This is a genomic window from Kribbella sp. CA-294648 (genome assembly GCF_050943845.1).
In the GTDB taxonomy this organism is placed as follows: Bacteria; Actinomycetota; Actinomycetes; order Propionibacteriales; family Kribbellaceae; genus Kribbella.
In genome coordinates this window covers 6,341,352-6,397,338 of record NZ_CP191981.1, presented here as the reverse complement: position 1 = coordinate 6,397,338, position 55,987 = coordinate 6,341,352, and the positions used below count along the sequence as shown (strand labels likewise).

Here is a 55,987-nt window from a genome sequence, read left to right as displayed (position 1 = left end):
GTGGTGATCACCGTCACGGGTCACGGCCTCAAGGACATCGACACCGCACTGTCGTTCGCGACCGTCGAGGAGTCGCCGGTGACGCCGGCCGACACCGACGCGGTGGCACGCCTCGTCGGGCTGGTCTGAGTTGGCGCCGGCCGCCGGTGGACCGGTCCGCGTCCGGGTTCCGGCCACCAGTGCCAACCTGGGGCCGGGCTTCGACGCCTTCGGCCTGGCCCTGACCCGGTACGACGAACTCACGGTGATCCCCGGCGGATCCGGGGTGACCGTCGAGGTGACCGGCCCCGGCGAGGGCGAGGTACCGCTGGACGAGTCGCATCTGGTGGTGCGCTCGATCCGCGCCGGACTCGAATCGCTCGGTGCGTCCGTGCCCGGTTTCACCCTGCGTTGCGACAACCGGATTCCGCACGGACGCGGGCTCGGTTCGTCGTCGGCCGCGATCGTCGGCGGCATCGCAGCGGCGTACGGGCTGACCGGTACGCCGCTGGATCGGGATGCCGTGCTGGCGTTGGCGAACCAGATCGAGGGGCATCCCGACAACGTGGCCGCGAGCGCGCTGGGTGGGTTCACGATCGCGTGGACCGAGGGCGAGACCGGCCGGGCGATCCGGTTGGAGCCGCTGGCGGGACTGTCGGTGGTCGCCTACGTACCGGCGACGCGGGTGCTGACCAAAGAGGCTCGTGGGTTGTTGCCGGACGGCGTACCGCATGGTGATGCGGCGGCGAACGCGGGACGGGCCGCGTTGCTCGTCGCGGCACTGACGGCACGGCCGGAGTTACTGATGGTGGCGACCGAGGACCGGTTGCACCAGGAGTACCGAGAGCCCGCCATGCCCGAGAGCCTTGCCCTCGTGCACAAGCTCCGGGGGAGTGGACTACCGGCTGTGGTGAGTGGTGCGGGACCAACGGTGCTGGTGCTGGGCGGCCCACCTGACGAGCTGGACGGCATTGACGGGGAAGACCTGTCGGAAATACCCGTGACCTCGCCGAATTCGGAGCCTGGCCGGTTGCCCGAAGCTCCCGACGGTTGGCACCGGTACGAGCTCGGTATCGATCCACTGGGCGTACAGGTCTGGCCGGCCGATGCCGGGCAACTGCTGGCCGAGGGTGGGAATGAACGATCCCGGACACGCGTTGAACCCCTCGAGGCAGCAGACTGACCCTGAGTGGTGCTAGTCTCGACTCACCCGATCCCCTCCAGGTGATCGGCGAACTCTCGCCGCATCGGGCTTTGCTCCCGGCACCCAGGTGTACGTGGCGATCTCCCAGTGAATGACTTGCGCCGCCTGCGCCGGAGATTTCCGGGGGACCCAGATTCAGCGAGAGCCGCCTCTCCATACCCGCGTCGCCGTTTCGTCGGTCGCGGGCGATGATTCCGGGCGATTTGTCTTCTCAAGACATCGTCCATCCGTGTGGGAAGGACCTCACGTGACAGAAACTGTTGAAGCCTCCAGCGGAGCCGGCACCTCGCCGGCCCCCGGCACCGACGCGACGGCTACCGCCGGCACGCGGCGCCGCAAGGCCGGAGGCGGCCTCGAAGGCATGCTGCTCCCCGAGCTCAAGCAGCTCGCCGGGACGCTCGGCATCAAGGGCACCGGCGCACTGCGCAAGGGCCAGCTGATCGAGGCGATCAAGGCTGCCCAGTCGGGTGGCGGCTCGTCGGGCGGTTCCCGCTCGCGCTCGAGTCAGCCGACCCTGGACGAGGCGGCCGCGGAGCCGGTGGCCGTCAAGGCCAAGGCTCCCGCTCAGGACGCCCCGCAGCGGGCCGGCAGCCGGCGTACCCGCGCCGCCGCCGGTCAGAGCAGCGCGGAGACGGCCGAGCAGAACAGCCCCGTGACCAAGGTGGCCGAGCCGGCCCCGGTCGCCGTGCAGAACGGTACTGCGGCGGTCGAGGCCGTGCAGGCGCCGGAGAAGACCGAGAGCGCTCCGGCCGAGCAGTCCGACCGCGGTGAGAGCCGTGGCGACCGTGACGGCAGCCGCGACCGCGGCCGCGGCCGCGACAACCAGCGCGAGACCCAGGTCGCCCGCGACGGGCAGCAGGGTCGTGACTCGCAGCAAAGCCGCGACGGTCAGCAGAACCGCGATGGTCAGCAGAGCCGCGGCGAGAGCCAGCGCGACGGCAACCGCGACGGTCAGCCGAACCGTGACAGCCAGAACCGTGACAGCCAAAGCCGCGATGGCCAGAGCCGCGATGGTCAGGGCCGTGACGGGCAGAACCGTGATGGTCAGGGCCGCGATGGTCAGCGGACCGATCGCGATGGCAACCGTGACGGTGGGCGCGACCGTGACAACCGCGACCGCCAGACCCAGACGGACCGGGGCGAGGAGGGCGAAGGCCGTCGTCGCCGCCGCCGGGGCCGCGACCGCGATCGGGCCGGCAGCGGCAGCGACCGGGGTGGCCGGGACGCGGGTGCGCGCGACAACCAGCGCAACCGCGGCCGCAACGACCGCTTCGAGCCGGAGCCGACGATCAGCGAGGACGACGTACTGGTCCCCGCCGCCGGCATCCTCGACGTGCTCGACAACTACGCGTTCGTCCGGACCAGCGGCTACCTGCCGGGCCCGAACGACGTGTACGTCGCGCTGTCGATGGTGAAGCGCTACGGCCTGCGCAAGGGTGACGCGATCACCGGTGCGGTGAAGCAGCCGTCGGACGGCGAGCGCAAGGAGAAGTTCAACCCGCTGGTCCGGATCGACACGGTCAACGGCTCGGACCCCGAGGTCGCCAAGCAGCGTCAGGACTTCAACAAGCTGACCCCGCTGTACGCGACCGAGCGGCTCCGGCTGGAGACCGAGCCGGGCATCCTCACCACCCGGATCGCCGACATCGTCAGCCCGATCGGCAAGGGCCAGCGCGGCCTGATCGTCTCGCCGCCGAAGGCCGGTAAGACGATGGTGCTGCAGGCACTGGCGAACGCGATCACCACGAACAACCCCGAAGTACACCTGATGGTCGTGCTGGTGGACGAGCGGCCCGAAGAGGTCACCGACATGCAGCGCACGGTGAAGGGTGAGGTCATCGCCTCGACCTTCGACCGGCCGGCCGACGACCACACCACGGTCGCGGAGCTGGCGATCGAGCGGGCCAAGCGGCTGGTCGAGCTGGGTCACGACGTGGTCGTGCTGCTCGACTCGATCACCCGGCTGGGCCGGGCGTACAACATCGCGGCACCGGCCAGCGGCCGGATCCTGTCCGGTGGTGTCGACTCGTCGGCGCTGTACCCGCCGAAGCGGTTCTTCGGCGCGGCGCGGAACATCGAGGACGGCGGTTCGCTGACCATCCTGGCGACGGCGCTGATCGAGACCGGATCCAAGATGGACGAGGTCATCTTCGAGGAGTTCAAGGGCACCGGCAACATGGAGCTGCGGCTGCGCCGCGAGTTCGCCGACCGCCGGATCTTCCCGGCCATCGACGTGGTCGCCTCCAGCACCCGCCGCGAGGAATTGCTGATGAGCAAGGACGAGACAGCAGTCGTCTGGAAGCTCCGCCGAGTCCTGTCCGCCCTGGACGGCCAAGCCGCCCTGGAACTCTTGATCGGCAAGCTCAAAGAGAGCAAGTCGAACATCGAGTTCCTCCTCCAGGTCAACAAGACCACCCCCTCCACCGGCAACGGCCGAACCACCGACGACGGCAACTGACACAGCAACCCCGGGCAAGCCACCTGCAACAGGAACCCCCACGGCGATCCCGGGTTAGCTAAGACCAGCTGTCAACACGTTGCCCGAACGCTGACTGTTACTACTTCTTGCCCGACAAGCCGACCCGCAGGTACCAACCCGCGGATCCAGGGCAAGAAGTAGTAACCGGCAGCAACGTAGAGCCACCGAGCCGACGATCAGCCGCGCCGCGAGGCCTGCCCTAGTCGCGCCGGAGCAATAGGGCTGACCCAACGCCCACCAAAGCAATCCGGCTGACCCCACGGTCACCCCGATCACTACCCCGGCAAATTGGTACGTATCCGCGCCTCGTGGCACAATTACCTGTTGGTTCCGGTTCACGTTCGCACCTGGCGGGCGACCCGGGGCGTTTGACTCGAGGAGATTCATGAAGAGCGACATCCACCCGAACTACGTGGCGACCAAGGTGACCTGTGCCTGTGGCGCGTCGTTCGACACGTTCAGCACCGCCGAGAACGGCGTCATCCACTCCGACGTCTGCTCGCAGTGCCACCCGTTCTACACCGGCAAGCAGAAGATTCTCGACACCGGTGGCCGCGTAGCCCGCTTCGAGAAGCGGTACGCGAAGAAGTAGTTGCCTTCCGGCGCCGGTCCACGGATTCCCCAGGGGATCCGGGACCGGCGCCGTTGCGTTGTCCAGACTGGCCACAGGAGAGGAGTGCGGGCATGTTCGAAGCGGTACAGACGCTGAAGGCGGAGTACGCCGAGCTGGAGCGGCGGATGTCGGATCCCGAGCTGCACTCCGACCAGGCCGTCGCCCGTCAGGTCGGCAAGCGGTACGCCGCGCTGGCGCCCGTGGTCCGCACCTACGACGAGTGGCTGCAGACCGCCGACGACATCGAGGCGGCCCGCGAACTGGCGCACGAGGACGCGTCCTTCGCCGAGGAGGCGACCAAGCTCGAGCACCGGCGTGACGAGCTGGCCGAGAAGCTGCAGGTGCTGCTCGTCCCGCGCGACCCGAGTGACGACAAGGACGCGATCCTCGAGATCAAGGCGGGGGAGGGCGGCGACGAGTCGGCGCTGTTCGCCGGCGACCTGCTGAAGATGTACCTCAAGTACGCCGAGTCGCAGAACTGGAAGACCGAGGTGCTCGACTCCGCCGAGTCCGACTTGGGTGGCTACAAGTCGATCACCGTCGCGGTGAAGGCGAAGGGCACGCCCGAGCCCGGCGAAGCGCCGTACGCGAAGCTGAAGTTCGAGGGTGGCGTGCACCGGGTCCAGCGCGTGCCGGTGACCGAGTCGCAGGGCCGGATCCACACCAGCGCGGCCGGTGTCCTGGTGCTGCCCGAGGCGGAGGACGTGGACGTCGAGATCGACCAGAACGATCTGCGCATCGACGTGTTCCGGTCGTCCGGTCCGGGTGGGCAGAGCGTCAACACGACCGACTCGGCGGTGCGGATCACCCACCTGCCGACCGGCATCGTCGTCTCGATGCAGAACGAGAAGTCCCAGCTGCAGAACCGCGAACAGGCGATGCGCGTACTGCGGTCCCGGCTGCTCGCCGCGGCCCAGGAGGCGGCTGACCAGGAGGCCTCCGACGCCCGCCGGTCGCAGATCCGCACTGTTGATCGCTCTGAGCGCGTCCGCACCTACAACTACCCGGAGAACCGCTTCTCCGACCACCGGGTCGGCTACAAGGCGCACAACCTCGACCAGGTACTCAACGGCGAGCTAGCCCCGGTGATCCAGGCACTGACCGAGGCGGACCTCACCGCGCGTCTAGAGGCCGTCGAGTCCCAGTGAGCGTCCGTACTCTCCTTGCCGAGGCCACTGCCCAGCTGGCCGAGGCCGGCGTCGCCTCACCCGACTACGACGCCGCTGAGCTCCTTGCGCACGTCACGGGCGTCCGCCGGATGCAGCTCGGCCTGGTGAAGCCCACACCCGACCAGGAAGCGCAGTACGCGGCTCTGCTCGCCCGCCGCGCGCAGCGCGAACCACTGCAACACCTGACCGGTACTGCGGCCTTCCGCTACCGCGACCTGGCTGTAGGGCCTGGTGTGTTCGTGCCTAGGCCCGAGACCGAAGTACTGGTCGGCTGGATCCTCGACAAGCTCGCTGACGTGGAGAACCCGCTGGTGGTCGACCTGTGCAGCGGCTCGGGAGCCATAGCCGGGGCAGTCGCCACTGAGCGACCCGACAGCACTGTGCATGCCGTGGAGTTGTCCGCCGAGGCCTGTGTCTGGGCCCGCCAGAACCTGGCGGGTACTGGAGCCACACTGCACGAGGGCGACATCGACGGCTGCCTGCCCGAGCTGGACGGTCAGGTCGACGCGGTGATCTCCAACCCGCCGTACATCCCTTTGACTGCTTGGGAATCCGTCACGGCCGAGGTGCGCGACCACGACCCGGCACTGGCGCTCTGGTCAGGCGACGACGGCCTGGACGAGATCAAGGTCGTCGCCGCCACAGCAGGTCGCCTACTGAAGCCGGGCGGCTGGTTCGGCTGCGAACACGCCGACGTCCAAGGCGAGTCGGCCCCCGCGGTATTCGCAGCCACCGGCCTCTTCACCGAGGTCCGCGACCAGCTAGACCTCGCCGGCCGCCACCGCTTCGCCACCGGCCGCCGCATCTAGCTCACCTCCACGCACTCCGGCCCCCACACTCCGGCCCCATGCACCCGGCTCCCACGCCCCCGGCCCCGCCGCCTGAACCGGTCCCACCGCCTCCTGGCGAACCTCGCCCCGGCTCGCGCATCTCGGGGGTCAACCCCCGAAAAGGTGGGTTGCCACCCCAGAATCAGAGGGGGCAACCCACCATCTCAGGGGTCAACCCCCGAGATGGAAAGGGCGAGGGGCGGTGGCGGGGGAGGGGCGCCAGGGGTTGGGTGGCGGCGGAGGGCGAGTGGTGAGGGCGGGGTGGTGGTTACGCGTTGGCGGCGTAGTCGTCGATCTCGGTCAGTAGGGCCGTCTTGGTGGTGTCGTCGGCGAAGGAGACCTCGACGGCGGTGCGGGCCAGGTCTGCGGCGCCCTGGTTGTCGAGTTGGAGCAGGTCGGTGGCGACGACGTACTCGCTGACCAGGTCGGTGCCGAACATCGGCGGGTCGTCGGAGTTGATGGTGACGACCAGGCCGGCCTCGACCATGCCGCGCAGCGGGTGCTCCTCGTACGACGCGACCACACGGGTGGCGAGGTTCGAGGTCGGGCTGACCTCGAGCGGGATCCGGTGCTCGCCGAGGTAGTCGACCAGAGCCGGGTCCTGCAGCGCGGACGTGCCGTGGCCGATGCGCTCGGCCTTCAGCACCCGCAGGGCGTCCCAGATGGTCTCCGGGCCGGTGGTCTCGCCCGCGTGCGGCACGCTGTGCAGCCCGGCGGCGCGGGCGGCATCGAAGTACGGGGCGAACTGCGGCCGCGGTACGCCGATCTCGGGGCCGCCGAGGCCGAAGCCGACCAGGCCGTCGGGGCGGATCTCGGTGGCGACCCGCAGCGTCTCCGCCGCGGCCTCCAGACCGGCCTCGCCGGGGATGTCGAAGATCCACCGCAGGGTGATGCCGAACTCCTTCTCGGCCGCCAGCCGGGCGTCCTCGATCGCCTCGCAGAACGCCTCCGCGGCGATCCCGCGGATCATCGACGTGTACGGCGTGACGGTGAGCTCGGAGTACCGGATGTTCTGGCCGGCCATCTCGCGGGCCACCTCGTAGGTGAGCAGCCGGACGTCGTCCGGGGTGGTGATCAGGTCGACCACGGACAGGTAGATCTCGACGAACTTGGCGAAGTCGGTGAACTGGAAGTACTCCGCGAGGGCCGCGGCGTCGGCCGGGACCGGCGAGCCGGGGTGCCGGGCGGCGAGCTCGGCGACGATCCGCGGCGAGGCGGATCCGACGTGGTGGACATGCAGCTCGGCCTTCGGCAAGCCTGCAATGAAGTCGCGTGTCACGGTCATGGGGCCTCCCGGCCTGGACTGAGGAGTGGAGGGAGCGAAGCGACCGCAGCGACGAGGGAAGGCCGGGAGTTCCAGCCCCATGACCCCGCCGGGCCGGAGGCTCGGCCGTTCAATGCAGTCATGGCGGGGATCTTATGCAGGCTTGGTGGTAGCCGGCCGGGAAGCTGACAATCGTTTGTCAAGGGCGCGCTCGGCGAACCCGGCTGGAGGTGGCGACCCCGTGGGTGGCACGATGCACTCCGTGAGCGAGCGCTTTGACTTCACCGGTGATGAGCTGGCACCGGCGTACCGCGCGGCCGTCGACGCCATCGAGGCGGGCGACCTGGTGGTACTGCCGACCGACACGGTCTACGGCATCGCCGCGGACGCCTTCAAGGCCGACGCCGTGCAACGGCTGCTGGACGCGAAGGGCCGTGGGCGGGACATGCCGCCGCCGGTGCTGATCTCGGTGGTCGAGTCGCTGGAGGCGTTGGCGACCGACGTACCGGAGGCCGGCCGCAAGCTGTGCGAGGCGTTCTGGCCGGGGCCGTTGACGGTGATCTGCCATGCGCAGGGTTCGCTGATGTGGGACTTGGGGGACACCCAGGGGACGGTCGCGCTGCGCGTGCCGGACCACGAGAACACCCGCGAGCTGCTGTCCCGCACCGGACCGCTCGCCGTCAGCTCCGCGAACCTGAGCGGCCAGCCGGCGGCACTCGACGTGTACGACGCCGAGGCGCAGCTGCTCGACACGGTCGCCGTCTACCTCGACGGCGGCCCGGTCACCGGTGGGCAGCCCTCCACCATCGTCGACCTCACCGGCGACGTCCCGCACGTGGTCCGCATCGGCGCCCTCAGCATCCAGCAGATCCGCGAGATCGTCCCCGAAACCACCACCGACCTCGAACCGGACGAAAAGCCCGCCGACGAGCAGCCCGCAGACGAGAAGCCGGCGGACGAGAAGCCGGCGGACGACAAGCTGGAAGAGCAGCAGCAGGACGGGCAGCCGACCGACGAGAAGGTCCAGGACGAGCCAACCAAAGCAGCACCTGTGGCGTCCAACGAACAGACGGCGGACGACAAGCCCGCCGAGGAAAGGCCGGCGGACGACAAGCCCACCGACGTAGCCAAGCTCGACGACAAGGCACCTGATGTGAGGCCTGCGGACTAGTGCGCGAGTATCTGCTGGTCCTGTTCGTGGCGATGGCCACGACGTTTCTGCTGACCGGTGTGGCCCGGCAGGTCGCTCTGCGGTACGGCGCGGTCGCCCGGGTGCGGACCCGGGACGTGCACAAGGTCCCGATCCCGTACTTCGGCGGCATCTCGATCCTGGCCGGTCTGATCGCCGGCTTCGCGGTCGCCTCCAGCCTGCCCTTCCTCGGCGACAGCCTGCAGGTCGCCCATGACGCCCGGGCCATCCTGATCGGCGGCGTGGTGATCTGCGCGGTCGGCGTCATCGACGACCTGTACGAACTGGACGCGATCACCAAGCTGGCCGGCCAGGTCCTCGCCGTCGGCGTGATGGTTGTCCAAGGCATCCAGTTGTACTGGCTCCCGTTGCCCGGCGGCATCTTTTCGCCGCCGCCCGCGCAGCTGGCCGTGCTGACCGCCGGCATCCTGCTCGTCTCCACCAACGCGGTGAACTTCGTCGACGGCCTGGACGGTCTGGCCGCCGGCGTCACCGCGATCGGGGCCGGCGCGTTCTTCACCTACTCGTACCTGCTGAACGTCGAGCAGAACCTCGACCGCGCCACCACCTCGACCCTCATCACGGTCGCGCTGGCCGGAGCTTGTATGGGCTTCCTGCCGCACAACTTCTTTCCAGCAAGAGTGTTCATGGGCGACTCGGGCGCCCTGCTGATCGGATTGATGCTGGCCGCGTCGACGATCAGCCTGACCGGCCAGGTCGACCCCAACGCGGTCCCGTACGAGGTCGGCGGCTCCAGCCTGTTGCCCGCACTGCTCCCGCTCATCCTGCCGATCGCGGTCCTGGCGATCCCGGCGCTCGACCTGACGATGGCCTACGTACGCCGTACCAAGGCCGGCCGGTCGCCGTTCGCTGCCGACAAACTCCATCTGCATCACCGCCTCATGCAGCGCGGTCACTCGCATCGCCGGGCAGTCCTTCTGATGTACCTGTGGACCTTCCTGATCGCCTTCGGTGTCGTGGTCCTCGGCCTGCAACTCAAGTGGTGGACGGCCCTGCTGGTGCTGGCGGTCGCGGTGACCGCCATCCTGCTCACCACCGGCCTGCCCCGGCGTCGCAACGGGACCCTCTCGAAGGTCTGACCAGGACCAGACCAGTGGGGTTCGTGGCCTACCGATAGGGTGTTCGTGTACAGCGGCAGGGACGTTGCTTTTGCTGACGATTTTGCTAACGCGGAAGACTTTGTGCTAGTTTTCACAAGCACCAGCAATCCATAGCTTCACCCCTGACCCCGCCCACCCGACGACCGAGGGCAACAATCCCGGTCGCCAGCAGGACGGAACCACCAGATGCCCCCTCTGGACGACACCGCCCAGAACAGCCAGAAAGCCGGCCAGGCCACCAGGCACCCGGCGTTGGCGATGCTGCGTGGCGCTCTTGTCGCCGCGGTCGTCGTCGGCGTGAACGCCGCCGCCGTGGCCACCGTCGCCGCCGGGCTCGAGGGTCTGTGGGGCGCACTGCTCGGGCTGCTGATGGTGATCATCTTCTCCGGCGTCGGCCTGATCGCGCTGCACCTGTCCCGCCGGACGTCGCCGACCGTGCAGCTCGCGGTCGCGATGGCCTCCTACACCGGCCGGATCGCGATCTTCGGCGGCCTGCTCGCGGTCGCACTGAACTCCGACAGCCTGGCCGCCAACGTCAACCTCACCGCACTGGGAATCAGCGCGATGGTGGTCGTGATGGGCTGGATGGCCGGCGAGATCTGGGCCTGGTCGCGGCTGCGCGTGCCGATCTACGACCTCGACAACGAGGTGATGGCGTGAGCACCGTCCGTCACGCGCCGGATAGCCGTTTCCCGGCCCTTGCCGAGGGTGTGGCGAAGGGCACTGAGACCCCCGCTCGGGCCGATGTGACCCGGCGTGTCGCGGGCTGGTACCTTTCGGGTGCCCATGAGCCAGCAAAGCGATCCGAAGCCGACGCCGAACACATCCGGCGACGGCTGGCGGGTCTTGTCCTACCTGATCGGCGGAATCCTCATCTACGGAGGAATCGGCTTCGGGCTGGATCGCTGGCTGGGCACCCAGTTTCTGCTTCCGGTGGGCATCGTCATCGGTGCCGGCCTCACGATCTTGATGCTGCACTACCGGTACGGGCGTTCCTGAGCCCTGCCGGGTCTGACGTTGTTGACCGCCTTGCCCTGAGCCGCCCTGCCCTTAGCCATATGGCGAACGACTTGAGCACGACGCGAGAGGAGACCCGGTGATTGCCGGCGTTTCGACCGAGTTCAACCCGCCCGGTCCTGAGGACTTCAACCTTCCGCCCATCTTCTCGGGCGTCGAATGGTTCACCAAGCCCGTCCTGGTGGCCGCGCTGTCGGTGATCCTGATCGTCTGGTTCTTCTGGGGTGCCTCCCGCAAGGCCGAGATCGTGCCGAGCAAACTCCAGTTCGCCGGTGAGCTGGGCTACAACTTCGTCCGGAACTCGATCGCCCGCGACGCCATCGGCAGCCACGAGCACATGAAGTACGTGCCGTTCCTGCTCGGCCTGTTCTTCTTCATCCTGCTGAACAACGTGGCCGCGTCGATCCCGTTCATCCAGTTCCCGACCTTCAGCCACATCGGCTGGGCGTACGCGGCGGCCGCGCTGAGCTGGATCATCTACAACGCGGTCGGGATCAAGAAGAAGGGCCTGCTGGGCTACCTCAAGCACCAGACGATGCCGGCCGGCGTGCCGATGTGGCTGATGCCGCTGATGATCCCGATCGAGTTCATCTCCAACATCCTGGTCCGGCCGGTCTCGCTGAGCCTGCGGTTGTTCGCGAACATGTTCGCCGGCCACATCCTGCTGCTGGTGTTCGTGCTGGGCGGTGAGTACATGTTGCTGCACTCCGGCAGCATCGCGCTCGGCGGCGTCGGCATCATCACCTTGCTGATGGGCCTGGCGATCGCCGGGCTGGAGCTGTTCGTGCAGTGCATCCAGGCCTACATCTTCGTCGTGCTGACCGCGCAGTACATCGGCAGCGCCATCGCCGACGAACACTGATCCGCACCACCCCTACAGACCCGTAGCAACGGAAACCCAGGTAGCTCGCTACCTGTACCGAAAGGAACACACTGCAATGACCGCTCTCGAGATCACCGGCGACATCGCCGTCCTGGGCTACGGCCTTGCCGCGATCGGCCCGGGCGTCGGCGTCGGCCTGATCTTCGCCGCTGTCATCAACGGCACCGCTCGGCAGCCCGAGGCGCAGAGCAAGCTGCAGTCGATCGCGTGGATCGGCTTCGGCGTGACCGAGGTTCTGGCGATCATCGGTATCGCCCTCGCCTTCGTCTTCCGCGGCGCCTGATCCCCTTCCCCTTGACTGACAGGATTCAGACATGCTGACGAAAGTGCTTCCGCTGAGCGAGGCCGGCGAAAGCCCCAGCCCGCTGATGCCGCACACGGCTGAGATCATCTTCGGCGTCGTCTTTCTGATCCTGCTGGCCATCGCCTTCGCCAAGGTCGTCGTTCCGAAGTTCGAAAAGGCTTACGCCGATCGGACCGCGGCGATCGAAGGCGGGATGAACGAGGCCAAGCAGGCCCAGGCCGAGGCGAAGGCGGCCCTCGACAAGTACAACGCGCAGCTGAGCGAAGCCCGGCAGGAAGCTGCGAAGATCCGCGAGGACGCGCGCGAGCAGGGTGCGCTCATCATCGCGGAGATGCGGGAACAGGCCAACACCGAGGCCGAGCGGATCGTGACCCACGCCCGGACCCAGATCGAGGCCGAGCGCAGCCAGGCGGTGGCTTCGCTGCGCAGCGAGGTCGGCACCATGGCGACCACGCTGGCCGGCCGGATCGTCGGTGAGTCGCTCGAGGACGAGGCGCGTCAGCGCCGGACCGTCGAGCGCTTCCTGGCCGACCTCGAAGCCTCGGAGTCGGCGCGCCAGGCAGTTGGAACGGACGGCTGATGCGCGGCACATCGAGGGAGTCACTCGCCAAGGCCCAGGAGGCCCTGGCGAGTGTCACCGTCACCGAGGGCCTCGGCGCCGAGCTGTTCTCGGTCGCCAAGCTGCTCGACTCCAACGGTTCGCTGCGGCGCGCCCTGACCGACCCGGCCCGCCCTGCGGCGACCCGGACCGGTCTGGCCGAGCAGCTGCTCGGCGGCAAGATCTCCGCCGAGGCGATGGAGGTCCTGACCGCCGCGGTGTCCGGCCGCTGGGTCAGCGGGCGTGACCTCGGCGACTCGCTCGACGAGCTGAGCGTGCAGGCCGACGTGGCCTACGCCGACGGACAGCGCCAGCTGGACGACGTCGAGGACGAGCTGTTCCGGCTCGACCGGATCGTCACCGCGGAGCGGGCGCTGAACGACAAGCTGAGCGACCGCAACATCCCGGTGGCAGTACGCCAGGAGTTGATCCACGGACTGCTGCAGGGCAAGGCGACGGCCGTCACCGTACGGCTGGCCGAGCGTGCGGTGGACAGCCGTGGCCGCAACTTCGCGGGCTCGATGCGGTCCTACCAGGTCGCTGCCGCCGCCCGGCGCAGCGCCAGCATCGCGACCGTTCGCGTCGCCGCCGACCTGTCCGAGGCCGAGCGCACCAGGCTCGCCACGGCACTCGGCCGGCAGTACGGCCGGGACATCCAGCTGAACGTGATCGTCGACCCCAAGGTCGTCGGCGGCGTCCGGGTGGACATCGGTGACGAAGTGATCGACGGAACCATCGCGGCCAGGCTCGACGAGGCGCAACGGCGCATCGCGGGCTGACCCCTAACGACAGCACGGCGCTAGTGGTCAGCAAGCCTCTAGAGCCAATCACCAGGCCAGCAAGGTCAAAGGAAGCAGGGACGGAAGATAATGGCTGAGCTCACGATCAGGCCGGAGGAGATCCGGGACGCCCTGGATCGCTTCGTCTCCAGCTACGAGCCGGACGAGGCGGCCCGCGAAGAGGTGGGCACCGTCATCGACGCCGGTGACGGTATCGCGCACGTCGAGGGTCTGCCTTCGGCGATGACGAACGAGCTGCTCGAGTTCGAGGACGGCACCAAGGGCATCGCGCTGAACCTCGATGTCCGCAACATCGGTGTCGTCATCCTCGGTGAGTTCCGCGGCATCGAGGAGGGCCAGAAGGTCCGCCGGACCGGCGAGGTCCTCTCGGTCCCGGTCGGCGAGGGCTACCTGGGTCGCGTCGTCGACCCGCTGGGCACCCCGATCGACGGCCTCGGTGAGATCACCGGTCTCGAGGGCACCCGCGCGCTGGAGCTGCAGGCGGCCGGCGTGATGGACCGCCAGGAGGTCCGCGAGCCGCTGCAGACCGGGATCAAGGCGATCGACGGCATGATCCCGATCGGCCGGGGCCAGCGTCAGCTGATCATCGGCGACCGCAAGACCGGTAAGACGGCGATCGCGGTCGACACGATCATCAACCAGAAGGCCAACTGGGAGTCCGGCGACCCGAAGAAGCAGGTTCGCTGCATCTACGTCGCGATCGGCCAGAAGGGCTCGACGATCGCCTCCGTGCGCGGTGCGCTCGAAGAGGCCGGCGCGATGGAGTACACCACCATCGTGGCCTCCCCGGCCTCCGACGCGGCCGGCTTCAAGTACGTCGCGCCGTACACCGGTTCGGCCATCGGCCAGCACTGGATGTACCAGGGCAAGCACGTCCTGATCGTCTTCGACGACCTGACCAAGCAGGCCGAGGCCTACCGGTCGATGTCGCTGCTGCTGCGCCGCCCGCCGGGCCGTGAGGCCTACCCGGGTGACGTCTTCTACCTGCACAGCCGGCTGCTCGAGCGTTGCGCGAAGCTGAGCGACGAGCTCGGCGGCGGTTCGATGACCGGTCTGCCGATGATCGAGACCAAGGCCAACGACGTCTCGGCCTTCATCCCGACCAACGTCATCTCGATCACCGACGGTCAGATCTTCCTCCAGTCGGACCTGTTCAACGCCAACATCCGCCCCGCCATCGACGTCGGTATCTCGGTGTCCCGGGTCGGCGGCGCCGCCCAGGTGAAGGCGATGAAGAAGGTCTCCGGCTCGCTGAAGCTGGACCTGGCGCAGTTCCGCGCGATGGAGGCGTTCGCGATGTTCGCCTCCGACCTCGACGCGACCTCGCGCCGTCAGCTGGACCGCGGTCAGCGACTGGTCGAGCTGCTCCGTCAGCCGCAGTACTCGCCGTACGCGGTCGAGGACCAGGTCGTCTCGATCTGGGCCGGCACCACCGGCAAGTTCGACGACGTACCGGTCGAGGACGTGCTGCGGTTCGAGCGTGAGTTCCTGGACTACCTGCGGCGCGAGACCAACGTGCTGGCCGGCATCCGGGAGAGCAACCTGTTCGAGGACGACGCCCAGGCGGCCGTGACGGACGCGCTGGACAAGTTCAAGCCCACCTTCCAGACCTCCGGCGGCGAACTGCTGGTCGGTCGCGAGGAGACCGAGGCGATGGACGAGGGCGACATCGAGCAGGAGCAGATCACCCGGCAGAAGCGGGGCTGATCGTCCATGCCGGCAACCCAACGCGAGCTGAAAGATCGGCGGAACTCCGTTTCCACGATCAAGAAGCTCACTCGCGCGATGGAGCTGATCGCGGCGTCCCGGATCGTGAAGGCGCAGCAACGCGCCCAAGCGGCCGGTCCGTACGCGCGTGAGCTCACCCGTGCCGTGTCGGCGGTGGCGACGTTCTCGAACGTCGACCACCCGCTGACCACGGAGAAGCCGAACCCCAAGCGTGCCGCGGTGCTGTTGATCACCTCGGACCGCGGCCAGGCCGGCGCCTACTCCTCCTCGGTCATCCGCGAGGGTGAGCGGCTGAACCAGCTGCTGCGCGAGGACGAGAAAGAGATCGTGCCGTTCCTCAGCGGCCGGAAGGGGATCGCGTACTACACCTTCCGGCAGCGTGAGGTCGCCCAGACGTGGAGCGGTGACTCCGACGCGCCCTCGTTCGCCCGCGCCCGGGAGATCGCCGACGCGCTGATCGAGGCCTTCCTCACGCCGACCGAGGAAGGCGGCGTGGACGAGATCCACATCGTCTTCACCCGGTTCGTGTCGATGCTGACGCAGCGCCCGGACGTCATCCGGTTGCTGCCGCTGGAGGTCGTCGAGGGCACCGAGGCTCCCGCCCCGGACGACGTTCTCCCGCTCTACGAGTTCGAGCCGTCCGCCGAGGACGTGCTCGACGGGCTGCTGCCGAAGTACGTCGCGAGCCGGATCCACTTCTGCATGCTGCAGGCGGCGGCGTCGGAGCTGGCCAGCCGGCAGCGCGCGATGAAGTCCGCGACGGACAACGCGCAGGATCTGATCGAACGACTGACCCGCGAGTACAACCAGGTGCGGCAGTCGGCCATTACCCAGGAAATCAGCGAGATCGTCGGTGGCGCCAACGCGCTGGCCGATGCCAACGCCGGGAGCGAGTGAGAGAGATGACAGCGACGGTTACCGAGAAAGACAACAGCGGCGCGGCAGGTGCCGTTGGCCGCGTCGCCCGGGTGATCGGCCCGGTCGTCGACATCGAGTTCCCCGCGGACGCGATGCCCGACATCTACAACGCGCTCGAGGTGGACATCACCTTGGCCGACGTCACCACGACGATCACCCTCGAGGTTGCGCTGCACGTCGGCGACAACATCGTCCGGGCGATCTCGATGAAGCCCACCGACGGCCTGGTCCGCGGTACCGAGGTGCGCGACACCGGATCGGCGATCTCCGTGCCGGTCGGCGACGTCACCAAGGGCCGGGTCTGGTCCGTGACCGGCAAGTGCCTGAACCAGGACGAGTCCGAGTTCGAGATCACCGAGCGCTGGCCGATCCACCGCAAGGCGCCGGCCTTCGACCAGCTCGAGTCCAAGACCGAGATGCTGGAGACCGGCATCAAGGTGCTGGACCTGCTCACCCCGTACGTCCAGGGCGGCAAGATCGGCCTGTTCGGCGGTGCGGGTGTCGGCAAGACCGTGATGATCCAGGAGATGATCTACCGGATCGCGCACAACTTCGGTGGCACCTCGGTGTTCGCCGGGGTCGGTGAGCGCACCCGTGAGGGCAACGACCTGATCGGTGAAATGGAGGACGCGGGCGTCTTCAAGGACACCGCGCTGGTCTTCGGCCAGATGGACGAGCCGCCGGGCACCCGTCTTCGCGTCGCACTGTCCGCGCTGACGATGGCGGAGTACTTCCGCGACGTGAAGGAGCAGGACGTTCTGCTCTTCATCGACAACATCTTCCGGTTCACCCAGGCCGGTTCCGAGGTCTCCACGCTGCTCGGCCGGATGCCGTCCGCGGTGGGTTACCAGCCGAACCTGGCCGACGAGATGGGCGTGCTGCAGGAGCGGATCACCTCGACCCGGGGTCACTCGATCACCTCGATGCAGGCGATCTACGTGCCGGCCGACGACTACACCGACCCGGCGCCGGCCACCACCTTCGCCCACCTGGACGCGACCACCGAGCTGTCGCGTGACATCGCGTCGCGTGGTCTGTACCCGGCCGTCGACCCGCTGACCTCCACGTCGCGGATCCTCGACCCGCAGTACATCGGCCAGGAGCACTACGACGTGGCCGTGCGGGTGAAGCAGATCCTGCAGAAGAACAAGGAACTGCAGGACATCATCGCCATCCTCGGTGTCGACGAGCTGTCCGAAGAGGACAAGATCACCGTCGCGCGGGCGCGCCGGATCGAGCAGTTCCTCTCGCAGAACACCTACATGGCGGAGAAGTTCACCAACACGCCGGGTTCGACGGTTCCGCTGAAGGACACCATCGAGTCGTTCAAGAAGATCACCGAGGGCGAGTGCGACCACATCGCCGAGCAGGCGTTCTTCAACGTCGGTTCGCTCGACGACGTCGAGCGGCGTTGGGCTGAGCTCCAGAAGGAACTCTGATGGCGGAAGACACCGGCAAGCACCTCGACGTCGCGCTGGTCGCGGCGGAGCGGGTGGTGTGGGAGGGACAGGCGAAGATCGTCATCGCCCGCACCACCGACGGTGACGTCGGCATCCTGCCGGGTCACGCGCCGTTGCTGGGTCTCCTGCAGGGTGGCACCGTCCAGGTGCGGACCGTCGACGACGAGTACTTCGTCGCGGCCGCGCCGGACGGCTTCATCTCGGTGGCGAACGACCGGGTCTCGATCCTGGCCGAGAACGCCGAGATGGGGCACGACATCGATCTGGAGGAGGCCAAGCGGGCGCTCGAACAGGCCCAGGCCACCGGAAGCAACACCGAGGACGAGCAGGAGCACGTGCGGCTCGCCGAGGCCAGGGTGAGGGCCGCCGAACAGGCGTCCTGAACCCACCTGCCATAATTGAAAAAGGTCGCAGTCGGTACGGTTCGGGGATGGCGCCACCTCAGCGAGGGCGCCAGAGATGAGGTTGGCAACTTATGAGCACAGTCCTCGAGCTGGTCGGGGTCTGTTGCCTTGCTGCCGTACTACTGATCGTCGCTTTCGCGTGCCGTCGTCGCTGGATCTCCAGGGACGGCGGCACGTTCGATTGCAGCCTGCAACTCGCCGAGCGCGACCACGGCCGCGGCTGGGCCCTCGGCCTGGCCCGCTACGTCGGTGACGACCTGCAGTGGTTCCGCGTCTTCAGCCTGGCCTGGTGGCCGAAGCTGGTGGTGAATCGCCGCCAGCTCGAAGGCGTCACCACCCGCCGCCCGATGGGCAACGAGCCCCTGGTCACCTACGCCGGCCACGTCATCGTCGACGCCGAGCTCCGCGACCGCACCGTCCACTTCGCGATGACCGAAGAAGCCCTCACCGGCGTCCTCGCCTGGATGGAATCAGCACCCCCCAGCACCCAGACGTACCTGTAAGGCGGGTTGACCGGCCTGTCTAGGGTCGGGGTATGACGGGTATTTTGCTGGAGCTGGATCTGACGCGTGGAGTCCTGGAGACTCCGCCTTCGTCGCCGTTGGCCGCATTCAGGGCTCGGCACCTGCCGACCATGCGTGAGTTGGTGCGGGCGCTGCGCAAGGGCGCGGAGGACGACCAGGTCGTCGGGCTGGTGGCGCATCTGGGTGGTCCGCCGCTGTCGCTGGCTCAGGTGCAGGACCTGCGGGAGGCGGTTGCCGACTTCCGGGCGTCCGGGAAGGGTGCTGTCGCCTGGACCGAGTCGTTCGGCGAGGTCGGTGGCGGGACCGTGCCGTACTACCTGGCGACCGCGTTCGACGAGATCTGGGTCCAGCCGTCGGGGGACCTCGGCATCACTGGGGTATCCGTGCAGGCGACCTTCGTCCGGGGTGCGCTGGACAAGGCCGGGGTCATCCCGCAGTTCGGCAAGCGGCGAGAGTACAAGACCGCCGTCGACACCTTCACGGAGAAGGAGATGACCGGGCCGGCCCGCGAGATGGCGTCGCGGCTGGCCGAATCGGCGTACGAGCAGATCGTTGAAGGCATCGCCGTACGCCGTCGGCTGGAGCTCTCGAAGGTGCGCGAGCTCATCGACAGCGCTCCGCTGGCCGCTCAGGCAGGTGTGGACGCCGGCCTGGTCGATCGGCTCGGCTACCGCTCGGATGTGTACGACGAGCTGGAGAAGCGGATGGGGGAGACCACGCCCTTGCTGGCCGAGCGCTACGTTCGCCGCGGCCCCCGCAACCTCAAGGACCTCAGGGAGAGCCTCCCCTGGCCGCAGAAGCCGGTAGTAGCGGTCATCCGCATCAGTGGAGGCATCAATGTCGGCCGCAACTCGGGCGGTGGCCCGCTGGGCGGCCCCAGCTCCGGCTCGGACACCATTGGTGCCGCCCTGCGCGCCGTGGCCGACGACGACAAGGTCAAAGCCGTCGTACTGCGCATCGACAGTCCCGGCGGCTCCTATGTCGCCTCTGACGCCATCCGCCACGAGGTACTGCGTCTGCGGGCCACCGGCCGACCAGTGATCGCGTCGATGGGCAGTGTCGCCGCCTCTGGCGGGTACTTCGTGGCAATGCCGGCCGACGTCATCGTGGCTCAGCCGGGCACGATCACCGGCTCGATCGGCGTGCTGTCCGGCAAGGGCGTAGTACGGGATGCTCTTGGGCGGATCGGGATCTCGCAGGAGGCCGTGTCGCAGGGGCAGAACGCCCGGATGTACTCGGCGCAGGAAGAGTTCTCCCCGGAGCAGTGGGAGCGCTTGGAGGAGACGCTCGACCGGATCTACGAGGACTTCGTCGCCAAGGCAGCGCAGGATCGCGGCCTGCCGGTGGCTGACCTCGAAGCCCTTGCTCGCGGCCGGGTCTGGACCGGAGCCGACGCTCAGGAACGCAAGCTGGTCGACGAGCTGGGCGGCTTCGAACACGCCCTCCGGGTGGCCTGCAACCGCGCCGGACTCGACCGCGACCACATCGCCGTGACCGCAGCACCCCAGCGCAACTTCCTGGACCGGCTGAGGCCCCCGGAATCCACCGAGGACCTCGCCGCCCAAGCCAAGACGGTCTCACTCACCGACGGCCTGACGTCGGCCGTCTACACCGCCCTGGGCCTCCCTCCAACCGGCGTACTGACGATGCCGATGACGTGGCGCCTCACCTGACGGCGCCGTAGATGTTCTGGTCGAGGCCGCCGGCGTTCGGGCAGGTGTCAGCCCCGAAGGTGCCGTCGGGGTTGGCGGCCCGGCACTGCAGTACGTCGAAGCCGTCCACCCCGTCGACCGGGTAGCGCGGATCGGTGCCCGGGACAACATCCCGGTGATCCGTCCAGGTCATGAACACCGTCGTTCCCGAGGCCGCGATGTAGTTGTAGTCGCCGAAGAACGGCACGTCGCGGTCACCGAACTGCTCGTACTGCGGCATCGTGCGAGCCGTCGTCACCTCGCTGGTCGTCCAGCTCGCGCCATCGTCCGCCGATGCGGCATAGAAGGCGGCAAGTCCGGGACCAGCGGATACCGAACCCGGCGGATTCGCCGGTACGGCGCGGTTGCCCACCGGAACGCTGCGGAAGTCGCGTCCGCCCGGACCCACCGCGGCGTCGAACCGGCTGTCCTGCCAGACCGCGTGCAACCGCCCGGCCTCCGCCACGATGTCGGGGAAGTACTGGTGGCCGCGCGCCTGCGAGTCGATCCGCGCCGGTGTGGACCACGTCGCGCCTCCCGTAGTTGTGCGCAGGAAGTAGATCGACGCCTGGCTGCCGACGCCGGGAGTGATCGTGCCGTACGTCGTCCCGGTGGACGTCTGCGTACCGGGGACGGTCCCGTCGTAGACCACGAACACTTCGTCCGGATCACCGGAGGTGGTCGGATCGGCGGTGATCCGCACCTGCGAGTTTGCCCGGTGGAACACGTAACCGGACTGGCAGGCCAGCGGCCCGTCCCCGCAGTCACGCGCGAACGCCCGCGGCTCCGGACTTGCGCAGGCACCTGGTGTGCCGTCGCCGACGAGGCACGTGTCGTACTTTGCCTGGCCGTAGGCAGGAGCCGAGACGGTCTGGTCGCCCGGGTCCCAGCCGATGAAACCAGTCGCCACGGCCGGCTTGGTGAAGGACTTGCCGCCGTTTTCCGACTTCACCCACGCCACGGCGTTGCCCTGCAGTTGCCCCTGGTTCGCGCGGAACTCGAACTGCCGCCACGCGACGTAGACGTCACCGTCCCGGGTGACCGCGATGTCGCAGAACTGGCTGCCGTGCACCGACTCCGACACCTTCTGGCTGCGGAAGGTCCGGCCGCCGTCGCTCGAGCGGGCCAGGAACACGCCGTTGTTCGGGCCGCTCGCGGTGAAGCGTGCCCAGCAGACGTAGACGTTGCCCGCGTACGGGCTGTCCGCGCCGCGGTCCACCTCGAGCTGGATTTTGTCGTGGAACAGGCCTTGGAAGATCGGGCTCGGCGTTCCCCGCTCGACCAGGGTGGTGAACTGGTACGACGGGGCGGCGCCACCTGGCCAGCTGTACCTGGCGACCCAGATCGAGCCGAGTGCCGGCCTTTCGCGGTTGAAGCCGATGCCGGCGTAGTAGAGGTGTCCGTCGTTGTCCCAGGCCTGCACCGGGTCCCCGGCGTTGCTGACGCCGATCCGTTGCAGCGGGGACGCAGTACCGGCTGGTGAGGTGTCCCCGGGATAGCCGGGTAGCAGGCTGTTGGTCCACGACGTGCCGCCGCTACCCGAGTAGTAGAAACCTGCCCAGGTGCCGCCGGTAGTCGGGACCGTGCAGTAGTCGTTGGAACCCGAGCTCATCAGCGCCGGATTGTGCGGTGCCACGCTCGCGGCTGGTTCGTTCTGCTGCCTGTTGTTGATCGAGCAGGCGGCCAGCACCGGGTCGGTGCCGCCGTCGTACCGCACGTAGGTGCGGTCACTTACCGCTACGTCTCCTGGCGCCGCGCCAGCGGGTACGGACAGCAGCGGCGCCATCAGGCCGGCGCAGAGTACACCGGCCACCACAAAACGCTTCACGACTTCCCCTTGAGCCAAACCCCCGAGCAGTTCGACACAGTGCGACCGCCCGATGCACTGGACGGCAGCGACAGCTACGCGCAGCTCTTCTCACAGGAGACGTCCGACACTCTCAACTGTCAACAACCCGGCCAGGTGGCCGGGCTGGCGCTACTTGTCGCGGTCGCCGCCTGGGACCCACAGGACGTCGCCGCCGGAGGACAGGTTCGCCACTCGGCCAAGGATGAAGAGCAGGTCGGACAGGCGGTTCAGGTACGTGATGGCGAGCAGGTTGACCGTCGGACCGTGCGCCTCGACTGCCGTCCAGGCGGTGCGTTCTGCGCGGCGGGTCACCGTGCGGGCGACGTTCAGGTACGCCGCGCCCGGCGTACCACCGGGGAGGATGAACGAGCGCAGCTTGGTCAGCCGGTTGTTGTACTCGTCGCACCAGCCCTCGAGGCGGTCGATGTAGTCCTGGGTGATCCGCAGCGGCGGGTACTCCGGGTCCGGGGTGATCGGGTTGCACAGGTCAGCGCCGACGTCGAACAGGTCGTTCTGGATCCTGGTCAGCAGCAGCACCAGCGAGCTGTTCAGGTGCCCGGCCGCGATCGCGACGCCGATCGCGGAGTTCGCTTCGTCGACGTCCCCGTACGCCGCCACCCGCGCATCCGTCTTGGAAGCCTTGCTCATGTCGCCCAGGCGGGTCTCGCCGGCGTCGCCCGTCCGGGTATAGATCCGCGTCAAGTTCACAGCCATGTCACGGCACTCTACGCAAGGCTGGAATCCCGAGCCGATACAGTCAGCAGGTGGAACGGTTTCGAATCGCAGGTGAGGCACGGCTCGAGGGCACTGTCGAGGTGGCAGGCGCGAAGAACAGCGTGCTGAAGCTGATGGCGGCGGCACTGCTGGCGGAGGGTACGACGACGCTGCGGCAGGTGCCCAGCATTCTCGACGTCACCTTCATGGCCCAGTTGCTGGACACCCTGGGCTGCTCGGTGAAGGTCGACGCGGACACCGCGAGCGCGACGATCGCGGTCCCGGCGGAGATCGGTCACCAGTGTGACTACGAGCTGGTCCGCAAGCTGCGGGCGTCGATCTCGGTGCTCGGGCCGCTGCTCGGCCGCTGCGGCCGCGCCGAGGTGGCGCTGCCGGGTGGCGACAACATCGGCTCGCGCGGTCTCAACATGCACGTCGCCGGCCTGGAGGCGATGGGCGCGAAGGTCCACATCGAGCACGGCTTCGTGATCGCCGAGGCGCCGCAGGGGCTGCACGGGGCCGAGGTCTGGCTGGACTTCCCGAGTGTCGGCGCGACCGAGACGATCATGATGGCCGCGGTGCTGGCCAAGGGCACCACGGTGATCGAGAACGCCGCCCGCGAGCCGGAGATCCAGGACATCGCCGCGATGCTGGTCGAGATGGGCGCGCAGATCGACGGCGCCGGGACGCCGCGGATCGAGGTGACCGGCGTGGCCGGGCTGCTGAAGCCGGTCGAGCACGTCACCGTGCCGGACCGGATCGTGTCCGGCAGCTGGGCGTTCGCCGCCGCCATCACCAAGGGTGACGTGACGATCTCCAACGGTCACGCCGAGCATCTGGAACTCCCGCTGGACAAACTGCACAAGGCCGGCGCCGAGATCACCCTGCTGAACCCGGGCTTCCGGGTCCGGATGGACGACCGCCCGAAGCCGGTCGACGTGGTCACGCTGCCCTACCCGGGGTTCGCGACCGACCTGCAGGCGTTCGTGATCGCGATGAACGCGGTCAGCGACGGCGCGGCGATGGTCACCGAGAACCTCTTCGAGGGCCGGTTCACCTTCGCCCAGGAGCTCACCCGGCTCGGCGCGCAGATCCAGACCGACGGCCACCACGCCGTCGTCCGGGGCGTGCCGCGGCTGTCCGGTGCTCCGGTGGTCGCCAGCGACATCCGTGCGGGGGCCGCGCTGGTGATCGCCGGCCTCGCCGCGGAGGGCGAGACGCTCGTCTCCGCCGCCCATCACGTGCACCGCGGCTACACTGACTTCGCCGGCAACCTGCGCCGCCTGGGCGCCGACGTGACCGTCGAGCCGGACGACGCCGAGCTCTACTGGAACTAGATGGCTTAGGGTCAGGCGCATGACTGACCGCGTGATCAAGCCCGTCGGCCGTGGATTCCTCTTTCTCGACTCGCATCCGGTGGGATGCGAGCAGCTCGTCAAAGGGCTGACCGAGCAGGTCGAGGCGCGCACACCCGAGCAGCGCCCGGTTGCGCTGGTGATCGGCTCCAGCTCGGGCTACGGTCTCGCCGCGACCGTCGCCGGGCTGGCGCGCTACGGCATCGACGGGATCGGCGTCTCCTTCGAGAAGGCCGCGACAGTACGCCGTACCGCGTCCGCCGGCTGGTATCGCACCGCAGCCACTGCCGCGTACGCCGAGAGCGTGGGCAGCAACTTCCACTTCCTCAACGCCGACGCCTTCGCTGACACGACCAAGAGCGAAGTGCTCGACCTGCTGCAGGAGAAGTTCGGGGGAGTCGACTACCTGATCTACAGCGTCGCCGCACCGCGTCGCGTCGACCCACGCACCGACACGACGTACCAGTCGGCCATCAAGGCCATCGGGCAGCCGGCCCGGACCAAGAGCCTCGCGTACGACGCGGGCGAGCCGGTCCTGCAAGAGGTCGGCATCGAGGTCGCCACTGACGAAGAGGTGGCCGACACGGTCCAGGTGATGGGCGGCGAGGACTGGTCCCGCTGGGTGGACGCCCTGGAGGAGCGCAAGCTGCTCAAGGACGGCTTCAGCACCGTCGCGCTGACCTACATCGGCTCCGAGCTCACCGGCCCGATCTACCGGCAGGGCTCGATCGGTGCCGCCAAGACCCACTTGGAAGCCACCGCACGCACCCTGTCCGAGCGCGACGGCGTAGAGGCCCGTACGTCGGTCAACGGCGCCGCCGTCACGCAGGCGTCATCCGCGATCCCCGGCATCGGCCTGTACGTCAGCCTGCTCCACAAGGTGCTCGGCGACGACCTGCAGACGCCCATGCAGCAGTCGATCGCGCTGTGGGACCAGTTGATCGGTGAGAAGCCGCTGGACCTCGATGAGGACGGCCGCATCCGCCTGGACCGCTGGGAACTGGCAGACGACGTACAGGCCGCAGTACGGGCCCAGTGGGACGCTGCAACCCAGGAGAACATCGCAGACGTCGCCGACACCGTCTGGTTCTACGAAGAAGTCCGCCGCCTCTACGGCTTCGACGTAGCCGGCGTCGACTACGAGTCCCCCGCAGAGGTCGACGTGGAGTGGCCTACAAAGGCTTGAACGACACCATTTCGAGGATTAGGTCGCCTGCGTCATCGGAGGCGCCCAGGTCGATGGTGGCGGTGATGCGCCAGTCGTGGTTGCCTTCCGGGTCGTCGATGATCTGCTGGACCTCCCAGTAGCCGGGGTGCTCCTCGACCATGAAGAGGGCCGGGCCGCGGGCGGCAGGGCCGGTGCCGAGTGTGCTGTGCTCGGCGTAGTACGCAGTACCGGCTTCTGCCCAGCGGGCGGCGTCCCAGCCGGAATCGGCGTCCAGTTGGCCCAGCTCGGCCCAGCGGTGCAGTGAGACCAGCTCGACCCGGCGGAACATCGCGTTGCGGACCAGCACCCGGAAGGCCCTGCTGTTCAAGGTGATCCGGCGCGGACCGGCCGGGACCGGGGCGGCGACCACCTCGTCGCTCGGGTTGGTCAGCTCCTCCCACTCGTCGAGCAGGCTGGAGTCGGTCTGCCGGACGACCTCGCCGAGCCACTCGATCAGGTCGGTGAGGTCCTCGTTGGTCTTGTCCGGCGGGACGGTCTGCCGCAGCGCCTTGTACGCGTCGCTGAGGTAGCGCAGGACGATGCCCTCGGAACGCGCCAGACCGTAGTACTGGATGAACTCGCCGAACGTCATCGCCCGCTCGAACATGTCCCGGACCACGGACTTCGGCGACAGCCCGGCCTCGGCGATCCACGGGTGGGTCTGCCGGTAGATCTCCAACGTTGCCTCGAGCAACTCCTCGAGCGGCTTCGGCCAGCTGATCTCCTCCAGCAGCTCCATCCGCTCGTCGTACTCGATGCCGTCGGCCTTCATCCCCTGCACGGCCTCGCCCTTGGCGTGGTGTAGCTGCGCCATCAGGATCGCGCGCGGATCCTCCAGCGTCGCCTCGACCACCGAGACCACGTCGAGCGCGTACAGCGGGTCCTCGGGGTCGAGCAGGTCGAGCGCGGCCAGCGCGAAGGTGGACAGCGGCTGGTTCAGGCTGAAGTCCTTCTGCAGGTCGACCGTGAGCCGAAGGGTCCGGCCGAACTCGTCGGGCTCGTCCAGCCGCTCGACGACACCGGCGGTGAGCAGCGTGCGGTAGATCTGGATCGCGCGGCGGATCAGCCGCAGCTGCGCCTTCGAGTCCTCGTGGTTGTCCTGCAGCAGGTGCCGCATGCTCGCGAACGCGTCGCCGTCGCGGGCGATCACGTTCAGCAGCATCGCGTGGCTGACCCGCATCCGCGACTGCAGCGGCTCGGGATCGGCCGCGACCAGCCGGTCGAAGGTGTCCTCGCCCCAGGTGACGAACCCCTCCGGCGGCTTCTTCTTCTGCACCCGGCGCTGCTTCTTCGGGTCGTCGCCGGCCTTGGCCATCGCCTTCACGTTCTCGATCACGTGGTCGGGCGCCTCGACGACGACCGTGCCGGAGGTGTCGTACCCGGCGCGGCCGGCCCGGCCCGCGATCTGGTGGAACTCGCGCGCCTTGAGGATGCGCTGCCGGCGTCCGTCGTACTTGCTCAGAGCGGTCAGTACGACGGTGCGGATCGGGACGTTGATCCCGACTCCGAGAGTGTCGGTGCCGCAGATGACCTTGAGCAGCCCCGCCTGCGCGAGCTGCTCCACCAACCGCCGGTACTTCGGCAGCATGCCGGCGTGGTGGACGCCGATCCCGTGCATGATCAGGCGCTGCAGCGTCTTGCCGAAGCCTGGGCTGAACCGGAAGTGCCCGATCAGCTCCTTGATCTTGTCCTTCTCTTCCTTCGTGCAGACGTTGATGCTGGTCAGCGCCTGGGCCCGCTCCAGGGCGGACGCCTGGGTGAAGTGCACGACGTAGACCGGGGACTGGTGGGTCACCAGGAGCTCGGCGAGAGTTTCGTGCAGCGGCGAGGTGACGTACTTGTAGACCAGCGGGACCGGCCGCTCGCCCGACGCCACGATCGCGGTCGGCTTGCCGGTCCGCCGGGACAGGTCGATCTTGAACCGCTCGACATCGCCCAGCGTCGCCGACATCAGGATGAACTGCGCGTGCGGGAGCTCGAGCAAGGGGACCTGCCAGGCCCAGCCGCGGTCGGGCTCGGAGTAGAAGTGGAACTCGTCCATCACCACCTGGCCGACGTCGGCGGTCGCACCCTCGCGGAGCGCGACGTTGGCGAGCACCTCGGCGGTGCAGCAGATGATCGGCGCGCCGGCGTTGACCGAGGCGTCGCCGGTCAGCATGCCGACCTTGTCGGCGCCGAAGATGTCGCACAGCGCGAAGAACTTCTCCGAGACCAGCGCCTTGATCGGCGCGGTGTAGAAGGTGCGCTTGCCGTTGGCCAGCGCGGCGAAGTGCGAGCCGGTGGCGACCAGACTCTTGCCGGAACCGGTCGGGGTGGACAGGATCACGTTCGACCCGGTCATCACCTCGATCAGCGCCTCTTCCTGCGCCGGATACAGCGAGATGCCCTGCGCACCCACCCAGGTGGCGAAGGCGTCGTACAGGGCGTCAGGTTCGGTCGTTTCCGGCAGCTTCTCGGTCAGCGTCATCAGTTCCATTGTCCCGCATGGATCAGAACAGAGCTGCCACGAGGTCGACGGGGTCACGGCTGCTGGGCCAGTCGCTGACCTGGCCGTCGCCGAGTTCGACGATGCGCCAGGCACCGTCGGTACGGCGTACCAGGTCGACGGTGACGAAGGGGAGGGCCAGGTCGGTGACGAGCGGCTCGATCTCGACGATGTCGAGGCCGTCGGGGAGTTCGTCCGGGGTGTCCGGGTGGGGAGTGATGAGGGCGCAACTGCCGCCGATCCACCAGGTCCGTGCCTCCGCGCCGGTGAACTCCTCGAACCGGCGGAGGACGAAACCACCCGTGAACGCGTCGCCCCGCAGTTCCAGGAAGCGGGTCGCGACCCGCTGGACCGCTTCCCGGTCGGTGACATCGGGGATGTAGGCCGCCTCGTCCCAGTAGTGCTTCATCGATTTCACATGATCACGCAGTACTGCGGGCCCGCTGCCGAGCCGCTCGCAGACCGCGTCCAGCCCGGCCAGGTCCGGCCCCTGAGTCCAGGCGGACTCCGGCGTCAACTGCTTCAACGCGTCGTACCAACCCGGTAGCTCGTGCGCTGTCTTGTACTCGTCGGCACTGGTCCTCAGCGTCACCCGCCGAGCGTCGAGCGCCTTGGCGAACCCCTCGTACTCGCCGGCAGACATCATCCAGCCGCGATAAACAGCGTCATCACCACCCGCCACTCCGGCAACAGCCTCGTCCGGCCGGCTCAACGCATCGTGGTCGATCTTGGCGACGGCGATCCCGCGCTCTCGCGCAGTAGCAGCCTGCGCGGCGAAATGCGGATCCACCCGACGCGGATTGAGCGGGTCCCCGGGTACCAGCAGCATGCCCTGAATTGTCCCTGCCGGATCAGCTGTCCGCTCACCTTTTCCGCGCGCCAGGCCAACGACTTCCTGCTGTAACCGGCGGAAACACAGCCGATCACTGGGCCTTGTAGCTTCACCGGCGTGACAACTTCGTCGTCCTCGTCGTCCTCGTCGTCCCGACGCCGGGTCCGGTTGTGGTTCGGTCAGCACCAGATCGCCGACTACATCGGCCAGCCGGCCCATGCCGACCGCTACGAGGCCGCCATGCGCCGCCGCTTCCCCGGCCTGCAGATCACCAACGAGGCCCTCCGACGGGCCGAAGGACAGGATGTACTGCCCGGCAGGTAGTGCACTTGCGCCTCAGCGAAGTCGCGATATGCGGCGTCACGCAGGTGCACTACCTGTCGTTCGGCACAGTTACTTCAGCGGATGGTGCGGGGAGGGGGTTTGGGTTTCTCGTCGGTCCAGCCGGACTCGAGGACGACGCTGGCGCCGGACTTGAGGCCGCCCTGTTCCGAGCTCAGCAACCGCCCGGTCGACGGGTCGATGATGTAGGCGAGGCGACCGTCGCCGAGCGTCGTCATCCGGCTGCCGGGCTTGACCGTCTTGTCCCAGTCCAGGCTGATCCGGGTACCCGTCCGGCCGATCGCGTCCCGCACGTTCTCCTTGAACTCGACGCCGGGCAGCATCGACAGCACCCGCAGTGCGGCCCCCCGCAGCTTCGGCGGCGACGGCATCTCGAACAGCAGCCGCCCCGCCGCGCCGAAGACCTGGTAGTTGATCACGTCGGCCGTCGCGCCAGGCTGCGGATTCGCCGCCAGGACGGCCCGCAGCTTCACCGGATCGGTCGGCAGGTTCTGGATCACCTGCGCGGTCACCGGCTTCACCCCGCTCAGGTAGTAGCCCGGCGGTACCTGGTCGAACGTCATCTTGTGCACGACCGGCTCACCCGGCGCCATCGTGACGGGGTCCTTCTCATAGGACAGTTGCCATTCCTTCGGCGAGCCCTGCGCCCGCCACTTGGCCGCATCCGCGGGACTCGCCGGCCGCGCTCCGAGATCGACCCACCCGAACCACGACTCGACACCCTGCTTCCCCGGCATCCAGCTCTCGGTGATGTTCCGCCGCTCGATCCGGTACTTCGGTGAGCCGACCGTCGTCGTACCCCGCAACTGCAGGCTGCGGACTCGGTAGTACTTGCCGGACACCTTCTCGTTCTGCTCCTGCTTGACGGCGACCGCGAGCAGCACCTGGCTGGCCGTCATCAACCGCGGCGTCGGTGTGATCGTGCTCGGTACCGGAGCGGCGTCAGGACCTGAGCCGGGCGGCAGTACGAGGGGCGCGCCGAGCGCAACGAGCGCCACTGCGGCAGCGGTTGCCGTGATAGCCATCCCGACTCGGCCGGTCCGCGCAGCGGCGTACCAGCGATCGCGGCGGCGTACGGTCTCGGCCTCGCGGACCAGCGCCTGGACCTGCTGCCGCGCCTTGGCGGTCACCTCCGCCGACGGCTCGGGCTGCTCGGGGAATGCGGTGCGGAGCTTGTCGAACTCGTCCATGTCAGGCCTCGTCACGCGTTGCGGTCGGATCGGTGTGGCCGAGGTGTTCGCGGACCACCCGGCGGGCCCGGGACAGGCGTGAGCACACCGTCCCGTAGGCGATCCCGAGCGCCGCCGCGACCTCGTCGTACGTGAGTTCACCGAGCGCCACGAGCATCAGTACTTCGCGGTCCTTCGCGGACACCTTGGCCAGCGCGGCGGCGAGTTCGCGACTCGCGCCCTGCGCGGTCACCTGGTCGGCGACACGTTGCTCGTGCCCGCTGGACGGAGCCGGCGGCGGCAGCTTGGCCGTCGCCCGCCACGCCCGTACTTCGTCCCGGCGGTGCCGGCGGATCAGGTTGGTGGCGATCCCGAACAGCCAGGCGCGCACGACTCCGTTGCGGCTGTCGAACTTCGCGCGCTGCCGGAACGCGACCAGGAACGTCTCGGCCGCCAGGTCGTCGGCCAGGTCGCTGCCGAGCCGGCGGGCGACGTACGAGTGCACCTGCGCGAAGTACCGGTCGAAGATGGTCGTGAACCGGTCCGGCTCACGCGCCGACGCTTCGAGTGCACGGGCGTCCTCGTCGGGCACGCCGGCCGCGGTACTGCGAGACGCCACGGGCCGGCCGGGTAACGCCAGCGTCGCCAAGGCGAGGTCGGGCGCCATCGGACTCCTCACACTGCCGGCCGGGTGTTCGCCGGGATCCGTGGATCCCGGGGCAGCGCTCGTGCTGCCGCCCGGCTCACACTGTTCTTGTCCGATGTCCCCAGAACCCTTCTCGACCCCTTTGACGTGTCCGCGACGATGACGCGCGGCGGTGCGGTCCGGAGTACAGGGAGCGGGAAAGTTTGCGATTGCCCCGGGGGAGCGGGCTGCCGGGCAGGCTCAGGAGGCGTCGAGGAAGCCGCGGGCGGCCGCCTCGTCGGCGGGCCAGACGTAGACCGACCAGCCGTCCTTCGTCCGGGCGGCGGTCGCCTTGATGCCGAGATCCTTCAGCATCGACACCTTCACCCGGGCTTCGTTGTACGTGCGCAGCGTGCTCACGTCGACGAGCAGGCCGAAAGTGTCCTTTTCGGCCGGGGTGTAGTCAGTACGGCGCACCAGCGACCCGCCTTTGGCCTTGGAGAACGCCCAGCGGGTGAGCAGCACCATGCCGCCGATGAGCGCGATCGCCACCAGCGGGAAGAGAAAGTAGTGCTCCGCGAACACGGACACATTGTCTCGCGAAATGGAAGGTCGTGAACTCTTGGCAACCTTCCGTGTCGCCAGGGAGTCTTTACCAACACACGCTGCAAGCGCGGCCGATACTCGGGGGCCGCCGGAAGAGCGGAGGGCACGGACATGCTCGCACCGACCCACGACGCAGTACGAGACGACGCAGTACGAGACAAGGAAAACGTTGTCCGCCTGGCCGGACTGCTGGACGTCCGCTCGGTCGGCGACGCCCGCCAAGCGATCAACCAGCTGATCGACAACTCCGAGGGCGACGTCATCGTCGACCTGGAAGCACTCGACGCCCTGGACGCGACCGGCCTGGGCCTCCTGGTGGCAACCCACCGCCGCACCCAGCTCCTCGGCCGGCAGTTGGTCCTCCGTCACCCCCTCCCGTCCGTCATCCGCATCCTCGCGGTCACCCGGCTGCACCGAATCCTCCACGTCGAACGAACCCCACTACCGATATCGGCCTAGCCCCTACGCCTCACCAGCTCCTCCCCGCCGCTCGTCAATCGCAGCGAGGGCGCTCCCGCGCATGCCCAACTCGCGCGGCAACCGATTCCCTCGGCGTGTCCTGGCCGCCGGTCGGGGTTGTGCGTGCGTGGACATCCGCCCGACACCGCTGCTAGCGGATGCGGCCGCCTTCGGTGATCAGCCACTCGCCGGTTTCCCAGTCGTTCGGGCTGTCTTCGAGGCGGTAGCAGAGGTCGAAACGGATGCTGAGGCCTGGCCAGGGGTGACGGATCTCCACGACGCGGAAGATCTCGTCGAGGTCGGGGAAGGTGATGCCTTCGGGGTCGGGGAACAGGCTCTCCAGGTCTGCTCGGGTCAGGTCGGTCCAGAGGGCGAACTGCCACTGGGTGCGCGTCAGCCACTCGTCGTGAACCACTTCGAAGCGAGGCTCGCGGCCGACGACGAAGTTGTGGATGTCGTCGCGAAGTTCGTCAGCCGACGACGGGAGGACGAACGGCCACGGCTCGCCGGTGGGATACCGGTACATCGTGGCGGTGGCGGCGATTGCGGTTACTAGTTCTCCCCACTGCTCGGGCGATGTCACCCGGGCGGGCAGATTCACACCGGTGTGATCGACTCGCTGCACGTGGCCGCGGAGGCGACGGGCCAGCTCCGCCAGGTCGATGGACGGCTCTGGCCGGTCGGTTGTTCCGTCGCTCCAGACGCCGATCGACCGACCGGTGTCGAAGGCGATCTCGGGCGCGGGTACGTCGACCAGTTCGAACGTCGTCGCCGGGCGCGCGCCGGCAGGCTGTGGTGGGGTGAGAGTCAGGCGGTCAACCGCGCCGGACTCGGCGTACGCCACCTCGGCGAGCAGGGTCCGCAGCTCGTCGAGAAAGGCGGATGATTCCGGCGATGCGGGCAGTCGGAAGGTGATCTCGGACAGACGCTCCATCTGTCCGACCGTAGTTCATTTCAGCCTCTCCACAGCGGTGCTGCCCCTCGGTTCTGATTGACTCGGCTGGATGCGCAGCCTGCCTCGCACGTTCCCGGCCGTCCTGGTGAGTGTCGTGCTGCTGCTCGCGGGGTGCGGATCGCAGGTTGCGGGCAGCGGCGACACGTCGCAGGCCCAGGGCATTCCCACCGAGCCCCGCTGCGGGGTGACATCAAGTACGACAGGCGTGCCGACTGCGTCCACGCCTTCCGGTACGACGAGTGCGCCCGCTACGCCCGCGCCCTCCGATACGACGAGCGTGTCCACGTCGTCCCCGGTGCCTGGGGATTCTTCCGCTGATGAGTCCGCGGTCAAGATCACCCGCGTGAGCCGCGGCGCGCCGTACTGCTTCGATTTCGACGTGACCAACGTCGGCAAGGTGCCGGCCATCTACACGGTCACCTTCACCGTTACGGCGAGTTCCGGCGAGGCGTTGGCGCATCCGGAGCACACCGTGCCGGCACTGAAACCCGGCCAGACCATGAGCCGCACCGTCACCTTGGGCGACCTTCCCCGCGCCGGGGACCAGATCCGGGCAAAGGTCCACAAGGTGAGGAGCGTCCCCGCCGCCGAAGCGCCCTCGCGGGGAGGCGCCTGCCCGCCTTCGGGGATCCGCGTGTACCTCGGTGTGGCAGACGCTGCCATGGGCCTTCGCTTCCTGAACATCAACCTGGAGAACTGCGGCAAGCGCCCCACCCGCCTCAACGGCCCCCCGCAACTCCAGCTCCTCGACGAGACCCACCTGCCGATCCGCAGCGTGAAGATCCTCCACGACGCCACCCCCATCACCACCTCGGCCTCCGAATGGGTAGCTCGTCCCTTGGTCCTCAAACCCGGCGAACGCGCCTATTCCGAACTGGTCTGGCGGAACACGGTCACCGACGGCGTCAACGTCAACAGCCCCTACGCCCGAGTCTGGGCCAACCCCAGCGCCACCCCGGTCATGCTGACCCCAGAATTCGACCTGGGCACCACCGGCAAGCTCGGCGTAAGCCCCTGGAAGAAACACCCACCCCGCTAGCCGTCAGCTCTCGGAGGCCTTCTTCAGGGTGGTGAGGGATTCGGTGAGGACGGCGTCTAGTTTTTTGTTGTTGAAGAGGAGGCCGAAGAGGGGGCCGGCCATGGATTCTTCGACGGCGACTCGGGTGGTGGTGGTGGTGGTGTCGTCGGTGGATTCGAGGGTGAAGCGGTGGACGACCTTGGCGCCGAAGGCTGCGCCGGTCCAGGCGATCTCGCGCGGGGCTTCGATGACGGCGAAGCGGGCTTTCATCTTGGCGCCGCCCTTGACCCGGGTGAAGCGGCCGTCGACGGTGACGCCGTTGTCTAGCTGGATGTCCTTCACGCCGGGCTCGAGGTTGGTGTCCCAGCTCGCGACGTCGCTCAGCTTCTCCCAGACCCGCTCGATCAGGGCCGCGATAGTGATCTCGCGGCGCCCCTGGATCGCGGCCCGGTCGTCGATCCGGCTCTTCTTCGCGTACTCCTCGTGCAGCACGGCGATCGACGGGCCGGTGTAGAACAGCCGGTTGGTCATCAGCGATCTTTCGTTAATGCAACTGCTTGTTGCAATTACGCTGGATCATGCCAACCCCGGCCGGGCCGTCCTGACAAGCACGGTGGGGTCGGCCGCCGTCCGGACGCTCGTGTCCGGAGCACAGGATTCGCCCGAGGTTGCCCAGGTACTACGAACCTTCTGGGCCGGCCGCCTCACCAAGGTCATCCCGATCGTGGAACGCGCCGTGGCCGACGGCCGCTTGCCGCAAGGAACCGACGCGATCGAGCTGATGAAATACCTTGCCGCGCCACTCTTTCACCGGGTGCTGGTGACTGCCGAGCCGGTGACGGAAGAGGATGCCGACCGCGCGGCGGCCGTAGTACTGGCTGCTGCGCGGGGAGGGGTCTTCGTTGTGATCTAAGCCGCTGGTGACACCAGTCACGAGAAGGGGACTCACAAGGGCACACAGTCCTACTCTCGGGTACATGACGACCGACAAGGCGCGGGGTGGTGGGGCGGGGAAGGCAATTGCCAGCCCCTGGGTGATGCGGACGTACGCCGGCCACTCGTCGGCGGCGGAGTCGAATGCGCTCTTCCGGCGCAACCTGGCGAAGGGACAGACCGGGTTGTCGGTCGCCTTCGACCTGCCCACGCAGACCGGGTACGACGCCGATCACCCGCTGGCGAAGGGTGAGGTCGGCAAGGTCGGCGTACCGGTGGCTCATCTGGGGGACGTCCGGGCGCTGTTCGACCAGATCCCGCTCGCGCAGATGAACACGTCGATGACGATCAATGCGACCGCGATGTGGTTGCTCGCGCTCTACCAGGTCGCCGCGCAGGAGCAGGGCGCGCTGCCGGACGAGCTGACCGGTACGACGCAGAACGACATCGTCAAGGAGTACCTGTCCCGCGGCACCTACGCCTTCCCGCCGGACGCGTCGCTGCGGCTCAGCACGGACCTGATCGCCTACACGATCTCGAACGTTCCCAAGTGGAACCCGATCAACATCTGCAGCTACCACCTGCAGGAGGCCGGCGCGACGCCCGTGCAGGAGTTGGCGTTCGCGTTGTCGACGGCGATCGCCGTACTGGACCGCGTGCGCGACGGCGGTCAGGTGCCGCCCGAGCGTTTCGGCGATGTCGTGCAACGCATCTCGTTCTTCGTGAACGCGGGCGTGCGGTTCATCGAGGAGACCTGCAAGATGCGCGCGTTCGTGCGCCTGTGGGACGAGATCTGCGTCAACCGGTACGGCGTGACCGACGCCAAGGCGCGCCGGCTGCGGTACGGCGTACAGGTGAACTCGCTCGGCCTGACCGAAGCGCAGCCCGAGAACAACGTGCAGCGGATCGTGCTCGAGATGCTCGGCGTCACCCTGTCCAAGAACGCGCGAGCCCGGGCTGTTCAGTTGCCGGCCTGGAACGAGGCGCTCGGGTTGCCGCGGCCGTGGGATCAGCAGTGGTCGCTGCGGATGCAGCAGGTGCTCGCGTACGAGTCGGACCTGCTCGAGTACGAGGACATCTTCGACGGCTCGCATGTGATCGAGGCGAAGGTGAACGAGCTGGTCGCCGGCGCGCAGGAGGAGATCGACCGGGTCCAGGCGATGGGCGGTGCCGTCGTCGCCGTCGAGAGCGGCTATCTGAAGCAGGCTCTGGTCGCCTCCCATGCCGAACGTCGGCAGCGGATCGAGTCGGGTGAGCAGATCGTCGTCGGGGTGAACAAGTTCGAGAACACCGATCCGTCACCGCTCACGGCTGATCTCGACACGGCGATCCAGACCGCGGATCCGCAGGCCGAGGCCGCCGCGTTGAAGTCGCTGGAGGAATGGCGCGCGACGCGTGACGGCAAGGCTGTCGAGGATGCGCTGACGACTTTGCGCGAGGCCGCCAAGGGCACCGAGAACCTGATGCAGGCGACCCTGAAGTGTGTCCGGGCGGGCGCGACGACGGGGGAGTGGGCAGGAGTACTGCGGGAGGTGTTCGGCGAGTACCGCGCCCCCACCGGGGTATCCGGTTCGGTGGGTGTCTCCGGTGGTGGCGAGGCGATCGCGGCCGTGCGGGAGAAGGTTTCGGCGACGTCGGAGGAGCTGGGTGGCCGGCTGCGGTTCCTGGTCGGCAAGCCCGGACTGGACGGTCACTCGAACGGCGCGGAGCAGGTCGCGGTCCGGGCCCGGGACGTCGGGTTCGAGGTGATCTACCAGGGGATCCGGCTGACTCCCGAGCAGATCGTCGCGGCCGCCGTCGCCGAGGACGTGCACTGCGTGGGGTTGTCGATCTTGTCCGGTTCGCACATGGAACTCGTTCCCCAGGTGGTCAAAGGCCTGCGCGAGGCCGGCCTCGAAGACATCCCCGTCGTCGTCGGCGGCATCGTCCCCGACGCGGACGCCCGCGCCCTGAAGGCAGCGGGCGTCGCCGCGGTCTACACCCCGAAGGACTACGACCTGACGGGCATGATGTCGAGCGTCGTAGACGTCATCCGTCGCGCCAACAGCCTCTGAGAACGGCGGACCGCCGCCACTCACTAACCTCGGGTGCCGGGCTCCGGCCAGGCGTGGCCGGGCGTGGCTTGGGTGGAACCGGCAGGTTTGTGAGTGGGGGCCGTCCGGGCCCACCGGCTAGCTTTCCTGTTTGGCGGCTATGAGGTCTTCGACTGCCTTCGGGAGGGTGGTTTCGAAGTCGAGGAGTTTGACCCAGTCGAGGGTGATGGTGATCCGGTACATCTGGTCGTAGAGCGACTCGACGCCGGCCTTCCACCCCTCGAACTGGTCTTCCGGGACGAGCTTCGCCGACGAGAGGTAGTCGGCCGGTACGCCGTCCTCCAGGCTCAGCTCGGCCGAACCGCGCAGTAGCAGCACCTTCGGCGGGAAACCCTCGGTGTCGATGGTGATCGAGACCCGCGGGTTGTGCTGCAGCGCCTTGACCTTGGCCATCTTCGGCGTGGAGAAGATGTGGATCCGCTCGCCGTCCCAGTGGAAGCCGACCGGTACGACGCGCGGGTCGCCGTCCAGCCCGATGTAAGCGAAGCGGGCCGGGATCGTCCCGGTCAACAATTGCTGCGAGTACGGCTTGGCGAGGATCTCGGCGATCTCGGTCTTGTTCATGGTGCTGTCCTCTCGGTGTGAAGGTGCTCTCAACCAGGGGACGAGGCCACGGCGACGTTCTCTACATCGCTAGGTTGGGAGAATGCCGGAAATTTTTCAGCTCGGGGCCGGGCAGGTCGAGTTGTCGGACGACGGGGCCGTCAGAGCTGTGCTGCATCCCACCCGGAAGCACTCCATGCTGCTCGACGACGGTGTCGTGCACGACCCGAGCCACTACTGGGGCAAGGGCTTCGTGATCACCGATCGCGGCAGCCACCGGTTCGACGCTCCCGACTTCACCAGGTGGCGGCAGACCGGTATCGATCTGCTCTACCGCCTCGGCGAGCTGGAGTTGCGGGTCGGCCGTCGGTTCGGGGAGCACTGGACCGAGACCTACGAAGTACGGAACACCGCGACGGAGCCGATCGCCATCGGGTCCCTCGCCGTCAGTACGCCGTACCGGGATCTCTACAGCTCCAGTCGGGAGAGCCTCAACGGAGCGGTCCATGCGCACCTGTGGACGGGTGGTGCCGACTCGTGGGCCTGGGCGGTGCCGATGGATGGCAGGGGACCCGGTCTCGGGCTGCAGCTCACGGAGGGGGAGTTGTGGGCGTACTCCATCGAGTCGCGCGACGCCGGTACCGGCAGCAACATCCGCGGTCACCTCTATCTCCACGTCACCGACCACGCCCGCGCTCCGCATGCGATGGGCGGACAGCCTCAAATCGTCCTGCAACCCGGCGACTCGTACCGCTGGACCTGGCAACTCGGCTGGTACGAAACGCTGGAGGCCTTCCATGCCACGCGCAAGCCACTCATCGACGCAAACACTCTCGTCGCCGAGATCGGTGAGTCGATCGCGATCCAGCTGGCCGACCACGCGACCGGACCGGCGTCGGTGAGCTCAGAGACACCCGGTACGCAGTACGTCGAAGCGACCGATGGCAAGCTGACCTCTCGCATCAACGTGCTCTTCCACGAGCCCTTGCGCGAGATCGTCGAGCGGCGGGTGCGTTTCGTGCTCGACCATCAGCGGCCGGTCGAGCTGAGCGACAGCCGCCGGTTCTCGTTCGTCCCCTACGACAACGAGACCGGCTTGCGCGTGCTCTCCGGTGCCTGGCGCGACTGGTCGGACGCCCGGGAACGGATCGGCACCGCATTGTTGCTCCAGGCAACGAGAGATCGCGGCTGGGGTGATCGCGACGAGCTGGACGAGGCGCTGGCGGGCTACCAGCGGTTCGTCACGGAGTACCTGCTCGCCGACGACGGGACGGTCGCCGACGACAGCCTGCACGAGAGCCGCCCGCGGCTCTACAACTTCCCGTGGTTCGCCCGCTTCTTCCTCGGTCAGGGCGACGTCCCGACGGCCGTCCGCATCATCGACCGGTACTACGAACTGGGTGGCGACCACTTCCTGGCGTTCGACCTCGGTCCGATCCTGCGCGAGCTGGCCAAGGTGCCCGAGGTCTCCGACCGGATGCGTGGCCATCTCGCCAGGCATGCCCGCGCGTTCCTCGACTACGGCGACGACCTTCCGCCGCACGAGGTCAACTACGAGCAGTCGATGGTCGCCCCGCTGCTCGAACTGCTCATCGCCGCCCACCAGGAGGCGCCCGACTCCTTCGATCCCGCCGAGCTCACCCGCCGGCTGCCCTGGCTGACCGCGTTCGCCGCGGACCAGCCCGACGTACGGCTGCGGCATGTCCCGATCCGGCATTGGGACGGCTACTGGTTCGGCCTGCTGCGGTTGTGGGGAGACGTCTTCCCGCACTATTGGTCGATCCTCAGCGCGGCCGTCTACCTGACTTGGCCACGCGACTTGCTGACGTCGACCGAGGCGGCGCAGCTCACGGACGCAGGCCGGGCGATCCTCCGGGCCAACCTGGTCAACTTCCATCCCGACGGTTCGGCGACCTGTGCGTTCGTCTATCCGAGCGCGGTCAACCATCGCCCTGCCCACGTCGCCGATCCGCTGGCCAACGACCAGGACTGGGCGCTGGTCTACGCGCTTCGTTTGGGCATCATCTGACGGACATGAGCAATACTCTGAAACTTCCTCACTGAAATCGATCTCCAGTGGTAGCGTCCTACCGTCATGACTGAGTGCCACCGAGGGGTCGGCTGACTGTGGTGGGGGACGCCGTGGTTGCGAATCTGAGTCTTGGCCGGCTGGAGCAGCAGAACCTGTCCGAGCACGAAAAGCTGTCCCGCGAAGTACTCGGCTGACCTCACGAACCGCCCCACATCCGCAGAACATCTCCCCGAAGGTCCGCCCATGCCTCGATTCGCACCCACCCGCGCTCTTCTCGCCGTGCTGTCGACGATCCTCGCAGCCGGCGCAGTCACCTTTCCTTCCACGGCGGCTCCGGCTACGGTCGCGGCGGCTGGTTGTGACGCGGGGGCGGTGGGATTCACCCCGGTCCTCCAACTCAACCTGCCCACCTCGGCGAACTGGCTCAACAAGACACCGCCGTACACGCTGAACAACACCGCCGCGATCGGCTCCGACTTCGACCGTGTCGGCTACTGCCTCGAGCTGAACGGGCCGAAGGGCGTGCAGTGGGTGTGGACGGCGATGGCGCCGTTCACCACCGACGCCAAACGCCTTGGTCTGCAAACCTTCGCGGGCCAGATCTTCCGGCAGCGGGTCAGCGACCTCGAGGTGTCCTCCAACGTGGCCGGCGTGACGAACGGGACCGGTCAGACCGGCTACCTCGAGATGTGGCCGAACCGGTACACCGGGTCCGCCGGCGGCCAGGTCCCCAACGCCTCGACCACGTACGACGCCGACGACAGCCCGACCACCGTCCTCGGCCACGGCTCGTTCCAGATCCACCAGATCGGCGGCACCAAGCCGTCGACGGTTCCCGCCAAGCCTGTGCTCTCGATCAACAGGTTCACCGAGTCGGCCACCGACGTCCTGGCACTCGGCATCGGCACAAACACCACCGGCGCACCCGACTGGACCCTGACCGACAACGCCGCCACCTACACGCAGCGCAAGCTGACCGTCTATGCCCGTCCGTCCCTGGTGACGCTGACCGAGATGCCGCAGGACCTGAAGCTGATTCCGCGCGACAGCGAGAACGGCGCGAACCCCGTGGTGGCCGGCCAGGTCACCGCTGCCGGGATCGAGCAGGTGGAGCTGCGCGTCACCGGCAACGGCGAGACGCGGACGTTCACCGCTCCGGCCTCCGCGCCGTTCCGGTTCACGCCGCGCATCGAGGCCGGCTTGTGGGACTACACCTTCGCGCTGAAAGCCGTCGGCCCTGGCATCGAGCGGGTCGTGGCCAGACGCCGAGGCATCGTCTCCGGTGACGCGTACGTAGTACAGGGGCAGTCCAATGCGGCAGCGGCCAAATACGCCGGCGCGGCGAATGTCGAGGAATCGCGATATCTCAGGAGCTTCGGCACGTCGAACGCAGACTCGCCCCTCTCCGGCGCCGACCGCGTCTGGCACTACGCGACCGGGGACGTGACCAAGCAGCCCGGCTCGGCCGGTCAGTGGGCGATCCGGATGGGCCGCCGGATCGTCGACACCTATGGGGTTCCGGTGGCGCTGTTCAACGGCTCCCACGGAGGGAAGCCGATCAGCTTCTTCCAGCGCGACGACACCGCCCCGAACGACCGGACCACGAACTACGGACGCCTGCGCAGCCGCTTGCAGGCCGCGGGCGTGCTGAGCAGGGTCAAGGGCGTGCTCTGGTACCAGGGCGAGGCAGAAAGCGACAACGCCGGCGTCCACATCTCCGGCTTCAACACACTATTGGCGGACTGGCGAACAGAGATGAGTACTGCGAAGTACTACGTCTACCAGGTCCGCACCTCACCGTGTAAAAACACGACGACCATCAACCTCCGCGAGGCGCAGCGCAAACTCGGTGACACCCACAACGTCACCTTGCTGTCGACGACCGGGTTGTCCGGCCACGACGGCTGCCACTACGCCTACGCGAACGGCTATCGCGAGCTGGGCGACCAGACGTTCGCAGTACTGGCCAGAGACCTGTACGGCGGTCCGTCGGCCGGCGTGGCTCCGCCGAACCCGGCCGGTGTCACCAAGAGCGGCACGACTCTCACGGTGAAGCTCCGGTCGGCCGACCCACTGACGGTGGACGCCGGAGCCGGCGCCGACTTCCGCCTGGTCGGCTCCACCGTCAGCGTCAACTCAGTGGCCTACCAAGCCGGCGGCTCACTCAAACTCACCTTGTCCGGTACGCCGACCGGTGCGACCGCGCTGGTCTACCAGGGGCACCTGAAGGCGGGGCCGTGGATCACCAACGCCACCGGCACCGGCCTGCTCGCCTTCAGCCTGCCGATCACCTGACCGGCTCGGGGTGCCGGCGAGGCCGGATAGTCCTGGCCCGGGTGACGAATGAGCGGCTCGGAGTCCGCGAGGGTTAACCCATCCACGCTCTGTACGCCGACATGGCCAGCCGCGGTCGGGGTTGGATCGCGCGACGTAGGAGCGGAAACACGGGTGGGTGGGAGCGGTCGAACGGGCACGCGAAGTAGGAGCGGGCGTCGGAGGGCGCGTGGGGGCAGCCCAACTGCCTCCGCTGCGTGCGTGGGGTCAACCCAGCTTGGCGTAGGCGCGGACTGGGAAGGTTCCTAGGTCGGAGATGCGGGGGGCGGTGGCGGTGAAGTTGGCGCCGGTGGGTGGGACCTCGGAGAGGGCGGTTAGGTGTTCGACTATGGCTATGCCGGCGGCTAGGAGGAGGGTGTGGGCGGGGCGGGTGCCGTCGGTCATGTCGTCGATGTTGGCGGCGTCGATGCCGACCAGGACTGCGCCGTTCGCGATCAGCCATTCGGCGCCGTCGCGGGTCAGGAAGTGGGGGTTCTCGACGTACTGCGGTGTGCCGAAGTGGGCGTCGTCGCCGGTGTGCAGCAGCACTGCCTTGCCGGCTACGTCGTACGTCGCCAGGGCGGCCGCGTCGATCCCGAGCCGGCCGCTGTCCTCCACCCGGACGACGACCGCGGGCAGGTCGGCGGTGCGGTCGAGGCTGAAGCCGGTGAGGTCGTGGCCGTCGGGGTAGCGGTGGTACGGGCTGTCCATGTAGGTGCCGGTGTTCGTCACCATCGTGATCAACCCGATCTCGAACTCCGTCCCAGGCGCATAGAGCTCCCGCGACGCCTCCCGCGTCAGCTGCTTGCCCACCACCGGACCAGGCAGGTTCGGCAGCGTCACCATGCCGTCGTGGATGACATGACTGAGCTCCACAAACTGCGCCCGCCCGCCGCTCGCCTGACCGCCGGCGGCCGGCCCACCGCGCGTGCCCTTGTGGGCGGCCTCGACAATCTCCAGGTTGGTGAGCTCCACATCGCCGGCCATCAGCAGCCCGAGCGAGTCGAGGAAGAGCTCGCCGATCTCAGCCTCGGTCACCTCCGCCGAAGGAACGTCGACAAGGAACCCCTGGGCCTGCAGCCCGCCGCCGTTGGTGAACGTGACGGTAGCGTCGAAGCGCGCGCGATAGGTGGTCATGGCAACCATCCTCACCCATCGCGCGCGGCCTCAGGCAACACGTCTCTCCACCTGAGCCAGCCGAGCTCAGCGCAGCCCCGGCAGCAGCTCCCGCAACGCGTTCGACGTGTAGTTGTGCAGGCTGGTGCCGTAGGAGATGCGGGTGGCGCCGAGCGCGATCAGCTCGGCCGGGGTCGGACCGTTCGGCTTGGCGTGGGCGTTGATCGGGCCGCCGATGTCATCGACCAGCCTCTTCAGTACGTCCAGCGGCGCCAAGATCGGGTAGACGCAGTCGGCTCCGGCGCGGCGGTAGGCCCGGCCGCGGGCGATCGCGTCCTCGACGGTTCCACCCGCGATGAAGTCGTCGACGCGGGCGTTGATGACCAGGTCCGCACCCGCTGTCGCCCGTACTGCGCCCAGGTAGTCCGCCTGCTGCTGGACATCCACCAGTACGTCGAGGAGTGAGTCCTCCAGGTTGCAGCCGACCGCACCGGTCTCCAGCAGCCGCTCGGCGAACTCCTTCGGGTCCAGCCCGTAGCCAGCCTCCATGTCGGCCGTCACCGGTACGTCGACCGCGCGCACGATCCTGGCGACGGCTTCGAACATCTCAGCCGGTGGGGTGAGCTGGCCGTCGTCGTACCCGAGCACCCGGGCGACCGCACCACTGCTCGTGGCGATCGCCGGGTAACCCGCTTCGGCGATGATCCGGGCGCTGACCGGATCCCAGGCATTCGGCAGGACCAGTGGGGTCGGGCCGTGGTGCAGGGCGCGGAAGGTCTCCGCGGTCGTCGCGTCTGACTTGGTCATCGCCGTCAGCTCGGGTTGTAGTGGCCGGGCTCGATGCGGCAGGTGACGCCGACCCGGTTCCACGCGTTGATCATGATGATCAGGCCCATCAGCTGGGCCAGCTCCTTCTGGTCGAACGCATCGGCGGCGATCTGGTACTTCTCGTCCGGCACGTGGTCGACGCTGATCAGCGTCATCGCCTCGGTCAGCTCGAGCGCGGCCTGCTCCTGCTCGGTGTAGAACTTGCGCGCCTCGCGCCAGGTGGCGACGAGGTTGAGCCGCTGCTCGGTGTCACCCTCGTGCCGCGCGTCCAGCGTGTGCATGTCCAGGCAGTAGGCGCAGCCGTTCAGCTGGGAGGCGCGGATCCGGACCAGGTGCGCCAGCTTCGGGTCGATCCCGAGCGCCGAAACCTCGTCCAGCGCGATCAGCGCCTGGTAGAACTCCGGCGCGTGCGTGGCGATCTTGACTCTGCGAACTGTCGTTGTCCTCATACAAAGAAACCTAGGCGCAGATCGGCCCAGGTGTATGGTCCACTTCCATGGAGGATCCGAGGGCCAATTCACCAGCCGGCGCCGACCTGCACCTGGATCTCGGCGGCACCCGCGGCCGCAGCGACCTGGTCCACGCCCTGCACGAGTCGATCCGCACCGGCCGGCTCCCCGCCGGCACCCGGTTGCCCTCGTCCCGCACGCTCGCCAAGGACCTCGGTATCGCCCGCAACACCGTCGCCGACGCCTACGGCCAGCTGGTGGCCGAGGGCTGGCTCACCGCCCGCCAAGGCTCCGGCACCGAAGTAGCCGACCGAATCCTTCCCGCCGCCACGCCGGCCCTCTCCGAGACCCCGCAGCCCCCGAGCTACCGGTACGACCTGACACCAGGGTCGCCGGACGTGTCGACCTTCCCGCGCGGCGAGTGGCTGGCCGCGGCGCGGAAGGCGATTCCGGCCGCACCCAACGCAGCGTTCGGCTATGGCGACCCGCGCGGCCGGATCGAGCTGCGGGAGAACCTCGCCGACTACCTCGCCCGCGCCCGCGGTGTCTGGGCCGATCCCGAGCGCATCGTCATCTGCTCGGGCTACGTCCAGGCGCTCAACCTGCTGACCGACGTACTGCGCCAGCAAGACGCGACGACCATGTCCGTCGAGGAGTTCGGCTACAGCCTCCACTGGGACGTCATCCGCTTCCGCGGGCTCCAACCCCACCCCGTGCCCGTGGACGAGCAGGGAGTCCGCGCAGACCTGCTCACTGGCCAGGCGGCTCTCCTCACCCCGGCACACCAGATGCCGTTGGGAGTACCGCTGGCGCCAGACCGGCGTACGGCGGCTGTCGAGTGGGCCCGCCAGACAGGCGCAGTACTCATCGAAGACGACTACGACGGCGAGTTCCGCTACGACCGCCAGTCGGTGGGAGCACTGCAGGCACTGGACCCGGAGCGAGTCGTCTACACCGGTACTGCGAGCAAGAGCCTCGCCCCGGCCCTCCGACTCGCCTGGATGGTGTTGCCGGAGCACCTGATGGAGCCCGTGCTGGCCGTGAAGCACACCACCGACCTGCTGACCGCCACACTCGACCAGCTGGTCCTGGCTGAGTTCATCGCCTCCGGGCACTACGACCGCCACGTACGCCGTACTCGCCAGCACTACCGTCGTCGCCGTGACCACCTGGTCGAGTTGCTGGCCGTGCGGGCACCCGGTGTCAAGGTGGCGGGCATCTCGGCCGGCCTGCACGTCCTGCTCGACGTACCGAGCGACGCGGCCGACATGGTGTCCCGCGCCAAGCGCCAAGGCCTCCTGGTCGCTTCGCTCGACAACTACCGCTTCACGCCCGACCCAGCCGCCCGCCAAGCCCTCATCGTCGGCTATGGCACCCCACCGGACCACGCCTACAACGGTGCCCTCGACCTACTCTGCCAAGTCCTCGCGGTCTAAAACCTTGGCCAAGGCGCGGATGTCCTCGGGCCCTACCCGGCAGCAACCGCCGACGTACTCCGCTCCGGCCGCCACCCATCCCGGCGCCGACGAGGTGGAGTCCGACGCGCCGCCGGTCCAGCGGCGACCCCCAGCGTCCCATCCTTCGCCACTGTTGGGGTAGGCAACCACTGGCTTTCCACTCACCGCGGCGGCGAGTTCAACCGCCCCTTGGACATCCTCCGGTGCGCAACAGTTGACGCCGACGGCAACGAGGTTCGTACTCCGGAGGGCGAACGCTTCCTCGAGCGGCTGGCCGGCGCGAGTGCGAGTGCCGGCCGCCGAGTACGAAAGCCAAGCAGGAAAGGCGATCTCGTCGATCAGCTCGACCAGCACCTCTGCCTCATCGAGATCAGGGATCGTCTCGACGGCCAGCAGGTCGGGGCCTGCGGCAACCAGCAACTCCAGCCGCGGCCGATGGAAGTCCCGCAGGAACTGCTTGCTCACGCCGTACCGGCCCCGGTACTCCGATCCGTCGGCGAGGACCGCGCCGTAAGGACCAACCGACGCTGCCACAAACCGCTCCTGCCCATCAACGGCCAACGAGTCGCGGACTCCCCGAGCAATGGCGACGCTGGAGCTGATCAACCGTTCTGCCTCGTCGCGTGGCACGCCCGCCTGGCCGAAGCCGGAAACACTCGCCTGGTAGCTGGCCGTCGTCGCGAAGCTGGCGCCTGCTTCGTAGTACGACCGATGCACCGCCGCGATCTCGCCCGGCGCGTCCTTCAGCAGCCGCGCCGACCAGAGCGCATCGGAGAGATCGTGTCCGCGATCTTCCAGGGCGTTCGACATTCCACCGTCGAGGATGTGCACAGCTCAGCCTTCCCGAACCAGTTCGAGTACTTCGTCCGCGCAACCCCACGACAGCGTGACACCGGAGCCGCCGTGACCGTAGCAGTGGATGACGCGGCGGTCGCCGGTGCGGACGGCCTCGCAGCGGACCGAGGGCCGGGCCGGGCGCAGGCCGACCCGGCGCCGGAGGACTTTCGCCTTGCGGAGTTGGGGAATCAAGGAAGCGGCACGGTCGAGGATCTGCTCAGTGGTCTTGGCGTCGACGGTGAGGTCCCAGTTGTCGGGCTCCGCCGTGCCGCCCACGATGATGTCGTTGGACCGGGGGAGGGCGAAACACAGGTCCTGCGGGCCGTGGTCGGCCAGCATCCACTCGGTGAGGCCGAACTGCTCGACGGCCAGGAGCTGGCCGCGGACCGGCGTGACCGTCGGGTCCTGGGCGGTCAGCCGGGCCCCGAGGCCGGTGCAGTTGACCACGAGTCCGGTTGCGTTCGGCAACGAGGAGAACGCGGCGCGGTTGAGGGTGCCGCCGGCAGCCTCAAAACGCTTCACCAGGTACCGCAGGTAGCTCGGCATCTCCACGATCGGCGTCGTGAACGCCCACCCGTCGCGGAAGCCCGGCGGCAACGACCCCACCCGCTGGAGGTCCTGGAGATCCGCGGCCCAGGCCGGGGCAGGCGTGGACTCGCGGTAGTACTCCTTGCCGTGCCGCAACTGCACCGACGGTTCGGACCCGGCCAGTTTGACGAACTCGTCGTACGACGAACGCGCCCAGCCGGTGGTCCGATCACCTGCCGACAGGAATGGATGCCACATCGCTCCCGCGATCGCCGACGTCGTCTCCAACGGCAGATCCCTGGCGAACACTGCGACGTCGTACCCCGCCTCGGCCAACCGGACGGCACAGCTCAGTCCGATCACCCCGGCTCCCACCACGATTACGCGCATTCACGCATTGTCACCTGCCAGCCGTCACACCGCCACCGGTGCGGTGCTCAGCGCACCAAACAAGGGCGTTTCGGGTCGAAGATCCAGTCCTTGACCAAGTACTGCATCGCCAGCGCGTCGTCACGCGCACCGAGCCCCTGCGCGAGATAGAGCTCGTGCGCGGCCCGGAGCGCGTCGCGATCCAGTTCGACGCCAAGGCCGGGCATCGTCGGTACTGCGATCTGGCCATCGACGATCTGCAACGGATCTTTCGTCAGCGCCTGACCGTCCTGCCAGATCCAGTGCGTGTCCAGCGCGGTGATCTCGCCCGGCGCGGCCGCCCCGACGTGGGTGAACATGGCCAGCGAGATGTCGAAGTGGTTGTTGGAGTGCGATCCCCAGGTCAGCCCGAAGTCATGACAGAGCTGAGCCACTCGCACCGAGCCTGCCATCGTCCAGAAGTGCGGATCGGCCAGCGGGATATCGACCGCGTGAGCGCGCACCGCGTGACCGAGTTCGCGCCAGTCCGTAGCGATCATGTTGGTTGCGGTGCGCAACCCCGTCGCGCGCTTGAACTCGGCCATCGTCTCGCGACCGGACAGTCCCGGCTCCGGCCCGCACGGGTCTTCGGCGTACGCGAGCACGTCACCCAGACCGGTGCACAACTCGATCGCCTCCCGGACCGGCCACGCGCCGTTCGGGTCGATGGTGATCCGCGCCGACGGGAAACGCCTGGCCAACGCCGTCACCGCCGCGATCTCGTCGGGACCAGCGAAGACCCCGCCCTTGAGCTTGAAGTCGGCGAAGCCATAGCGTTCCTGCGCCCCCTCAGCCAGAGCCACGACGGCATCCGGCGTCAACGCCTCCCGACGCCGCAACTGCGACCACCGATCGTTGCCGCCGTCATCAACGAGATAGGGCAGGTCTGTGCTCCCGGGATCGCCAACATAAAAGAGATACCCAAGCACCGGTACGGCGGAACGCTGCTGCCCGTCGCCCAGCAACTCGGCCACCGGTACGCCGAGATGCTTGCCCATCAAGTCGAGCAGCGCCGACTCCAGCCCGGTGACGGCGTGCACCGTCGTCCGAAGGTCGAACGTCTGGACGCCGCGCCCACCCGCATCGCGACCGGCGAACGCCTGCGCCACCGACCGCAGCAGTTGCCGGTACCAAACGATCTCCTTGCCCACCAGCAGTTCCGCGGCCTCGGTCACCGTCGACGCGATCTTGCCGCCACCCGGCACCTCGCCAAGGCCGACCGCGCCCGAGCTGTCGGTGACGATGACGACGTTCCTGGTGAAGAACGGTCCGTGCGCACCGCTCAGGTTGAGCAGCATGCTGTCGTACCCCGCGACCGGGACGACCTCGACCGAGCTGATGGTGGGTGTCACCTGATCTTGCCGATCAGTTCGGTCAGTTGGGCCAGTTCGTCCTCGGTCAGATCCTGCAGCGGTGGGCGGACCGGTCCGGCCGACCGGCCGATCGCGGTCAGCCCGGCCTTCACGATCGAGACCGCGTAGCCCTTCGTCCGGTCCCTGATGTCCAGGTAGGGCAGCACGAACTCCCGCAGCTTGCGGTAGACGGCGTCGCGGTCCTGCGCGCGCACGTCGGCGTAGAAGCCGAGCGCGAACTCGGGCACGAAGTTGAAGATCGCCGACGAGTAGGTGCTGACCCCCAGTTGGAGCAGCGGCAGGGCGAAGGTCTCCGCGGTCGGCAACCCGCCGATGTAGGTGAGCCGGTCGCCGACCCGGGCGTAGATCCGGGTCATCATCTCGATGTTGCCCACCCCGTCCTTGAGGCAGACCAGATTCTCGTTGCGGTCGGCAAGGATCGCGACGGAGACGTCGTCCAGGATCGCGTTGGCGCGGCTGTAGACGGTCACCCCCAGCGAAGTACTGCGGCAGACCGCCGAGATGTGCTCGACCAGACCGGCCTGCCCTGCCTCGGTGAGGTACGGCGGAAGCAGCAGAATGCCATCGGCGCCGGCCGCCTCGGCAGCCTGAGCCTGGGCGATCGCCTGGCTGGTACCGCCGGTGGCGGGCGCCAGCACCGGAACCGCGCCGTCGACCTCGGAGACCGCGGTACGGACGACGGTGTCGATCTCGGCCGGGGTCAGCGAGAAGCCCTCACCGGTACCGCCGGCCGCGAAGAGCCCGGCGACGTCGTACTTGCTCAGCCAGGCCAGGTGTTCGCGGTAGCGGGCCTCGTCGAAGGCGAGATCGCGGTCGAACGGCGTGACCGGGAACGAGAGGAGCCCGGTCTTGAGGTGAGCGGCGAGCTCACGAGGGGAATAGTGCGTCACGGGCGTCAGCGTAGGGAGGCCTACTGATGCCTGTCCAAGATCACTTTTGTATCTATTGATGCCCTCAGAGCATCGCTGTCCTCGAACAGCCCCAGAACGCGCTGCAGCAACGGACTGGTCGACTCCCGGTTCCAGATCGCGTGTAACTCGACAGGCCCGGCCTCGCCGGAGTCCACCAACTCGCAGTACGCGACGCCCTGTACGCCGAGGCTTCGTGCCGACGCCGGGACCAGGGCCACACCGCGACCGGCCGCCACCAGCAGCACGACCGTGAGGATCTGCTGGACCCGCTGCTCGATGCGGGGATGCTCGTTGGTGAGGAAGCGCACGGTCAGCTCGTGGAAGTAGCGAGCCTGCGTGGGGGAGTAGCTGATGACCTGTTCGTTGGAGAAGTCCGCAGGCGACAGCGCCCGCCCGACGGTCGCCAGCCGATGATCAGCCGGTACTACGGCGTACAGCGGCTCGCGGAACACGACCCGCGAATCGAGCGCCACGGCATCGAACGGCGGGCGACCCAGTCCCAGATCCAGCTCGCCGCGCAGCAGGCCGTCGACCTGTGCCGGGGTGACCCGCTCGTGCAGGATCACGTCGACGCCCGGCAGTTCCTCTGACATCCGGCGAAGGAACGGTCCGAGGGTTCTGATTGCGGAGACCGCGGTGAAGCCGAGCCGGAGCGTCCCGGCCGCGCCGCCTTCGACCCGGCGGGCCAGGTCGCTCGCGGTTTCTACCAGCGCCAGCAGTCTGCGCGCCTCAGGCAGGAAGGCCTGGCCGGCGTCGGTCAGTTCCACCCGGCGGTTGTCTCGTTCGAGCAGCCGGGCCCCGACGGCGCGTTCGAGTTTCTGCACCTGGCGGCTCAACGGCGGCTGGGTCATGTTCAGCCGCTCGGCCGCGCGGCCGAAGTGCAGTTCCTCGGCGACCGCGACGAAGGCACTGATCTGATCGAGCGAAAACATGATTCACAAAAGGTATCACTCGATGCCTAAACGGCCTTGGACACGTATTAATGCCCACCCTACGCTCACGAAATCGGCCAGCTCAGAGGAGAAACGCCATGAAATTCCCACAGACGAGCCGCCGGGCCTTCCTGGCGGTGGCCGGCGGCGTGACGGTTGCCGCGATGCTGTCGGCCTGCGGTGGAGTCAAGACGACCTCGACCGGTGGCGAGGGCGAGTTCCCGACCGGCAACATCCAGATGAGCGTCGGCGCTTCGCCTGGTGGCAGCACCGACCTGATCACCCGCGCGATCGCCGAAGGGGTCAGCAAGGAGCTGGGTGTTTCGGTGCCGGTGGTGAACAAACCGGGAGCCAACGGCGCGCTGAACGCCAAGGAGCTCCAGTCGGCCAAGCCCGACGGCTACAAGATCGCGGTCCAGAACGCGTCGCTGTTCACGATCACCCCGCTGGCCGTCTCCGCGTCCGAGGCGGTGAAGCTCGATGACTTCGACCTGATCACCGGGGTCTCCCAGGACGACTACATGCTGGCGGCACCGGCCGGCACGGGGTACAAGAGCATCGCCGACCTGAAGAAGGCCGGCAAGAACATCAAGTACGGGACCACCGGTGTCGGCACCGGTGCGCAGCTGGCCTCCGCGCTGACCTTCAAGGTGGCCGGGGTTCCCGCGACCGACGTGCCCTTCGACGGTGGGGCGCCGGCGATGACCGCGTTGCTCGGCAAGCAGGTCGACGTGGCCACGTTCCAGATCGGTGAGGGCATCGAGAACGTCAAGGCGGGCAAGCTCGTTCCGCTGGCCGTCTTCTCGGCGGAGCGGATCAAGTTCCTGCCGGACGTGCCGACGGCCAAGGAGCAGGGCTTCGACGTGGTCGTTGCGCAGTACCGGTTCCTGACGGCGCCGAAGGGGACGCCGGAGGACGCGAAGACCAAGCTGGCCGACGCGGCGAAGAAGACGTTCGGCACCGACGCGTACAAGAAGTTCAACGAGGCGAACTTCCTCACCCCGATCGAGGTCGGGCCGGACGAGGTGCGCAAGATCCTCGACGAGGCGACCACGAAGTACAAGGCGCAGATCGACCAGTACGGTATCCAGCTGGGCGCCAAGAAGTGAGCCCAGCCGAGCCGCCGGCCACTCCGCCGGTCAGCGAGGCACCCATCGATGGTGCGGCGTTGCTGGCGGAGCTGGCCGAGGACCGCCCGCCACCGGCGGGACCGTGGTCACAGGTCGGTGCGGCGGTTGTGACGGGGCTGATCGGACTGGCCGGGCTGATCCTCTCGGCGCGGCTCGGTCTCGGCAAGCTCACCGCACCCGGCCCGGGGCTGTGGCCGTTCGCGATCAGCGTCGTCATCGCCACCTTGTCGGTGCTGCTTGCGCTGACTGGGCGGCACAAGACGGACACCGAGAGGTTCTCCCGCTCCAGCCTGACGATTGCGATCGCGGTCGCGACCCTTGTCCTGCTCGCGCTGGCTCTGCCCGTCATCGGCTTCGAGATCCCCTCGCTGCTGCTGACCTTCGTCTGGCTGCGGTTCCTCGGCAAGGAGTCCTGGCGGTCGTCGATCGTGATCAGCTTGTGCACGGTGGTCGCGTTCTACCTGCTGTTCGTCCTGGCACTCAAGATTCCCCTCCCACGGCTGATCTGATGGACTTCCTGAACCCGGTATTCGACGGCTTCGGCGTCGTCGTGCAGCCGGCCAATCTGCTGTACTGCGTGGCCGGCGTCGTGATCGGCATGCTGATCGGGGTGCTCCCCGGGCTCGGCCCGGCCGCCACGATCGCGATCCTGCTGCCGGTCACGTACGGCGTCGAACCGGTGTCGGCGATCATCATGCTGGCCGGCATCTTCTACGGCGCGCAGTACGGCGGAACCATCACCTCGGTGCTGCTCCGTCTGCCCGGCGAGGCCTCATCGGTCGTCACCGTTTTCGACGGCTTCGCCCTGGCCAAACAAGGCCGAGCCGGTACTGCGCTGGGCATCGCGGCGATCGGCTCCTTCGTCGGCGGCACCGTCTCCATCATCGGGCTGACCCTGCTCGCACCGGTGGTGGCCGGCTTCGCGCTGGACTTCGGCCCACCGGAGTACGCCGCGCTGGCGCTGTTCGGAGTCCTCCTGGTGGCGACCGTCGGCAACGGCGGCCGGCTCAAGTCGGTCATCGCGGCCTGTCTCGGCCTGCTGCTCGCCACCGTCGGGCGCGACACCTTCACCGGCGCCGACCGGTTCACCTTCGCCAGCCTGGACCTTGCCGACGGCATCGACTTCGTGCCGATCGCGATGGGACTGTTCGGCCTCGGCGAGATCCTCTACAACCTGGAGGAACGCCAGCACAAACGGCAGGAGCCGGCCAAGATCTCCACGGTGTGGCCGTCCCGGCAGGACCTGCGTCAGTCGAGGGGTGCCATCGGTCGCGGCTCGGTGATCGGCTTCGTGCTCGGAGTACTGCCGGGCGGCGGCGCGACGCTGTCGTCCCTGGTCGCGTACGCCGTGGAGAAGCGGCGGGCCAAGGAGCCGGAGCGGTTCGGGCGCGGGGCGATCGAGGGCGTCGCGGCGCCGGAGACCGCCAACAATGCGGCGGCCACGTCGTCGTTCATTCCGCTGCTCACGCTGGGCATCCCGGCCAACGCGACGATGGCGCTGATGTTCGGTGCGCTCCTGATCCAGGGCATCCCGCCCGGACCGCAACTGGTCTCGGAGCATCCAGACCTGTTCTGGGGTGTCGTCAACTCCATGTACGTCGGCAACATCCTGCTGCTGATCATGAGCATCCCGCTGGTCGGCGTGTTCGTGAAGATCCTCCGGATCCGGCCGGCCGTGCTGGCGCCGATCACCGTGCTGATCACCTTGCTGGGTGTCTACACCGTGGCCAACCGGATCTTCGACATCTTCCTGGTGATCGTCTTCGGCGTGCTCGGCTATCTGATGAAGAAGTTCGGGTTCGAGCCCGGTCCACTGGTGCTGGCCTTCGTGCTCGGCGGCCTGATGGAGATCGCGATTCGCCAGTCGCTGTTGATCTTCGGCGGCGACGTCACGGGGTTCTTCACCCGGCCCATCTCCGGCACGGTTCTGGCCGTGCTGATCGTCGTACTGGCGTTTCCGATCGTCAAGCAGGTCAGGAAGTCCCGGCAGAAGAGCAAGGAGTTGGTGTGAGCACCACACGTGTCTCGAGGGTCGTCATCACGCCCGTCGCCTTCGCGGATCCGCCGCTGCTGAACGTGGTGGGAGTGCATCAACCGTTCGCGTTGCGGGCCATCGTCCAGGTCCACACCGACAGCGGGAGCGTCGGGCTGGGGGAGACCTATGCCGACGATGCCCACCTGGCGCGACTGGCGGCGGTGGCCGACGTACTGCCCGGCCTGGACGTGTACGACCTGAACGGTTTGCGGCAGCGAGTGAGCGAGGTACTGCGGCTGGACGGGAGCGCGCAGGTGGGCGGCATGCTGGCGATCCAGAATCCGGCCGACGTCGTGCTGTCGCCCTTCGAGGTTGCGCTGCTCGACATCCAGGGCAAGGAGCTGGGACGACCGGTCGCCGACCTGCTCGGCGGCGCGGTGCGGACCGAAGTACCGTTCAGTGCTTATCTGTTCTACAAGTGGGCGGCGCATCCGGATCGCGAGCCCGACTCGTGGGGTGCGGCCCTCGATCCGGACGCGATCGTCGCGCAGGCGGCGCGGATGGTCGACGAGTACGGCTTCACGGCGATCAAGCTCAAGGGCGGGGTCTTCGCACCGGACGAGGAGATCGAGGCGGTCAAGGCGCTGGCCGCGGCCTTTCCCGGTCACAAGTTGCGGATCGATCCGAACGGCGCTTGGACGCCTGCGACCTCGGTGCGGGTGGCCAAGGAGCTCGAGGGCGTCATCGAGTACCTCGAAGACCCGACGCCGGGGATCGACGGGATGGCGCAGGTGGCGGGGGAGACGGACATCCCGCTGGCCACCAACATGTGCGTCATCGCCTTCGACCATCTCAAGCCGGCGGTGCTGGCCGATGCGGTCCAGGTCGTCCTGTCGGATCACCACTATTGGGGTGGTCTGCAGCGCTCGCGGTTGCTTGCCGGGATCTGCGAGACGTTCGGTCTCGGGTTGTCGATGCACAGCAACTCGCATCTGGGGGTCAGCCTTGCGGCGATGACGCAACTGGCCGCAGCGACTCCGAACCTCACCTACGCTTGCGACACGCACTACCCGTGGAAGACCGAGGATCTCATCAAGCCGGGCGCTCTATCCTTCGAAGGTGGCAACATCCGGTTGCCGGACAGCCCAGGGCTGGGAGTTGAACTCGACGAGGACGCGCTCGGGCGGTTGCACGAGCAGTACCTGGCGTGCGGGATCCGGAGTCGCGACGACACGTCGTACATGCAGACCGTGCAGCCGGACTTCACCCGGAACACCTCTTGGTGGTGACGGCTACTTCTGCAGGCGATGGCGAGTGTTCGACAGGTGCACGCGCGCGGCGGCGCGGGCTCCCTCGGGGTCGGAGCGCGCGATCGCGGCGTAGATGTTCTCGTGTTCGTGCACGACGCGGGTGAGGTGGGCGGCGTCGGACATCTCGTACGCCGGGTCGAGCCGGGTGCGCGGCAACATGATCATCATCGGGCCGAGTGAGCCGATCAGCTCGGGGTAGAAGCGGTTCCCGGACGCGTTCGCGACCTTGAGGTGGAACGCGAAGTCGGCCTCGACCGACTTGCTCGGATCGTCACCGATCCGCTGGAAGTCGTCGAGCGCACGCTCGATCGCCTTCAGCTGATGCGCGGTACGCCGTTCAGCGGCCAGCCCGGCGGCCTCCGACTCGACCCCGATCCGCAGCTCGAGCAACTCCAGCACGTCCCGGTGCGACCGGACGTCACCGAGCGCGAACCGCTCTGTTGCTGACGGCAACGACAGGACAAACGAGCCGCGGCCCTGGAAGGTCTCCACCAGCCCGGCCGCCTGCAACCGCGAGATCGCCTCCCGTACCACGGTCCGGCTGACTCCGAACTCGGCGACCAGTGAACTCTCCGTCGGCAACTTCTCGCCCGGTTCGAGCTCGCCGGCCAGGATCCGTTCCTTGAGCCGCTCAACCAGCTCGTGCGCCAGCCCGCGCCCACCCTCGGCCTTCACGGCGTGCCGAACTCGCAGGAGTCGGCCGTCCAGGCCTTGCACTGGTCGCTGACCGTGAACCCGAGCCCCGGTCGATCCGGCACCAGCATCCGTCCGTCCTTCGTCTCCAGACGCTCGTTGAACAAGGGATTCAGCCACTCGAAGTGCTCGACCCACGGCTCCCGTGGGTACGCCGCGGCCAGGTGGAGGTGGATCTCCATCGCGAAGTGCGGAGCAAGTTGCAGGCCGTGGTGATCGGCCAGCGTCGCCAGCTTCAGGAACGGCGTGATCCCGCCGATCCGCGGTGCGTCCGGCTGGATGATGTCCGCGGCGCGAGCCTCGATCAGCCGGACATGCTCGGAGACACTCGACAG

Annotated in this window: 56 protein-coding genes (2 of these 56 only partly in view); 35 read left to right on the top strand and 21 right to left on the bottom strand. The window is 68.0% G+C overall.

Annotation, left to right across the window (positions count from 1 at the left end; all coding sequences use genetic code 11):
* The 6 genes from thrC to prmC form a co-directional block, all read left to right on the top strand.
* A protein-coding gene (gene thrC, locus ACQPYM_RS30175; RefSeq protein ID WP_433007295.1) for a threonine synthase crosses the window boundary here: on the top strand, positions 1–129 show its 3' portion. The gene continues 948 nt to the left of window position 1, outside the view; 129 of the gene's 1,077 nt are visible here — the last part of the coding sequence; the start codon falls outside the window, past its left edge; it ends in the stop codon at positions 127–129.
* A gap of 1 nt (position 130) precedes the next feature.
* Positions 131–1,162 (top strand): homoserine kinase, encoded by a 1,032-nt coding sequence (gene thrB, locus ACQPYM_RS30170; RefSeq protein ID WP_433007293.1) that lies wholly within the window; start codon positions 131–133, stop codon positions 1,160–1,162.
* 268 nt (positions 1,163–1,430) lie between these two features.
* A complete protein-coding gene (rho, locus tag ACQPYM_RS30165) occupies positions 1,431–3,641 on the top strand; it encodes a transcription termination factor Rho (RefSeq protein ID WP_433007290.1) in 2,211 nt (736 codons plus the stop codon).
* Between the two features lie 406 nt (positions 3,642–4,047).
* Positions 4,048–4,254, top strand: coding sequence for a 50S ribosomal protein L31 (gene rpmE / locus ACQPYM_RS30160; protein WP_433007288.1), 207 nt, complete (start codon positions 4,048–4,050; stop codon positions 4,252–4,254).
* A gap of 92 nt (positions 4,255–4,346) precedes the next feature.
* Positions 4,347–5,423 (top strand): peptide chain release factor 1, encoded by a 1,077-nt coding sequence (prfA, locus tag ACQPYM_RS30155; protein WP_433007285.1) that lies wholly within the window; start codon positions 4,347–4,349, stop codon positions 5,421–5,423.
* A complete protein-coding gene (gene prmC, locus ACQPYM_RS30150) occupies positions 5,420–6,253 on the top strand; it encodes a peptide chain release factor N(5)-glutamine methyltransferase (protein WP_433007282.1) in 834 nt (277 codons plus the stop codon). The genes prfA and prmC overlap by 4 nt, the downstream gene beginning before the upstream one ends.
* Positions 6,254–6,542: 289 nt before the next feature.
* On the opposite strand, the gene ACQPYM_RS30145 is transcribed toward prmC, so the two are convergent.
* On the bottom strand, positions 6,543–7,559 hold the full coding sequence (locus ACQPYM_RS30145) for an adenosine deaminase (RefSeq protein WP_433007279.1): 1,017 nt from the start codon (positions 7,557–7,559) through the stop codon (positions 6,543–6,545).
* Between the two features lie 232 nt (positions 7,560–7,791).
* Here ACQPYM_RS30145 and ACQPYM_RS30140 point away from each other — a divergent pair, with 232 nt between their 5' ends.
* From ACQPYM_RS30140 to sppA, 14 genes are all read left to right on the top strand, one after another.
* Entirely contained in the window at positions 7,792–8,709 is a 918-nt protein-coding gene (locus tag ACQPYM_RS30140) for an L-threonylcarbamoyladenylate synthase (protein ID WP_433007276.1), read from the top strand.
* Complete coding sequence (locus ACQPYM_RS30135; RefSeq protein ID WP_433007273.1) at positions 8,709–9,827, top strand: glycosyltransferase family 4 protein; 1,119 nt, start codon at positions 8,709–8,711, stop codon at positions 9,825–9,827. The genes ACQPYM_RS30140 and ACQPYM_RS30135 overlap by 1 nt, the downstream gene beginning before the upstream one ends.
* A gap of 207 nt (positions 9,828–10,034) precedes the next feature.
* Entirely contained in the window at positions 10,035–10,508 is a 474-nt protein-coding gene (locus ACQPYM_RS30130; protein ID WP_433007270.1) for a hypothetical protein, read from the top strand.
* Between the two features lie 126 nt (positions 10,509–10,634).
* Positions 10,635–10,847, top strand: a complete 213-nt coding sequence (locus ACQPYM_RS30125; RefSeq protein ID WP_433007267.1) for an AtpZ/AtpI family protein — start codon at positions 10,635–10,637, stop codon at positions 10,845–10,847.
* Between the two features lie 97 nt (positions 10,848–10,944).
* Positions 10,945–11,727 (top strand): F0F1 ATP synthase subunit A, encoded by a 783-nt coding sequence (atpB, locus tag ACQPYM_RS30120; RefSeq protein ID WP_433007264.1) that lies wholly within the window; start codon positions 10,945–10,947, stop codon positions 11,725–11,727.
* Positions 11,728–11,803: 76 nt separating this feature from the next.
* A complete protein-coding gene (gene atpE / locus ACQPYM_RS30115; RefSeq protein ID WP_337010124.1) occupies positions 11,804–12,031 on the top strand; it encodes an ATP synthase F0 subunit C in 228 nt (75 codons plus the stop codon).
* Positions 12,032–12,062: 31 nt separating this feature from the next.
* The gene (locus ACQPYM_RS30110; RefSeq protein WP_433007260.1) at positions 12,063–12,632 is read left to right on the top strand and encodes a F0F1 ATP synthase subunit B; all 570 of its coding nucleotides are present in this window, start codon (positions 12,063–12,065) and stop codon (positions 12,630–12,632) included.
* Positions 12,632–13,429 carry a F0F1 ATP synthase subunit delta gene (locus tag ACQPYM_RS30105; RefSeq protein ID WP_433007257.1) on the top strand — a complete coding sequence of 266 codons (798 nt, stop codon included), beginning with the start codon at positions 12,632–12,634 and terminating at the stop codon, positions 13,427–13,429. Before ACQPYM_RS30110 ends, ACQPYM_RS30105 begins: the two co-directional genes overlap by 1 nt.
* A gap of 90 nt (positions 13,430–13,519) precedes the next feature.
* The gene (atpA, locus tag ACQPYM_RS30100) at positions 13,520–15,157 is read left to right on the top strand and encodes a F0F1 ATP synthase subunit alpha (RefSeq protein ID WP_433007254.1); all 1,638 of its coding nucleotides are present in this window, start codon (positions 13,520–13,522) and stop codon (positions 15,155–15,157) included.
* Between the two features lie 6 nt (positions 15,158–15,163).
* A complete protein-coding gene (locus tag ACQPYM_RS30095) occupies positions 15,164–16,075 on the top strand; it encodes a F0F1 ATP synthase subunit gamma (RefSeq protein WP_433007251.1) in 912 nt (303 codons plus the stop codon).
* A gap of 5 nt (positions 16,076–16,080) precedes the next feature.
* Positions 16,081–17,535: a F0F1 ATP synthase subunit beta gene (gene atpD / locus ACQPYM_RS30090; RefSeq protein ID WP_433007248.1), complete on the top strand. Its 1,455-nt coding sequence runs from the start codon at positions 16,081–16,083 to the stop codon at positions 17,533–17,535.
* Positions 17,535–17,939: a F0F1 ATP synthase subunit epsilon gene (locus ACQPYM_RS30085; RefSeq protein WP_433007245.1), complete on the top strand. Its 405-nt coding sequence runs from the start codon at positions 17,535–17,537 to the stop codon at positions 17,937–17,939. The genes atpD and ACQPYM_RS30085 overlap by 1 nt, the downstream gene beginning before the upstream one ends.
* A 92-nt stretch (positions 17,940–18,031) precedes the next feature.
* Complete coding sequence (locus tag ACQPYM_RS30080; RefSeq protein ID WP_433007242.1) at positions 18,032–18,463, top strand: DUF2550 domain-containing protein; 432 nt, start codon at positions 18,032–18,034, stop codon at positions 18,461–18,463.
* A gap of 32 nt (positions 18,464–18,495) precedes the next feature.
* A complete protein-coding gene (sppA, locus tag ACQPYM_RS30075; protein WP_433007239.1) occupies positions 18,496–20,157 on the top strand; it encodes a signal peptide peptidase SppA in 1,662 nt (553 codons plus the stop codon).
* On the opposite strand, the gene ACQPYM_RS30070 is transcribed toward sppA, so the two are convergent.
* Both ACQPYM_RS30070 and ACQPYM_RS30065 read right to left on the bottom strand, forming a co-directional pair.
* Positions 20,150–22,003: a sialidase family protein gene (locus ACQPYM_RS30070; protein ID WP_433007236.1), complete on the bottom strand. Its 1,854-nt coding sequence runs from the start codon at positions 22,001–22,003 to the stop codon at positions 20,150–20,152. The genes sppA and ACQPYM_RS30070 overlap by 8 nt on opposite strands.
* 150 nt (positions 22,004–22,153) lie before the next feature.
* On the bottom strand, positions 22,154–22,738 hold the full coding sequence (locus ACQPYM_RS30065) for a cob(I)yrinic acid a,c-diamide adenosyltransferase (RefSeq protein WP_433007233.1): 585 nt from the start codon (positions 22,736–22,738) through the stop codon (positions 22,154–22,156).
* A 50-nt stretch (positions 22,739–22,788) separates the two neighbouring features.
* On the opposite strand from ACQPYM_RS30065, the gene murA reads away from it, so the two are divergent.
* Positions 22,789–24,075, top strand: a complete 1,287-nt coding sequence (murA, locus tag ACQPYM_RS30060; RefSeq protein ID WP_433007230.1) for a UDP-N-acetylglucosamine 1-carboxyvinyltransferase — start codon at positions 22,789–22,791, stop codon at positions 24,073–24,075.
* 19 nt (positions 24,076–24,094) lie between these two features.
* The gene (fabV, locus tag ACQPYM_RS30055) at positions 24,095–25,279 is read left to right on the top strand and encodes an enoyl-[acyl-carrier-protein] reductase FabV (RefSeq protein WP_433007227.1); all 1,185 of its coding nucleotides are present in this window, start codon (positions 24,095–24,097) and stop codon (positions 25,277–25,279) included.
* Here the strand turns inward: fabV and ACQPYM_RS30050 are convergent.
* Positions 25,266–27,767: a DEAD/DEAH box helicase gene (locus ACQPYM_RS30050; protein ID WP_433007224.1), complete on the bottom strand. Its 2,502-nt coding sequence runs from the start codon at positions 27,765–27,767 to the stop codon at positions 25,266–25,268. The genes fabV and ACQPYM_RS30050 overlap by 14 nt on opposite strands.
* A 22-nt stretch (positions 27,768–27,789) precedes the next feature.
* A complete protein-coding gene (locus ACQPYM_RS30045) occupies positions 27,790–28,614 on the bottom strand; it encodes an ATP-grasp domain-containing protein (RefSeq protein WP_433007222.1) in 825 nt (274 codons plus the stop codon).
* 120 nt (positions 28,615–28,734) lie between these two features.
* Here ACQPYM_RS30045 and ACQPYM_RS30040 point away from each other — a divergent pair, with 120 nt between their 5' ends.
* The gene (locus tag ACQPYM_RS30040; protein ID WP_433007219.1) at positions 28,735–28,941 is read left to right on the top strand and encodes a hypothetical protein; all 207 of its coding nucleotides are present in this window, start codon (positions 28,735–28,737) and stop codon (positions 28,939–28,941) included.
* 74 nt (positions 28,942–29,015) lie between these two features.
* Here the strand turns inward: ACQPYM_RS30040 and ACQPYM_RS30035 are convergent, their stop codons facing one another.
* From ACQPYM_RS30035 to ACQPYM_RS30025, 3 genes are all read right to left on the bottom strand, one after another.
* Positions 29,016–30,149 (bottom strand): CU044_5270 family protein, encoded by a 1,134-nt coding sequence (locus ACQPYM_RS30035; protein WP_433007216.1) that lies wholly within the window; start codon positions 30,147–30,149, stop codon positions 29,016–29,018.
* 1 nt (position 30,150) lies between these two features.
* A complete protein-coding gene (locus ACQPYM_RS30030) occupies positions 30,151–30,795 on the bottom strand; it encodes an RNA polymerase sigma factor (RefSeq protein ID WP_433007213.1) in 645 nt (214 codons plus the stop codon).
* 219 nt (positions 30,796–31,014) lie between these two features.
* Positions 31,015–31,338: a hypothetical protein gene (locus tag ACQPYM_RS30025; RefSeq protein ID WP_433007211.1), complete on the bottom strand. Its 324-nt coding sequence runs from the start codon at positions 31,336–31,338 to the stop codon at positions 31,015–31,017.
* A 132-nt stretch (positions 31,339–31,470) separates the two neighbouring features.
* Here ACQPYM_RS30025 and ACQPYM_RS30020 point away from each other — a divergent pair, with 132 nt between their 5' ends.
* A complete protein-coding gene (locus tag ACQPYM_RS30020; RefSeq protein ID WP_433007208.1) occupies positions 31,471–31,818 on the top strand; it encodes an STAS domain-containing protein in 348 nt (115 codons plus the stop codon).
* Positions 31,819–31,969: 151 nt separating this feature from the next.
* Here ACQPYM_RS30020 and ACQPYM_RS30015 read toward each other — a convergent pair whose 3' ends face one another.
* Positions 31,970–32,752 carry a hypothetical protein gene (locus tag ACQPYM_RS30015; protein ID WP_433007205.1) on the bottom strand — a complete coding sequence of 261 codons (783 nt, stop codon included), beginning with the start codon at positions 32,750–32,752 and terminating at the stop codon, positions 31,970–31,972.
* 70 nt (positions 32,753–32,822) lie between these two features.
* Here ACQPYM_RS30015 and ACQPYM_RS30010 point away from each other — a divergent pair, with 70 nt between their 5' ends.
* A complete protein-coding gene (locus ACQPYM_RS30010) occupies positions 32,823–33,812 on the top strand; it encodes a DUF4232 domain-containing protein (RefSeq protein ID WP_433007202.1) in 990 nt (329 codons plus the stop codon).
* A gap of 3 nt (positions 33,813–33,815) precedes the next feature.
* Here ACQPYM_RS30010 and ACQPYM_RS30005 read toward each other — a convergent pair whose 3' ends face one another.
* Entirely contained in the window at positions 33,816–34,322 is a 507-nt protein-coding gene (locus tag ACQPYM_RS30005) for an SRPBCC family protein (RefSeq protein WP_433007199.1), read from the bottom strand.
* 16 nt (positions 34,323–34,338) lie between these two features.
* On the opposite strand from ACQPYM_RS30005, the gene ACQPYM_RS30000 reads away from it, so the two are divergent.
* A complete protein-coding gene (locus ACQPYM_RS30000; protein ID WP_433007196.1) occupies positions 34,339–34,704 on the top strand; it encodes a TetR-like C-terminal domain-containing protein in 366 nt (121 codons plus the stop codon).
* A gap of 64 nt (positions 34,705–34,768) precedes the next feature.
* Positions 34,769–36,778 (top strand): protein meaA, encoded by a 2,010-nt coding sequence (locus ACQPYM_RS29995; RefSeq protein WP_433007193.1) that lies wholly within the window; start codon positions 34,769–34,771, stop codon positions 36,776–36,778.
* A gap of 117 nt (positions 36,779–36,895) precedes the next feature.
* Here ACQPYM_RS29995 and ACQPYM_RS29990 read toward each other — a convergent pair whose 3' ends face one another.
* On the bottom strand, positions 36,896–37,381 hold the full coding sequence (locus ACQPYM_RS29990) for a pyridoxamine 5'-phosphate oxidase family protein (protein WP_433007190.1): 486 nt from the start codon (positions 37,379–37,381) through the stop codon (positions 36,896–36,898).
* Between the two features lie 82 nt (positions 37,382–37,463).
* Between ACQPYM_RS29990 and ACQPYM_RS29985 the strand changes: the two genes are divergently transcribed.
* From ACQPYM_RS29985 to ACQPYM_RS29975, 3 genes are all read left to right on the top strand, one after another.
* Complete coding sequence (locus tag ACQPYM_RS29985) at positions 37,464–39,389, top strand: hypothetical protein (protein ID WP_433007187.1); 1,926 nt, start codon at positions 37,464–37,466, stop codon at positions 39,387–39,389.
* Positions 39,390–39,463: 74 nt separating this feature from the next.
* Positions 39,464–39,586 carry a hypothetical protein gene (locus ACQPYM_RS29980; RefSeq protein ID WP_433007184.1) on the top strand — a complete coding sequence of 41 codons (123 nt, stop codon included), beginning with the start codon at positions 39,464–39,466 and terminating at the stop codon, positions 39,584–39,586.
* A gap of 49 nt (positions 39,587–39,635) precedes the next feature.
* The gene (locus ACQPYM_RS29975; protein WP_433007181.1) at positions 39,636–41,687 is read left to right on the top strand and encodes a sialate O-acetylesterase; all 2,052 of its coding nucleotides are present in this window, start codon (positions 39,636–39,638) and stop codon (positions 41,685–41,687) included.
* Positions 41,688–41,933: 246 nt separating this feature from the next.
* Here ACQPYM_RS29975 and ACQPYM_RS29970 read toward each other — a convergent pair whose 3' ends face one another.
* From ACQPYM_RS29970 to ACQPYM_RS29960, 3 genes are all read right to left on the bottom strand, one after another.
* Positions 41,934–42,842 carry a cyclase family protein gene (locus ACQPYM_RS29970; RefSeq protein WP_433007178.1) on the bottom strand — a complete coding sequence of 303 codons (909 nt, stop codon included), beginning with the start codon at positions 42,840–42,842 and terminating at the stop codon, positions 41,934–41,936.
* A gap of 66 nt (positions 42,843–42,908) precedes the next feature.
* The gene (locus ACQPYM_RS29965) at positions 42,909–43,628 is read right to left on the bottom strand and encodes an isocitrate lyase/PEP mutase family protein (protein ID WP_433007175.1); all 720 of its coding nucleotides are present in this window, start codon (positions 43,626–43,628) and stop codon (positions 42,909–42,911) included.
* Positions 43,629–43,633: 5 nt separating this feature from the next.
* Positions 43,634–44,098, bottom strand: a complete 465-nt coding sequence (locus ACQPYM_RS29960) for a carboxymuconolactone decarboxylase family protein (RefSeq protein WP_433007172.1) — start codon at positions 44,096–44,098, stop codon at positions 43,634–43,636.
* A gap of 47 nt (positions 44,099–44,145) precedes the next feature.
* Here ACQPYM_RS29960 and ACQPYM_RS29955 point away from each other — a divergent pair, with 47 nt between their 5' ends.
* The gene (locus ACQPYM_RS29955; RefSeq protein WP_433007169.1) at positions 44,146–45,534 is read left to right on the top strand and encodes a PLP-dependent aminotransferase family protein; all 1,389 of its coding nucleotides are present in this window, start codon (positions 44,146–44,148) and stop codon (positions 45,532–45,534) included.
* On the opposite strand, the gene mmuM is transcribed toward ACQPYM_RS29955, so the two are convergent.
* Genes mmuM through ACQPYM_RS29930 form a run of 5 tightly spaced genes read right to left on the bottom strand, consistent with a single transcriptional unit; the run spans position 45,508 to position 50,544 of the window.
* On the bottom strand, positions 45,508–46,386 hold the full coding sequence (gene mmuM / locus ACQPYM_RS29950; RefSeq protein WP_433007166.1) for a homocysteine S-methyltransferase: 879 nt from the start codon (positions 46,384–46,386) through the stop codon (positions 45,508–45,510). The genes ACQPYM_RS29955 and mmuM overlap by 27 nt on opposite strands.
* 3 nt (positions 46,387–46,389) lie before the next feature.
* On the bottom strand, positions 46,390–47,310 hold the full coding sequence (locus tag ACQPYM_RS29945) for an FAD-dependent oxidoreductase (RefSeq protein WP_433007163.1): 921 nt from the start codon (positions 47,308–47,310) through the stop codon (positions 46,390–46,392).
* Between the two features lie 47 nt (positions 47,311–47,357).
* Positions 47,358–48,680, bottom strand: coding sequence for an enolase C-terminal domain-like protein (locus ACQPYM_RS29940; protein WP_433007160.1), 1,323 nt, complete (start codon positions 48,678–48,680; stop codon positions 47,358–47,360).
* A complete protein-coding gene (gene kdgD / locus ACQPYM_RS29935) occupies positions 48,677–49,591 on the bottom strand; it encodes a 5-dehydro-4-deoxyglucarate dehydratase (protein ID WP_433007158.1) in 915 nt (304 codons plus the stop codon). The genes ACQPYM_RS29940 and kdgD overlap by 4 nt, the downstream gene beginning before the upstream one ends.
* A 20-nt stretch (positions 49,592–49,611) precedes the next feature.
* Entirely contained in the window at positions 49,612–50,544 is a 933-nt protein-coding gene (locus tag ACQPYM_RS29930; RefSeq protein WP_433007155.1) for a LysR family transcriptional regulator, read from the bottom strand.
* 98 nt (positions 50,545–50,642) lie between these two features.
* Between ACQPYM_RS29930 and ACQPYM_RS29925 the strand changes: the two genes are divergently transcribed.
* Genes ACQPYM_RS29925 through ACQPYM_RS29910 form a run of 4 tightly spaced genes read left to right on the top strand, consistent with a single transcriptional unit; the run spans position 50,643 to position 54,938 of the window.
* Positions 50,643–51,653, top strand: coding sequence for a Bug family tripartite tricarboxylate transporter substrate binding protein (locus tag ACQPYM_RS29925; protein WP_433007152.1), 1,011 nt, complete (start codon positions 50,643–50,645; stop codon positions 51,651–51,653).
* Positions 51,650–52,183, top strand: coding sequence for a tripartite tricarboxylate transporter TctB family protein (locus tag ACQPYM_RS29920; protein ID WP_433007149.1), 534 nt, complete (start codon positions 51,650–51,652; stop codon positions 52,181–52,183). The genes ACQPYM_RS29925 and ACQPYM_RS29920 overlap by 4 nt, the downstream gene beginning before the upstream one ends.
* A complete protein-coding gene (locus ACQPYM_RS29915; protein ID WP_433007146.1) occupies positions 52,183–53,685 on the top strand; it encodes a tripartite tricarboxylate transporter permease in 1,503 nt (500 codons plus the stop codon). The genes ACQPYM_RS29920 and ACQPYM_RS29915 overlap by 1 nt, the downstream gene beginning before the upstream one ends.
* The gene (locus ACQPYM_RS29910; protein ID WP_433007143.1) at positions 53,682–54,938 is read left to right on the top strand and encodes a glucarate dehydratase family protein; all 1,257 of its coding nucleotides are present in this window, start codon (positions 53,682–53,684) and stop codon (positions 54,936–54,938) included. Before ACQPYM_RS29915 ends, ACQPYM_RS29910 begins: the two co-directional genes overlap by 4 nt.
* Before the next feature lie 3 nt (positions 54,939–54,941).
* Here the strand turns inward: ACQPYM_RS29910 and ACQPYM_RS29905 are convergent, their stop codons facing one another.
* Together ACQPYM_RS29905 and ACQPYM_RS29900 are read right to left on the bottom strand one after the other, a co-directional pair.
* The gene (locus ACQPYM_RS29905) at positions 54,942–55,634 is read right to left on the bottom strand and encodes a FadR/GntR family transcriptional regulator (protein WP_433007140.1); all 693 of its coding nucleotides are present in this window, start codon (positions 55,632–55,634) and stop codon (positions 54,942–54,944) included.
* Positions 55,631–55,987: the final stretch of an L-talarate/galactarate dehydratase gene (locus tag ACQPYM_RS29900; RefSeq protein WP_433007137.1), read on the bottom strand. 768 nt of this gene lie beyond the right edge of the window; only the last 357 of its 1,125 coding nucleotides appear in the window; its start codon lies off the right edge, out of view; its stop codon occupies positions 55,631–55,633. Before ACQPYM_RS29900 ends, ACQPYM_RS29905 begins: the two co-directional genes overlap by 4 nt.

What these genes read in the sequence shown, in the direction of transcription:
- rpmE (WP_433007288.1), top strand. Translation starts at nt 4,048, where the DNA reads ATGAAGAGCGACATCCACCCGAACTACGTGGCGACCAAGGTGACCTGT.
- prfA (WP_433007285.1), top strand. Translation starts at nt 4,347, where the DNA reads ATGTTCGAAGCGGTACAGACGCTGAAGGCGGAGTACGCCGAGCTGGAG.
- ACQPYM_RS30145 (WP_433007279.1), bottom strand. Translation starts at nt 7,559, where the DNA reads ATGACCGTGACACGCGACTTCATTGCAGGCTTGCCGAAGGCCGAGCTG.
- ACQPYM_RS30140 (WP_433007276.1), top strand. Translation starts at nt 7,792, where the DNA reads ATGCACTCCGTGAGCGAGCGCTTTGACTTCACCGGTGATGAGCTGGCA.
- ACQPYM_RS30130 (WP_433007270.1), top strand. Translation starts at nt 10,035, where the DNA reads ATGCCCCCTCTGGACGACACCGCCCAGAACAGCCAGAAAGCCGGCCAG.
- ACQPYM_RS30125 (WP_433007267.1), top strand. Translation starts at nt 10,635, where the DNA reads ATGAGCCAGCAAAGCGATCCGAAGCCGACGCCGAACACATCCGGCGAC.
- atpE (WP_337010124.1), top strand. Translation starts at nt 11,804, where the DNA reads ATGACCGCTCTCGAGATCACCGGCGACATCGCCGTCCTGGGCTACGGC.
- ACQPYM_RS30110 (WP_433007260.1), top strand. Translation starts at nt 12,063, where the DNA reads ATGCTGACGAAAGTGCTTCCGCTGAGCGAGGCCGGCGAAAGCCCCAGC.
- ACQPYM_RS30105 (WP_433007257.1), top strand. Translation starts at nt 12,632, where the DNA reads ATGCGCGGCACATCGAGGGAGTCACTCGCCAAGGCCCAGGAGGCCCTG.
- atpA (WP_433007254.1), top strand. Translation starts at nt 13,520, where the DNA reads ATGGCTGAGCTCACGATCAGGCCGGAGGAGATCCGGGACGCCCTGGAT.
- ACQPYM_RS30095 (WP_433007251.1), top strand. Translation starts at nt 15,164, where the DNA reads ATGCCGGCAACCCAACGCGAGCTGAAAGATCGGCGGAACTCCGTTTCC.
- atpD (WP_433007248.1), top strand. Translation starts at nt 16,081, where the DNA reads ATGACAGCGACGGTTACCGAGAAAGACAACAGCGGCGCGGCAGGTGCC.
- ACQPYM_RS30085 (WP_433007245.1), top strand. Translation starts at nt 17,535, where the DNA reads ATGGCGGAAGACACCGGCAAGCACCTCGACGTCGCGCTGGTCGCGGCG.
- ACQPYM_RS30080 (WP_433007242.1), top strand. Translation starts at nt 18,032, where the DNA reads ATGAGCACAGTCCTCGAGCTGGTCGGGGTCTGTTGCCTTGCTGCCGTA.
- sppA (WP_433007239.1), top strand. Translation starts at nt 18,496, where the DNA reads ATGACGGGTATTTTGCTGGAGCTGGATCTGACGCGTGGAGTCCTGGAG.
- ACQPYM_RS30065 (WP_433007233.1), bottom strand. Translation starts at nt 22,738, where the DNA reads ATGGCTGTGAACTTGACGCGGATCTATACCCGGACGGGCGACGCCGGC.
- fabV (WP_433007227.1), top strand. Translation starts at nt 24,095, where the DNA reads ATGACTGACCGCGTGATCAAGCCCGTCGGCCGTGGATTCCTCTTTCTC.
- ACQPYM_RS30050 (WP_433007224.1), bottom strand. Translation starts at nt 27,767, where the DNA reads ATGACGCTGACCGAGAAGCTGCCGGAAACGACCGAACCTGACGCCCTG.
- ACQPYM_RS30045 (WP_433007222.1), bottom strand. Translation starts at nt 28,614, where the DNA reads ATGCTGCTGGTACCCGGGGACCCGCTCAATCCGCGTCGGGTGGATCCG.
- ACQPYM_RS30035 (WP_433007216.1), bottom strand. Translation starts at nt 30,149, where the DNA reads ATGGACGAGTTCGACAAGCTCCGCACCGCATTCCCCGAGCAGCCCGAG.
- ACQPYM_RS30030 (WP_433007213.1), bottom strand. Translation starts at nt 30,795, where the DNA reads ATGGCGCCCGACCTCGCCTTGGCGACGCTGGCGTTACCCGGCCGGCCC.
- ACQPYM_RS30020 (WP_433007208.1), top strand. Translation starts at nt 31,471, where the DNA reads ATGCTCGCACCGACCCACGACGCAGTACGAGACGACGCAGTACGAGAC.
- ACQPYM_RS30015 (WP_433007205.1), bottom strand. Translation starts at nt 32,752, where the DNA reads ATGGAGCGTCTGTCCGAGATCACCTTCCGACTGCCCGCATCGCCGGAA.
- ACQPYM_RS30010 (WP_433007202.1), top strand. Translation starts at nt 32,823, where the DNA reads ATGCGCAGCCTGCCTCGCACGTTCCCGGCCGTCCTGGTGAGTGTCGTG.
- ACQPYM_RS30005 (WP_433007199.1), bottom strand. Translation starts at nt 34,322, where the DNA reads ATGACCAACCGGCTGTTCTACACCGGCCCGTCGATCGCCGTGCTGCAC.
- ACQPYM_RS30000 (WP_433007196.1), top strand. Translation starts at nt 34,339, where the DNA reads ATGCAACTGCTTGTTGCAATTACGCTGGATCATGCCAACCCCGGCCGG.
- ACQPYM_RS29995 (WP_433007193.1), top strand. Translation starts at nt 34,769, where the DNA reads ATGACGACCGACAAGGCGCGGGGTGGTGGGGCGGGGAAGGCAATTGCC.
- ACQPYM_RS29990 (WP_433007190.1), bottom strand. Translation starts at nt 37,381, where the DNA reads ATGAACAAGACCGAGATCGCCGAGATCCTCGCCAAGCCGTACTCGCAG.
- ACQPYM_RS29985 (WP_433007187.1), top strand. Translation starts at nt 37,464, where the DNA reads ATGCCGGAAATTTTTCAGCTCGGGGCCGGGCAGGTCGAGTTGTCGGAC.
- ACQPYM_RS29975 (WP_433007181.1), top strand. Translation starts at nt 39,636, where the DNA reads ATGCCTCGATTCGCACCCACCCGCGCTCTTCTCGCCGTGCTGTCGACG.
- ACQPYM_RS29970 (WP_433007178.1), bottom strand. Translation starts at nt 42,842, where the DNA reads ATGACCACCTATCGCGCGCGCTTCGACGCTACCGTCACGTTCACCAAC.
- ACQPYM_RS29965 (WP_433007175.1), bottom strand. Translation starts at nt 43,628, where the DNA reads ATGACCAAGTCAGACGCGACGACCGCGGAGACCTTCCGCGCCCTGCAC.
- ACQPYM_RS29960 (WP_433007172.1), bottom strand. Translation starts at nt 44,098, where the DNA reads ATGAGGACAACGACAGTTCGCAGAGTCAAGATCGCCACGCACGCGCCG.
- ACQPYM_RS29955 (WP_433007169.1), top strand. Translation starts at nt 44,146, where the DNA reads ATGGAGGATCCGAGGGCCAATTCACCAGCCGGCGCCGACCTGCACCTG.
- ACQPYM_RS29945 (WP_433007163.1), bottom strand. Translation starts at nt 47,310, where the DNA reads ATGCGCGTAATCGTGGTGGGAGCCGGGGTGATCGGACTGAGCTGTGCC.
- ACQPYM_RS29930 (WP_433007155.1), bottom strand. Translation starts at nt 50,544, where the DNA reads ATGTTTTCGCTCGATCAGATCAGTGCCTTCGTCGCGGTCGCCGAGGAA.
- ACQPYM_RS29925 (WP_433007152.1), top strand. Translation starts at nt 50,643, where the DNA reads ATGAAATTCCCACAGACGAGCCGCCGGGCCTTCCTGGCGGTGGCCGGC.
- ACQPYM_RS29915 (WP_433007146.1), top strand. Translation starts at nt 52,183, where the DNA reads ATGGACTTCCTGAACCCGGTATTCGACGGCTTCGGCGTCGTCGTGCAG.